At 71.6% G+C, this 57,288-nt stretch carries 54 protein-coding genes, 1 tRNA gene, 1 rRNA gene and 1 pseudogene (1 of these 57 only partly in view); 37 read left to right on the top strand and 20 right to left on the bottom strand.

What is annotated here, in order from left to right:
- The 5 genes in view from BLT36_RS00285 to BLT36_RS00265 are tightly spaced (at most 47 nt apart) and all read left to right on the top strand, a layout consistent with a single transcriptional unit that may run on beyond the window.
- Positions 1–33, top strand: the final stretch of a protein-coding gene (locus BLT36_RS00285) for a carbohydrate ABC transporter permease (protein ID WP_092090912.1). Its footprint begins 945 nt before the window's first position; the window shows 33 of its 978 coding nt (coding positions 946–978); its start codon lies off the left edge, out of view; its stop codon occupies positions 31–33.
- Positions 26–934: a carbohydrate ABC transporter permease gene (locus tag BLT36_RS00280; RefSeq protein WP_092090910.1), complete on the top strand. Its 909-nt coding sequence runs from the start codon at positions 26–28 to the stop codon at positions 932–934. The genes BLT36_RS00285 and BLT36_RS00280 overlap by 8 nt, the downstream gene beginning before the upstream one ends.
- A 47-nt stretch (positions 935–981) precedes the next feature.
- Positions 982–2,322 (top strand): alpha-L-fucosidase, encoded by a 1,341-nt coding sequence (locus tag BLT36_RS00275; protein ID WP_092090908.1) that lies wholly within the window; start codon positions 982–984, stop codon positions 2,320–2,322.
- Positions 2,322–2,642 carry an L-rhamnose mutarotase gene (locus BLT36_RS00270; RefSeq protein WP_092090906.1) on the top strand — a complete coding sequence of 107 codons (321 nt, stop codon included), beginning with the start codon at positions 2,322–2,324 and terminating at the stop codon, positions 2,640–2,642. Before BLT36_RS00275 ends, BLT36_RS00270 begins: the two co-directional genes overlap by 1 nt.
- Positions 2,639–3,607, top strand: a complete 969-nt coding sequence (locus tag BLT36_RS00265) for an aldo/keto reductase (protein WP_092090904.1) — start codon at positions 2,639–2,641, stop codon at positions 3,605–3,607. Before BLT36_RS00270 ends, BLT36_RS00265 begins: the two co-directional genes overlap by 4 nt.
- A gap of 120 nt (positions 3,608–3,727) precedes the next feature.
- On the opposite strand, the gene BLT36_RS00260 is transcribed toward BLT36_RS00265, so the two are convergent.
- The 6 genes from BLT36_RS00260 to BLT36_RS00235 all read right to left on the bottom strand — a co-directional run bounded on the left by BLT36_RS00260 (position 3,728) and on the right by BLT36_RS00235 (position 7,874).
- Positions 3,728–4,009 carry a GlsB/YeaQ/YmgE family stress response membrane protein gene (locus BLT36_RS00260; RefSeq protein WP_092090902.1) on the bottom strand — a complete coding sequence of 94 codons (282 nt, stop codon included), beginning with the start codon at positions 4,007–4,009 and terminating at the stop codon, positions 3,728–3,730.
- Between the two features lie 127 nt (positions 4,010–4,136).
- Entirely contained in the window at positions 4,137–4,814 is a 678-nt protein-coding gene (locus BLT36_RS00255) for a FadR/GntR family transcriptional regulator (RefSeq protein ID WP_092090900.1), read from the bottom strand.
- 82 nt (positions 4,815–4,896) lie between these two features.
- Positions 4,897–5,646 carry an SDR family NAD(P)-dependent oxidoreductase gene (locus BLT36_RS00250; protein WP_092090898.1) on the bottom strand — a complete coding sequence of 250 codons (750 nt, stop codon included), beginning with the start codon at positions 5,644–5,646 and terminating at the stop codon, positions 4,897–4,899.
- The gene (locus BLT36_RS00245) at positions 5,646–6,509 is read right to left on the bottom strand and encodes a fumarylacetoacetate hydrolase family protein (RefSeq protein ID WP_092090896.1); all 864 of its coding nucleotides are present in this window, start codon (positions 6,507–6,509) and stop codon (positions 5,646–5,648) included. The genes BLT36_RS00250 and BLT36_RS00245 overlap by 1 nt, the downstream gene beginning before the upstream one ends.
- Positions 6,510–6,550: 41 nt before the next feature.
- On the bottom strand, positions 6,551–7,402 hold the full coding sequence (locus tag BLT36_RS00240) for an amidohydrolase family protein (protein WP_217638251.1): 852 nt from the start codon (positions 7,400–7,402) through the stop codon (positions 6,551–6,553).
- Between the two features lie 208 nt (positions 7,403–7,610).
- Positions 7,611–7,874 (bottom strand): glutaredoxin family protein, encoded by a 264-nt coding sequence (locus BLT36_RS00235; RefSeq protein WP_092094169.1) that lies wholly within the window; start codon positions 7,872–7,874, stop codon positions 7,611–7,613.
- Between the two features lie 73 nt (positions 7,875–7,947).
- On the opposite strand from BLT36_RS00235, the gene BLT36_RS00230 reads away from it, so the two are divergent.
- The 8 genes from BLT36_RS00230 (at position 7,948) to BLT36_RS00195 (ending at position 16,219) form a co-directional block, all read left to right on the top strand.
- Entirely contained in the window at positions 7,948–8,901 is a 954-nt protein-coding gene (locus BLT36_RS00230) for a PrsW family intramembrane metalloprotease (protein ID WP_092090894.1), read from the top strand.
- 58 nt (positions 8,902–8,959) lie between these two features.
- On the top strand, positions 8,960–10,645 hold the full coding sequence (locus tag BLT36_RS00225; RefSeq protein WP_092090892.1) for an adenosylhomocysteinase: 1,686 nt from the start codon (positions 8,960–8,962) through the stop codon (positions 10,643–10,645).
- 110 nt (positions 10,646–10,755) lie between these two features.
- Complete coding sequence (locus BLT36_RS00220; protein ID WP_254787256.1) at positions 10,756–12,150, top strand: amidohydrolase family protein; 1,395 nt, start codon at positions 10,756–10,758, stop codon at positions 12,148–12,150.
- Positions 12,147–12,644 (top strand): cupin domain-containing protein, encoded by a 498-nt coding sequence (locus BLT36_RS00215; protein WP_254787254.1) that lies wholly within the window; start codon positions 12,147–12,149, stop codon positions 12,642–12,644. Before BLT36_RS00220 ends, BLT36_RS00215 begins: the two co-directional genes overlap by 4 nt.
- Positions 12,645–12,741: 97 nt before the next feature.
- On the top strand, positions 12,742–13,560 hold the full coding sequence (locus tag BLT36_RS00210; protein WP_092090890.1) for an ABC transporter substrate-binding protein: 819 nt from the start codon (positions 12,742–12,744) through the stop codon (positions 13,558–13,560).
- Between the two features lie 4 nt (positions 13,561–13,564).
- Positions 13,565–14,443, top strand: a complete 879-nt coding sequence (locus BLT36_RS00205) for an amino acid ABC transporter permease (RefSeq protein ID WP_092090888.1) — start codon at positions 13,565–13,567, stop codon at positions 14,441–14,443.
- A complete protein-coding gene (locus BLT36_RS00200; protein ID WP_092090886.1) occupies positions 14,440–15,210 on the top strand; it encodes an amino acid ABC transporter ATP-binding protein in 771 nt (256 codons plus the stop codon). The genes BLT36_RS00205 and BLT36_RS00200 overlap by 4 nt, the downstream gene beginning before the upstream one ends.
- Positions 15,211–15,322: 112 nt before the next feature.
- On the top strand, positions 15,323–16,219 hold the full coding sequence (locus BLT36_RS00195) for a glycosyltransferase family protein (RefSeq protein WP_092090884.1): 897 nt from the start codon (positions 15,323–15,325) through the stop codon (positions 16,217–16,219).
- Positions 16,220–16,285: 66 nt separating this feature from the next.
- Here the strand turns inward: BLT36_RS00195 and BLT36_RS00190 are convergent, their stop codons facing one another.
- The 5 genes from BLT36_RS00190 to BLT36_RS00170 form a co-directional block, all read right to left on the bottom strand.
- The gene (locus BLT36_RS00190; RefSeq protein WP_092090882.1) at positions 16,286–17,251 is read right to left on the bottom strand and encodes an NAD(P)H-quinone oxidoreductase; all 966 of its coding nucleotides are present in this window, start codon (positions 17,249–17,251) and stop codon (positions 16,286–16,288) included.
- Between the two features lie 232 nt (positions 17,252–17,483).
- Entirely contained in the window at positions 17,484–18,362 is an 879-nt protein-coding gene (locus BLT36_RS00185; protein WP_092090880.1) for an aldo/keto reductase, read from the bottom strand.
- 67 nt (positions 18,363–18,429) lie between these two features.
- On the bottom strand, positions 18,430–19,680 hold the full coding sequence (locus tag BLT36_RS00180; RefSeq protein ID WP_092090878.1) for an FAD-dependent oxidoreductase: 1,251 nt from the start codon (positions 19,678–19,680) through the stop codon (positions 18,430–18,432).
- Between the two features lie 126 nt (positions 19,681–19,806).
- Complete coding sequence (locus BLT36_RS00175; protein ID WP_092090877.1) at positions 19,807–20,277, bottom strand: DUF6264 family protein; 471 nt, start codon at positions 20,275–20,277, stop codon at positions 19,807–19,809.
- Positions 20,278–20,286: 9 nt separating this feature from the next.
- On the bottom strand, positions 20,287–21,159 hold the full coding sequence (locus BLT36_RS00170; protein WP_092090875.1) for an HpcH/HpaI aldolase/citrate lyase family protein: 873 nt from the start codon (positions 21,157–21,159) through the stop codon (positions 20,287–20,289).
- A 130-nt stretch (positions 21,160–21,289) separates the two neighbouring features.
- On the opposite strand from BLT36_RS00170, the gene BLT36_RS00165 reads away from it, so the two are divergent.
- Together BLT36_RS00165 and BLT36_RS00160 are read left to right on the top strand one after the other, a co-directional pair.
- A complete protein-coding gene (locus BLT36_RS00165; RefSeq protein ID WP_092090873.1) occupies positions 21,290–25,159 on the top strand; it encodes an ATP-binding protein in 3,870 nt (1,289 codons plus the stop codon).
- 315 nt (positions 25,160–25,474) lie between these two features.
- A complete protein-coding gene (locus BLT36_RS00160; protein ID WP_092090871.1) occupies positions 25,475–26,062 on the top strand; it encodes a CDP-alcohol phosphatidyltransferase family protein in 588 nt (195 codons plus the stop codon).
- A gap of 93 nt (positions 26,063–26,155) precedes the next feature.
- Here BLT36_RS00160 and mscL read toward each other — a convergent pair whose 3' ends face one another.
- From mscL to BLT36_RS00145, 3 genes are all read right to left on the bottom strand, one after another.
- Positions 26,156–26,656, bottom strand: coding sequence for a large conductance mechanosensitive channel protein MscL (mscL, locus tag BLT36_RS00155; RefSeq protein ID WP_092090870.1), 501 nt, complete (start codon positions 26,654–26,656; stop codon positions 26,156–26,158).
- Between the two features lie 72 nt (positions 26,657–26,728).
- Complete coding sequence (locus BLT36_RS00150) at positions 26,729–27,034, bottom strand: FmdB family zinc ribbon protein (protein ID WP_092090868.1); 306 nt, start codon at positions 27,032–27,034, stop codon at positions 26,729–26,731.
- 1 nt (position 27,035) lies between these two features.
- Positions 27,036–27,620, bottom strand: a complete 585-nt coding sequence (locus tag BLT36_RS00145; RefSeq protein ID WP_092090866.1) for a 5-formyltetrahydrofolate cyclo-ligase — start codon at positions 27,618–27,620, stop codon at positions 27,036–27,038.
- A 116-nt stretch (positions 27,621–27,736) separates the two neighbouring features.
- On the opposite strand from BLT36_RS00145, the gene galU reads away from it, so the two are divergent.
- The 4 genes from galU to BLT36_RS00125 all read left to right on the top strand — a co-directional run bounded on the left by galU (position 27,737) and on the right by BLT36_RS00125 (position 30,720).
- Positions 27,737–28,627, top strand: coding sequence for a UTP--glucose-1-phosphate uridylyltransferase GalU (gene galU / locus BLT36_RS00140; protein WP_092090864.1), 891 nt, complete (start codon positions 27,737–27,739; stop codon positions 28,625–28,627).
- A gap of 88 nt (positions 28,628–28,715) precedes the next feature.
- Entirely contained in the window at positions 28,716–29,375 is a 660-nt protein-coding gene (locus tag BLT36_RS00135) for a GNAT family N-acetyltransferase (protein WP_092090861.1), read from the top strand.
- A gap of 111 nt (positions 29,376–29,486) precedes the next feature.
- Entirely contained in the window at positions 29,487–30,593 is a 1,107-nt protein-coding gene (locus BLT36_RS00130) for a hypothetical protein (protein ID WP_092090859.1), read from the top strand.
- 51 nt (positions 30,594–30,644) lie between these two features.
- Positions 30,645–30,720: transfer RNA gene (locus BLT36_RS00125), tRNA-Ala, on the top strand.
- Positions 30,721–30,857: 137 nt separating this feature from the next.
- Here the strand turns inward: BLT36_RS00125 and BLT36_RS00120 are convergent.
- Positions 30,858–31,241 (bottom strand): hypothetical protein, encoded by a 384-nt coding sequence (locus BLT36_RS00120; RefSeq protein WP_092090857.1) that lies wholly within the window; start codon positions 31,239–31,241, stop codon positions 30,858–30,860.
- 72 nt (positions 31,242–31,313) lie between these two features.
- On the opposite strand from BLT36_RS00120, the gene BLT36_RS00115 reads away from it, so the two are divergent.
- Entirely contained in the window at positions 31,314–32,375 is a 1,062-nt protein-coding gene (locus tag BLT36_RS00115) for an amidase domain-containing protein (protein WP_175529424.1), read from the top strand.
- A gap of 159 nt (positions 32,376–32,534) precedes the next feature.
- On the opposite strand, the gene BLT36_RS00110 is transcribed toward BLT36_RS00115, so the two are convergent.
- From BLT36_RS00110 to BLT36_RS00095, 4 genes are all read right to left on the bottom strand, one after another.
- Positions 32,535–33,746 carry a hypothetical protein gene (locus tag BLT36_RS00110; RefSeq protein ID WP_175529423.1) on the bottom strand — a complete coding sequence of 404 codons (1,212 nt, stop codon included), beginning with the start codon at positions 33,744–33,746 and terminating at the stop codon, positions 32,535–32,537.
- A 69-nt stretch (positions 33,747–33,815) separates the two neighbouring features.
- On the bottom strand, positions 33,816–35,792 hold the full coding sequence (locus BLT36_RS00105; RefSeq protein WP_092090855.1) for a glycoside hydrolase family 2 TIM barrel-domain containing protein: 1,977 nt from the start codon (positions 35,790–35,792) through the stop codon (positions 33,816–33,818).
- 104 nt (positions 35,793–35,896) lie between these two features.
- Positions 35,897–36,352, bottom strand: a complete 456-nt coding sequence (locus BLT36_RS00100) for a MaoC/PaaZ C-terminal domain-containing protein (RefSeq protein WP_092090853.1) — start codon at positions 36,350–36,352, stop codon at positions 35,897–35,899.
- Between the two features lie 24 nt (positions 36,353–36,376).
- The gene (locus tag BLT36_RS00095; protein ID WP_092090851.1) at positions 36,377–37,813 is read right to left on the bottom strand and encodes a CHAD domain-containing protein; all 1,437 of its coding nucleotides are present in this window, start codon (positions 37,811–37,813) and stop codon (positions 36,377–36,379) included.
- Between the two features lie 128 nt (positions 37,814–37,941).
- On the opposite strand from BLT36_RS00095, the gene BLT36_RS00090 reads away from it, so the two are divergent.
- Positions 37,942–39,234 carry a phosphotransferase gene (locus BLT36_RS00090; RefSeq protein WP_092090849.1) on the top strand — a complete coding sequence of 431 codons (1,293 nt, stop codon included), beginning with the start codon at positions 37,942–37,944 and terminating at the stop codon, positions 39,232–39,234.
- A 96-nt stretch (positions 39,235–39,330) separates the two neighbouring features.
- On the opposite strand, the gene BLT36_RS00085 is transcribed toward BLT36_RS00090, so the two are convergent.
- Positions 39,331–39,693 carry a DUF1844 domain-containing protein gene (locus BLT36_RS00085; protein ID WP_092090847.1) on the bottom strand — a complete coding sequence of 121 codons (363 nt, stop codon included), beginning with the start codon at positions 39,691–39,693 and terminating at the stop codon, positions 39,331–39,333.
- 284 nt (positions 39,694–39,977) lie between these two features.
- On the opposite strand from BLT36_RS00085, the gene infC reads away from it, so the two are divergent.
- From infC to BLT36_RS00005, 16 genes and pseudogenes are all read left to right on the top strand, one after another.
- Positions 39,978–40,640 carry a translation initiation factor IF-3 gene (gene infC / locus BLT36_RS00080; RefSeq protein ID WP_092090845.1) on the top strand — a complete coding sequence of 221 codons (663 nt, stop codon included), beginning with the start codon at positions 39,978–39,980 and terminating at the stop codon, positions 40,638–40,640.
- Between the two features lie 95 nt (positions 40,641–40,735).
- On the top strand, positions 40,736–40,930 hold the full coding sequence (gene rpmI / locus BLT36_RS00075; RefSeq protein ID WP_092090843.1) for a 50S ribosomal protein L35: 195 nt from the start codon (positions 40,736–40,738) through the stop codon (positions 40,928–40,930).
- A gap of 28 nt (positions 40,931–40,958) precedes the next feature.
- Entirely contained in the window at positions 40,959–41,342 is a 384-nt protein-coding gene (gene rplT / locus BLT36_RS00070; RefSeq protein WP_092090841.1) for a 50S ribosomal protein L20, read from the top strand.
- Positions 41,343–41,427: 85 nt separating this feature from the next.
- Positions 41,428–42,255: a TrmH family RNA methyltransferase gene (locus BLT36_RS00065; protein WP_092090839.1), complete on the top strand. Its 828-nt coding sequence runs from the start codon at positions 41,428–41,430 to the stop codon at positions 42,253–42,255.
- 89 nt (positions 42,256–42,344) lie between these two features.
- Positions 42,345–43,385: a phenylalanine--tRNA ligase subunit alpha gene (gene pheS, locus BLT36_RS00060; RefSeq protein WP_092094161.1), complete on the top strand. Its 1,041-nt coding sequence runs from the start codon at positions 42,345–42,347 to the stop codon at positions 43,383–43,385.
- Positions 43,385–45,877, top strand: a complete 2,493-nt coding sequence (pheT, locus tag BLT36_RS00055; protein ID WP_092090837.1) for a phenylalanine--tRNA ligase subunit beta — start codon at positions 43,385–43,387, stop codon at positions 45,875–45,877. The genes pheS and pheT overlap by 1 nt, the downstream gene beginning before the upstream one ends.
- A gap of 78 nt (positions 45,878–45,955) precedes the next feature.
- A complete protein-coding gene (locus tag BLT36_RS00050; protein ID WP_092090835.1) occupies positions 45,956–47,053 on the top strand; it encodes an N-acetyl-gamma-glutamyl-phosphate reductase in 1,098 nt (365 codons plus the stop codon).
- Entirely contained in the window at positions 47,050–48,249 is a 1,200-nt protein-coding gene (argJ, locus tag BLT36_RS00045) for a bifunctional glutamate N-acetyltransferase/amino-acid acetyltransferase ArgJ (RefSeq protein WP_175529422.1), read from the top strand. Before BLT36_RS00050 ends, argJ begins: the two co-directional genes overlap by 4 nt.
- Positions 48,249–49,337 (top strand): acetylglutamate kinase, encoded by a 1,089-nt coding sequence (argB, locus tag BLT36_RS00040; RefSeq protein ID WP_254787253.1) that lies wholly within the window; start codon positions 48,249–48,251, stop codon positions 49,335–49,337. The genes argJ and argB overlap by 1 nt, the downstream gene beginning before the upstream one ends.
- Positions 49,334–50,572 (top strand): acetylornithine transaminase, encoded by a 1,239-nt coding sequence (locus tag BLT36_RS00035; RefSeq protein ID WP_092090833.1) that lies wholly within the window; start codon positions 49,334–49,336, stop codon positions 50,570–50,572. Before argB ends, BLT36_RS00035 begins: the two co-directional genes overlap by 4 nt.
- Positions 50,569–51,489: pseudogene (gene argF, locus BLT36_RS00030) on the top strand (ornithine carbamoyltransferase); the annotation flags it as partial. The gene BLT36_RS00035 and the pseudogene argF, both read left to right, overlap by 4 nt.
- Before the next feature lie 146 nt (positions 51,490–51,635).
- A complete protein-coding gene (locus BLT36_RS00025) occupies positions 51,636–52,820 on the top strand; it encodes an argininosuccinate synthase (protein WP_092090831.1) in 1,185 nt (394 codons plus the stop codon).
- A 140-nt stretch (positions 52,821–52,960) separates the two neighbouring features.
- Positions 52,961–54,412 (top strand): argininosuccinate lyase, encoded by a 1,452-nt coding sequence (gene argH, locus BLT36_RS00020; RefSeq protein ID WP_092090829.1) that lies wholly within the window; start codon positions 52,961–52,963, stop codon positions 54,410–54,412.
- Positions 54,409–55,113: a DNA-3-methyladenine glycosylase gene (locus BLT36_RS00015; RefSeq protein WP_254787252.1), complete on the top strand. Its 705-nt coding sequence runs from the start codon at positions 54,409–54,411 to the stop codon at positions 55,111–55,113. The genes argH and BLT36_RS00015 overlap by 4 nt, the downstream gene beginning before the upstream one ends.
- 109 nt (positions 55,114–55,222) lie before the next feature.
- Positions 55,223–56,536 (top strand): tyrosine--tRNA ligase, encoded by a 1,314-nt coding sequence (tyrS, locus tag BLT36_RS00010; RefSeq protein WP_092090827.1) that lies wholly within the window; start codon positions 55,223–55,225, stop codon positions 56,534–56,536.
- Positions 56,537–57,123: 587 nt separating this feature from the next.
- Positions 57,124–57,288 (top strand): 16S ribosomal RNA (locus BLT36_RS00005); the annotation flags it as partial.

Genomic DNA, 57,288 nt, shown 5'->3' with positions numbered 1-57,288 from the left:
CTCGGACAGAAGCGGTGGGTGCACTATGAGTGAGCTGACACGGGCCCGGCCCCGGACCTCGGCGAACCGGACGATCAACCCCCGCGGGCTGCCCCGGACGCACCGGCAGTCCGGGCGGGTCCGGCACGTCGTCGGGTACGTCCTGCTCTGCCTCGTCGCGCTGCTGTTCGTCTCCCCGCTCGTCTACATGGTGGCGACGAGCCTGAAGCCCTCCTCGGACGTGTTCACCACGCCGCCGACGCTCTGGGGCTCGTCGATCGAGTGGGGCAACTACGTCCAGGCGTTCACGTACCTGCCGTTCGCGCGGTTCATCCTCAACGGGGTGTTCGTCGCCGCGGCCGGCACCGCGATCAACGTCGCGGTCGCCGTGCTGTCCGGGTACGCGTTCTCCCGCCTGCGCTGGCGCGGCCGCAACGCCGTCTTCCTGCTGTTCCTGGCGACGCTGATGATCCCGCAGGACGTCCTCGTCATCCCGATGTACGTCATGATGCAGGGCTTCGGGTGGGTCGACACGTTCCAGGCGCTCATCATCCCGTGGGCGTTCACGGCGCTCGGCGCGTTCCTCGTCCGGCAGTTCTTCCTCACCGTGCCGCAGGAGCTCGACGACGCGGCACGGGTGGACGGTGCCGGGGCGATCCGGACCTTCTTCTCGGTGATGCTCCCGCTCGCGCGGCCGACGATGGCCGTCCTCGCGGTGTTCTCCTTCATCTCGTACTGGAACTCGTTCCTCTGGCCCCTGGTCGTCGTCAACGACGTCGAGGCGCACGGCACCATCCCGCTCGGCCTGCAGCAGTTCTTCGGACAGCAGGGTTCCGAGTGGAACCTCGTGATGGCAGCGTCGGTGATCTCGATGCTCCCCACCGTGCTCCTGCTGATCGTGCTGCAGCGGCACCTCGTCAAGGGCATCGTCACCTCCGGGCTCGGCGGCCGCTGACCCGTCCGTCCCCGCTCCTGAACCCTCCTGAAAGGAAACCGGTCCACATGACCATCACCGCACCTGCAGAGCCGCAGACCGCGACGGACGCCAGCGGTCTGCCCGCCTGGTTCACCCACGACCGGTTCGGCATGTTCATCCACTGGGGGCTGTACGCCCTGCCGGCACGGCACGAGTGGGTGAAGAACCGCGAGCGGATCACCGACGAGGACTACCAGAAGTACTTCGACCACTTCGACCCCGACCTGTTCGACGCCGCGGACTGGGCCCGCCGCGCGCGCGAGGCCGGGATGAAGTACGTCGTCCTCACCACGAAGCACCACGAGGGCTTCGCACTGTGGGACTCGAAGCTCACCGACTACAAGGCCACGAACACCCGGTTCGGCCGGGACATCGTGCGCGAGTTCGTCGACGCCGTCCGGGCCGAGGGCCTCCGCGTCGGCTTCTACCACTCGCTCATCGACTGGCACCACCCGGACTTCACCATCGACGGTGTGCACCCCCGGCAGGACGACGGCGACGCCGCGATCGCCGCGCTCAACGAGGGCCGGGACATGGACCGGTACCGCGCGTACCTGCACGGCCAGGTCGAGGAGCTGCTGACGGACTACGGGCAGGTCGACTACCTGTTCTACGACTTCTCGTACCGGAACAACGACCACGAGGACATCTGGGGCGGCAAGGGCCGCGACGACTGGGGCTCCGAGGAGCTGATGGCCCTGACGAAGCGCCTGCAGCCGGGCATCATCGTCAACGACCGGCTCGACATCCCCGGCGACCTCGTCACGCCCGAGCAGTACCAGCCGGACAAGCCGATGGAGGTCGACGGCGTCCGGGTGCCGTGGGAGGCGTGCCAGACCCTCAACGGCTCGTGGGGCTACGACCGTGACAACCTGAACGTGAAGAGCGTGGACCTGCTCGTCCGGATGCTCGTCGACGGCGTCTCGAACAACGGGAACATGCTCCTCAACGTCGGACCCACCGGCCGCGGCGAGTTCGACGGGGTCGCACGGACGGCGCTCGCCGGGATCGGCGACTGGATGCACCAGCACGCCCGGTCCGTGTACGGCGCCGGACCGTCGTCGTTCCGGGCGCCCGCGGGCACGGTCTACACGCAGCGGGGCGACCGGCTCTACCTGCACCTCTTCACGTGGCCGTTCGAGCACGTGCACCTGCCCGACCTCGCCGGCAAGGTGGCCTACGCGCAGCTCCTCCACGACGCGTCCGAGATCCACTACCGCGAGATCCCACCGGGGACACGGGCGCAGAACACCGGGCTCGGCGGGCAGCCAGCGGGGACGCTGACGCTCACGCTGCCGATCGTCCGCCCGGACGTCGCGGTACCGGTCGTCGAGCTGTTCCTGCGCGACGGCGCGGCGGAGCACTAGTGCAGCAGATCCTCTCGCGCACCCGGCTGCGGGCCGGCCAGGCGGCGGCCTACGAGGAGCTCCACGCCGCGGTCCCGCCCGAGCTCGCCGAGCGCCTCCGTGCCGCCGGCGTGCACGACTGGTCGATCTGGCGGGACGGTCAGGACCTGATCCACCTCATCGAGGTCGACGACTACCGTGCGATGCGCCGGGCCCTCGCCGACGACCCGGTCAACGCCGCGTGGCAGGACGTCGTCAACCCCCTGCTCGAGGCCGACGACGACTACTCGGGCGACGACGACGGCCTGCCGCTCGTCTGGACCCTGAAGGGACAGGGATGACCGACATCGACATCGACCTCGACCTCGGCCGGGGACCGTTCTGGCTCGGGGGAGCGGGCATCGGCGGCCTGCTCCACCCGGTCACCGACGAGGACGCCCGAGCCACCGTCGACGCCGCGTGGGACGCCGGGGTGCGCGGCTTCGACACCGCGCCGCACTACGGCCTCGGACGCTCCGAGCGGCGACTCGGCGCGGCGCTCGCCGGACGGCCACGGGACTCGTACCTGCTGTCGACCAAGGTCGGGCGGCTGCTCGTGCCCGGACGCGGGGACGGCGATGACCTGGCGTCCGGCGGCTTCGCGGTGCCGGACGACCTGGTGCGGCAGTGGGATCCGTCCCCGTCCGGTGTGCGCCGGTCGCTCGAGGAGTCACTCGGGCGGCTCGGCCTCGACCGCGTCGACATCGCCTACCTGCACGACCCGGACGTGTACTCGCTCACCGACGGGCTGACCCAGGCGCTGCCGACGCTCGCCGAGCTGCGGGACGAGGGCGTGGTCCGCGCGGTCGGCGTCGGCTCGAACTCGGTGTCCGCGCTGGAGGCCGCGGTCGACACCGGGCTGTGCGACGTCGTCATGCTCGCGGGTCGGTACACGCTGCTCGAGCAGCCGGCGGCGTCGCTCGTCGCACGGTGCGCGGAGCAGGGTGTGGCGGTCGTCGCCGTGGGCGTCTACAACTCCGGGCTGCTCGGGCAGGAGCGACCGTCCTCCGGCACGACGTACGACTACGCGCCGGCGCCGTCCGACCTCGTGGCACGGGCGAACGCGATCGCCGACGTCTGCGAACGCCACGGTGTGACGCTGCCCGAGGCCGCGATCGCGTTCCCGCTGCGGGCTCCGGCGGTCGGCGCGATCGCCCTCGGCGCGCAGTCCGCCGAGCAGGTGCGCTCCAACGTCGCCCGGGCCGCGGCCGACGTGCCCGAGGCGCTCTGGGAGGACCTGCGGGCGGCGGGACTGCTCGACGCCTGAGCGGTGCGTTCCCCCGGCAGGGCGGACGCTCCCGCCGGGGCAGTACCTCGCACAACGAAAGTCACCCCGAACCACGCGGCTGCGCGGTTCGGGGTGACTTCGGTTGTGCGGAGTCCCGCGTCAGCGGGTGCGGGCGTTCCCGCGGCCGGAGACCTTCAGGTAGATGAACAGCACGATGATGGCGCCGATGATCGAACCGATGATGCCGGCCGGCTGGAAGAAGCCGTCATTCCCGTCGTGGTTGAAGATCAGGTAGCCCAGGAAGCCCCCGACGAACGAACCGATGATGCCGATCAGGATGGTCATCGGGATCGAGATGTGCTGCTTGCCGGGCATGACGAGCCGGGCGACTGCGCCGGCGATGAGTCCGATGATGATCAGGCTGATGATGAGACCGAGCACGGTGTCCTCCTCGTTGGTGCGGGCGCCACGGCAGGGTTGCCGGGGTCACGACCGACGTCCGAGTGAACACGGGGGTCGATCAGCACGCGCTCAGGTTCGCCGGGAAGCGCATACCCCGCCGCGCCGATCAGTCGAGAGAGCGGCGGAGCCAGCGCTCGACACCCTCGACGTGCGCCACGACGAGGGCCTGCACGAGCTGGGGGTCGCGGCGGCGGATGGCGTCCACGATCGCCGCGTGCTCGTCGAGGGTGCGCTGCACGGAGCCGTTCTGGGTCAGGCCGCGCCACACCCGCACGCGCACGGTCTTGCTGGACAGGGCGTCGAGGAGCCCGGACAGGTACTGGTTGCCGCCGATGCCCGCGATCGTGGAGTGGAAGAGGAGGTCGTGGGCGACGAGGTCCTCGACCCCCGTGTCCTCGCCGACCGAGTGCATCAGGGTCGCCAGGTCGTCGATCTGCTGGTCGGAGGCGCGGGCGGTCGCGAGGACAGCGGACGCGGGCTCGAGGATGCGCCGGACCTCGAGCAGGTCGACGAGCGACCGGTCGTGGTGCATGTCCACGACGAAGGACACCGCCTCGAGCAGGACCCCCGGCTCGAGCGAGGTGACGTAGGTGCCGTCGCCGCGACGGACGTCGAGCACGCGGATGAGTTCCAGGGCCTTCACCGCTTCGCGCAGGCTGTTCCGGGACAGCCCGAGGGACTCGCTCAGCTCCTTCTCCGGCGGGAGGCGCTGCCCGGGCTGCAGCTCGCCGGAGACGATCATCTGCTGGATGCGCGCGATGGCGTCGTCGGTCAGCGAAGCCACACGACCACCTCCTGCTCAGCCCGCTCGCGGACGCGACCGGCCAGGTCGACGATAGTCGTGCCTCCAGGCCGCATCCGCACCATCAGGCGGGCCGCAACCGGAGTGCCTGCATCCCGCCGTCGACTGCCAGGTCGACGCCCGTCGTCGACCGGGCGAGGGGACTCGTCAGGTACGCGACGGCTTCGGCGACCTCGTCGGCGGCGACCAGCCGCCCGTGGGGCTGTCGTGCTTCGAGTGCCGCTCGCTCCGCCGCCGGGTCGTCCGCCGACGCGAGCAGCCGTGCGATCCAGGGGGTGTCCGCGGTGCCGGGGTTGACCGCGTTCACGCGGATGCCCTCGCGGACGTGGTCGGCGGCCATCGCCCGGGTGAGTGCGGCGATGGCTCCCTTGGTGGCGGAGTACAGCGCGCGCTGGGGGAGCCCGGCGGTCGCCGCGATCGAGCAGGTGTTGACGATGCTCGCGTTCCCGGACGCGCGCAGGTGGGGGAGCGCGGCGCGGGAGAGCCGGACGGCGCCGAGCACGTTGACCTCGTACACGCGGCGCCACTCGTCGTCGGGGTTGTCCTCGACGGTCCCCTGCGCGCCGATCCCGGCGTTGTTGACGAGGACGTCGAGGCCACCGAGGTGGTCGACGGCCGCCGCGACCGCTGCCCGGACGGACTCGTCGGACGAGACGTCGCAGGTGACCGAGAACACGTCGTCGGGGGAGGGCTGCAAGTCGAGCACGGCGACGCCGGCTCCGCGGTCCTGCAGGGCCGCGACGATGGCGGCACCGATGCCGGAGGCCCCGCCGGTGACGACGGCGCGCACGCCCTCGTGGGAACGGCCGGCCATCACGCGGCGCCGATCGTCTGCCGCTGCGATCCGAGGCCCTCGGCGGTGAGCTCGACGACGTCGCCCGCCTGCAGGTACGGGGCGCCGCTGCCGAGCGCGACGCCCGCTGGGGTGCCCGTGCTGATGACGTCGCCCGGGTAGAGCACCATGAACTGCGACAGGTAGTGCACGATCTCGGCGGGGCGGAAGATCATGTCCGCGGTGGTGCCGTCCTGCCGGACTTCGCCGTTCACCGCGAGGCGTAGGGACAGTGCGCGGGGGTCGAGGCCGGCGTCGTCCAGCGCCGCCGGGGTCACGAGCCACGGACCGAGCGGGTTGAAGGTCTCGCAGGACTTGCCCTTGTCCCACTGTCCGCCGCGCTCGAGCTGGAACGCCCGCTCGGAGACGTCGTTCGCGATGGCGTAGCCGGCGATGTGCGTCGCCGCTGCTTCCTCGGAGTCGCAGTAGCGCGCCGTCGTGCCGATCACCAGGGCGAGCTCGATCTCCCAGTCGGTCTTCGTGCTGCCGCGGGGGACCAGGACCTCGTCGTCGGGGCCGATCACCGTCATCGGGTCCTTCATGAACACGATCGGTTCGGTGGGGATGTCGGCGCCCGTCTCCGCCGCGTGGTCGCGGTAGTTCAAGCCGATGCAGACGACCTTGCCGGGGCGGGCGACGGGGGCGCCGCGACGCAGGGAGTCCGCGTCCGGGACGCTCCGCAGGTCGCCGGCGCCGCGGGCGTGCTGCACGCGGCCGATCGGGTCGGACGCCAGGAACGAGCCCGTGACGTCGGTGGTGATGGGGCGGAGGTCGAGGACCTCGCCGTCGGTGTCGATGGCCGCGGGGATCTCGCTCCCCGCCGGGCCGAGTCGTGCGAACCGCATCGTTCCTCGCTCTCGTGCTGCGCCGGTGCAGCACAGACATCCTATGTCTGCGCAGGTGCTCCGGCAAGGTAGACGCGCTCCGCGGTCGTGCGGAACACCGCGTCCCGCTCTCGGTCGGTGAGGTCCGAGAGCGCCTCGGTCGTGACCGCCAGGACCTCGGCGTAGTCGGTCGCGAGGGTCGACACCGGCCAGTCCGAGCCGAACACCGCACGGTCTGGGCCGAAGACCTCGACGGCGTCGCGGAGGTACCGGGCGACGGGCTGCTCGCGCCAGCGGGGACCGGCCTCGGTGAGGAGGCCGGAGACCTTGCACACCACGTTCGGGCGGGCGGCGAAGTCCTGCATCCGGCGGCGCCAGGCAGCGGCACGGCCCGCGCCGTCCGCGCCGATGTCCGGCTTCCCCGCGTGGTCGAGCACGAAGGACGCACCGGGCACGGCGTCGACGAGGGTGAGGGCAGCCCGGTGCTCGCGCTCCCGGACGAGGAGGTCGACCACGAGCCCCGCGTCGGCGAGCGCCCGCACCCCGCGGATCACCTCCGGTCGCCCGAGCCAGTCCGCGTCGGGTTCGTCCTGTGCCTGGTGCCGGACCCCGACGAGGCGGTCACCACCCGGCAGCTCCCGGACGGCGGCGATGCGGTCGGCGACGTCCGGCGCTTCGAGGTCGACCCAGCCGACGACGCCCGCGACGGGCTCGGGCTGCGCGAGGAGCCACGCGGTCTCGCCGGGGTCGTGCACAGCCTGCACCACGATGGTCCGGGTGACGGGCGTGTCCCTCGTCACCGCGCGGAGGTCGTCCACGTCGCACCGGCGGCGGATCGGTCGGACCGAGTCGTCCATCCAGGGGTAGAGCCGGTCGGCGGGGTCCCAGAGGTGGTGGTGAGCGTCGATGATCACGCCGCCATCATGCCCGATTCATCCGATGTCCGGCCGGTCGGGCGGGTCCGGTCAGCGATCGCGGACGCGGACGCACGACAGTCGCGAACGCGCCACAGTCGCGGACGCGCCACGGCCTGGAGGCGCGGTGCCCGTCCGGCGCACCGCGCGCCTCCAGGCCTGGTCGCGTCTCGATCCCGCGCCGCTCGCCCGGTACGACCGGGCGCGCTCAGACGAGCGAGGAGGCCTCGAGCTCGGCGCGCAGCTCGGCGTCGGACGGCTCCACGAAGTGCTTACCGTTCGGGAGCACCACGACGGGGATGTTCTTCCGCCCGCTGATCGCCTCGGCACGGTCCGCCGCGCTCAGGTCCGCCTCGACGTCCACGTAGTCGTAGTCCACGCCGAGCGTGTCGAGGAGCGCCTTGGAACGGCGGCAGTCGCGGCACCAGTCCGCACCGAACATCGTCACCTTGTCGTACGTCACGTCAGTCATGGTGACCACTACACCCGAGACGCCCCGGGCATTCCCGAGAACCGACGGCCGACGGGCGGAGCAGCATGGCGCCATGAGCCTGTCCCCGGACGTCGGTGCCGTCAGCGCCGCGCACCCGCACCACCGCCACGGCTGGTGGTGGAAGACCCTGCTCGTCGGCTTCGTGCTCTGGGTCGTGACGATCATCGTGACGATCTCGACCCTGAACACGAACCTCGTGCCGACGATCATCCTGCTCGGCAGCTTCCTCGTGCCGTTCACCGTGGTGCTGTTCGTCATCGAGCGCGTCACCGGCTCAGTGAGCACCATGCAGCTCATCGTCGCGTTCTTCGTCGGCGGGATCCTCGGGGTGCTGGGGGCGTCCCTCCTCGAGGCGGACCTGCAGTCCGGCGCCGCGGTGTACGTCGTCGTCGGCTTCGTCGAGGAGTTCGTGAAGGGCGTCCTCCTCGTCGTCGTGGGCTGGCGGGTCCGCCCGAAGACGGCGACGCAGGGGGCGCTCCTCGGCGCCACCGTGGGTGCCGGGTTCGCCGCGTTCGAGTCCGCCGGGTACGCCTTCAACGCCGCGATCACCAGCCGCGGCATCGACCTGCCGTCACTGCTGCAGACCGAGGTGGTCCGGGCGATCCTGTCGCCGGTCGGGCACGTGCTGTGGACCGCGATCCTCGGCGCGGTGCTGTTCGGCGCCTCGCACGGGCGGGCCCGGTTCCGGTGGTCGTGGGCGACGCTCCTCGCCTACGTCGTGGTGTCGGTGCTGCACGGGTTGTGGGACTCGAACTCGACCATCTCCACGCTCCTGGCGTTCGTCGTCACCGGGACACCGTTCTCGGCGCTGCGCAACGGGTACGTGCCCGCGTCCCTCGCGGGCGTCGCCACGACGCTGTACGTGATCGGGTTGCTGGTGGTGTCGGCCATCGGGGTCGTCGTCCTCGTGTCGGTCCTGGTGCGGTACCGGAGGCGCGCGGCGGCCGCAGCGGCGACCGGGGACCCCGGCTGGGACGGCACCCCGGCACCGCACGCGCTCGGCTGACCGGCTCGGCCACCGGCCCGGAAACGGACCGTTCCCCCGCTCGCCCTACGATGTCCCCATGCCGCCAGGACCCGACCCCGAGACCCGCGCCTGGGCTTCGGCGGCCGTGCGGCGCTTCGCGGCCGCGACGAACATGCTCGTCGGAGCACGCCGGTTCCGCATCGTCGGTGGCGACCCCCGGGACGCCGGTGCCCTGCACGCCCTCCTCACCGGACTCGGTGCCCGTCCGGCAGCCGACCACGAGCCGATCGACCAGCTCTGGTGCCTCGGCACCCCCGACGAGTCGACGCCGGTCATCGAGCGCGAGGCCGACCGACCCCGCGGTGCCACCCTCGTCGTCGTCGATGCCGGACGACACCTCCCCGCGGTCGACGAGGACGCCTTCGGCCCCGTGGTCGCCGCACGCCCCGGCGTGCTCGCCGTCCCGACGCTCTCCGACGACGTGTTCCTCGTGTCCACCGGACGCGACCCCGAGGACGACCCCGCCGCCGAGGCCCGCCTCCGCTGGGCGCGCCGGTCGATGCCGGTCTCGCGAGCGGTGGCCGCCGAACTCCGCGACGGCGGCCTCCTGCGCGGCACGCGGATCGGCGTCGCGATGTTCCTCGAGCCGAAGACCGCCGTCCTCAGCCTGCTCCTCCGGGACGCGGGCGCCGAGGTCGTCGTCTACGCCCACGCCGACGAGACCGACGACGCCGTCGCCGAGGTGCTCCGCGCCGCCGGGCTGACCGTGCTCGCGCGCAGCACCGCGACGACCACGGAACAGAAGGACCTCGCGCTGGCGATGCTCGACACCGGGCCGCAGATCCTGCTCGACGACGGCTCGCACGTCATCCGGCTCGCCCACCAGGAACGCCCCGACCTGCTGCCCACGATGCTCGGCGCGGCGGAGGAGACGACGAGCGGCCTCCGCCCCCTCCGGGTGATGGCGGCCCGCGGGACCCTCGGCATCCCCGTGGTCGCCGTGAACGACGCCCGCACGAAGACGTTCTTCGACAACCGCTACGGCACCGGGCAGTCGACGGTGTTCGCGGTGCTCGACCTGGTCGACGGACTCGCGCCCGGCACGCACCGGGTCCAGCCGGGAGGCGCGGCGGTCGTCGCCGGGTTCGGGCACGTCGGCGAGGGGGTCGCCCTGGTGCTCGCCGCGCTCGGCTTCCGCGTCACGGTCGCCGAGACGGACCCGGTCCGCGCCCTGCAGGCGCTGTTCGCCGGCTACCCGGTGGCCCCGCTCATCGACGCCGTCCGCGACGCCGACCTGGTGATGAGCGCGACGGGCATGCCGGACACGCTCGACCTCGAGGTCCTCCGCGCCTCGGCGGACGGAGCCGTGCTCGCCGTCGCCGGAGGAGTCGACCAGGAGATCGCCGTCGACGCAGCACTCGCCGCGGGTGCCGTTCGCACCCCGGTCGGACGGAAGGCTGAGCGCTTCACGTGGCCGGACGGGCACGACGTGGTCGTGCTCGACGGCGGCGGCTGCGTCAACATCACCGCTGCCGAGGGCAACCCGATCGAGATCATGGACCTGTCCTTCGCCGCACAGCTCGGCGCCGTCCGGATGCTCCTGGAACGGGGCGACGAGCTCGACCGTGCCGTCGTGCCGATCGACCCCGCGGCGGACGAGGCGACCGCCCGCACGGCGCTCGCCGCGTTCGGGAGCCGACCCGCGCCTCCCGGCCCGCTCGCCGCACAGCCCGCGGACCGCGAGCCCGACGTCCGGACCCGCCGCTTCGGAGAACCGTCGTGACCGCCGCGGGGCCGGCGCGCCCGGCCGGGCCCCCGGACCACCTCGGCCAAGACGGCCACGCCGGCCACGTCGGCCACGTCACCGTGCACTCGGCGCGCATCGTCGTTCCGATGACCGCACCGCCGATCGCCGACGGCGCCGTCGCGGTGCAGGACGGCCGCATCCTGCACGTCGGCGACCGGTCCTGGGTCGTCGACCAGCTCACGAGCGCGGGCACCACGTTCACCGAGCGGCGCTGGACCGGGGCGCTCCTGCCCGGCCTCGTCAACGCGCACTCACACCTGCAGTACACCGGCATGGCCAGTGTCGGCCAGCGCCAGTACAGCGGGTTCGAGGACTGGGCCCGCGCATTCAACGAGGACTACGCCGAGCCGCACGACTGGCACGCCGAGGCCGCCGCCGGAGCCGAGCTGTCGATCCGCGCCGGGGTCACGAGCATCGCGGACATCGTCACCGACATCGAGGCGTCCACCGTGCTCGAGTCGTACGGCCTCGGCGGCATCGCCTACTGGGAGGTGATGGACTGGGAGAACGAGGCCTGGCAGACCCACGGCCGCGACCAGGTCCTCGCCGAACTCGAACGCATCCCGACGAACCCCGGCGCCGGCCTCTCCCCGCACGCGCCGTACTCCCTCGACGTCGCACCCCTGCTCGAACTGCCCGACATCGTGCGGCAGCGCGGTCTCCGACTCCACCTGCACCTCGGCGAAGCGGCGTTCGAGGGGGAGCGCGTCGCCCTCGGACCCGTGCCCGGACTCGAGGGCGTCGACGGCGTCGGGCACGGCACCGACTGGCACCTGGCGAACGTCCCGTCGTTCCGGGCGATGCGCGCGCTCGGGTTCGGCGCGAGCGCGACCGCGTTCGTCGACCGGCTCGGGGTGCTCGGCCCGGACTGCCACATCGCGCACGGCGTGTACATGACCGCCGCGGACCGGGCGCTCCTGCGTGCACGCGGCACCGCGGTCGCGCTCTGTCCGCGGTCGAACGCCGTCATCGGGCTCGACCCACCACCGGTCGCGGACTACCTGCGCGAGGGCAGCCCCATCGCGATCGGTACCGACTCGCTGTCGTCCTCGCCGTCCCTCGACCTGATGGCCGACGTCACCGCCCTGCACCGGATCGCCCGCGCGCAGGGCTACGGCCACCGCGACCTGCACGAGCGGCTGCTCGCGGCGGCGACCCTCGGCGGGGCGCACGCCATGGGCCTCGCCGTCGGGCCGGACCGCATCGGGCACCTCGCCGTCGGGGCACGCGCCGACCTCGCGGTGTTCGACGTCGACGCCCGCACTGTGCCGGACGCGCTCGCCGAGCTCGTCGAGGACGGTGCCGGCCGGGCGGTCGCCACCGTCATCCGAGGGGTGGTCCGGGCGACGGCCGACGCCCCGCTCGTGATGCGGCCCACCACGCCCACTCAGCCCGTCCTGCCTGCTCAGTCCGTCGTGCCCGCTCAGCCCGTCCCGCGCGACCCATCCGACCCGTCCGTTCCCATCCAGGAGGCACCGTGACCGACCCCGCACCCCGACCCGGCATGGCCGCCCGACGGACCGTCGACGGCGACCTCATCGAGTGGCTCGACATCCCGAAGCGTGCCGTCGCCCTCGGCATGGAGCCGCACCCCGAGGGCGGCTGGTACGTCCGTACCTGGACCTCACCGGCGACCGTGTCGACCCCCGCGGGCGACCGGCCGGCAGCGACCCTGATCCACTTCCTGCTGCCCCCGGGCGAGGCCTCCGCGTGGCACCGGGTCACGAGCGACGAGATCTGGATGTGGCACGGCCCGGACGCCGTCGACCTGCAGCTCGGTGGCGACGGCGACCAGCCCGAGCCCGGCGCCACGATCACCCTCGGCCCGGACGCCGGGCGCGACCGGGTGAACGACGCGCAGGCGTTCGTGCGCGGGGGCGTCTGGCAGCGAACCCTCCCGGGCGAGGGCGAGGTGCTGCTGAGCTGCCTGGTGTCCCCGGGCTTCTCGTTCGACGACTTCACGATGGCGGACTGAGCCGCGGCGCGTCGTCGCGCCGCGACATCCGTTTCGCGCTGGTATCCCAGTGCGAAGTACACTCCTCCTGCCCCCACCCCCTCACGAAGGCCCGACCGTGACCCGTTCCCTCCGCTTCACCCTCGCCGTCGCCACCGCAGCGGTCGCCGCCCTCGCGCTCTCGGCGTGCGGCGCCGGCAGCAGCAACGCCGCCGGCACCGTCACCGACGGCAAGCTCACGATCGCGACCGGCCAGCCGGCGTACTCGCCCTGGGTCGAGGACAACAAGCCGCAGTCCGGCAAGGGCTTCGAGTCCGCCGTGGCCTACGCAGTGGCGAAGGAGATGGGCTACGCGAAGTCCGACGTCGTCTGGAAGCGCAGCACGTTCGACAGTGCGATCGCCCCGGGCCCGAAGGACTGGGACCTCAACGTCCAGCAGTTCTCGATCGACGCCAAGCGCAAGAAGGCCGTCGACATGTCGACGCCGTACTACACGACCACGCAGGCCGTCGTGACCACGAAGACGTCGAAGGCCGTCGACCACACCACGATCGCCGCGCTCAAGAAGGACGCCATCGGGGTGGCCACCGGCTCGACGAGCATCCAGAGCGTGAAGGACGTCCTCGGGATCACCCCGCAGGTGTTCAACTCGAACGACGACGCGGTGCTCGCGCTGAAGTCGGGGCAGATCGACGCCATCGTGACCGACCTGCCGACCGCGTTCTACATGTCCGGCGCCCAGCTCGACGACGGCACGGTGTCGGCGCAGTTCCCGGCCGACGGGAAGGGCGACCAGTTCGGGTTCGTCCTGCCGAAGGACTCCGAGCTGACGAGCAAGGTCGACAAGGCGCTGAAGACCCTCGACGACGACGGCACGCTCACGGCCCTGCAGACCAAGTGGCTCTCGTCGGAGACCGGCACCCCGGTCCTGAAGTAGCCGCATGACGCTGCCAGCAGGCGCCGGGACCCCGGTGGCCGCACCCGCTCCGAGCCAGGTCGAGCTGGAGCGTCGGCTGTACCGTCGGCAGCGCGGCCGCCGCTCCGTCGTGATCTCGGTGGCGTCGACGGTCGTGGTCATCGCGATCGCCTACTTCGGGGTCGTGAACACCCCCGGGTGGGCCGCGGTCCAGCAGTCGTTCTTCGACCCGGCGACCGCGGTCGACACGTTCCCGGACATCCTGCTCGGCCTCTGGCTGAACGTCCGGATCCTGTTCTTCAGCGCGATCGGCGTCGCCGTCTTCGGCACGCTGCTCGCGGTCGTCCGGGGCCTCCGCAACCCGGTGTTCTTCCCCCTGCGGATGCTCGCGACCGGGTACACGGACCTGTTCCGCGGTCTGCCGCTCATCATCGTGCTGTACCTGGTCGGCTACGGGATCCCCGGACTCGGGGTCTTCCCGCGCCTGCCCGCCGAGGTCTGGGGCACGATCGCGATCGTCCTGACGTACTCGTCGTACATCGCCGAGGTGCTCCGCGCCGGCATGGAGGCCGTGCACCCGTCGCAGCGGCTCGCGGCCCGGTCGCTCGGGCTCTCGCACGCGAAGACGCTCCGGCTGGTGGTGCTGCCGCAGGCGATCCGGAAGGTGACGCCGGCGCTCATGAACGACTTCGTCTCGATGCAGAAGGACGTCGGGCTGGTGTCGATCCTCGGCGCGGTGGACGCGGTCCGGTCGGCGCAGATCGCGCAGGCGGAGACCTACAACTTCACGCCCTACTTCGTCGCGGGGTTGCTGTTCGTCGCGATCAGCCTGCCGCTGATCCGCGTCACGGACGCGATCGCGCGTCGGCAGCAGCGGCGCGAGCAGATCGGAGGGACCGTATGACGGGCCTGGAGGAACGGATCACCCCCGACACGGCGGCCCCCGTCCTCGAGCTGCGCGGCCTCCGCAAGGCCTTCGGCGAGCACGAGGTCCTGCGCGGCATCGACCTGACGCTGCACCGCCACGAGGTGATCTGCGTCATCGGGGCGTCCGGCTCCGGGAAGTCGACGCTCCTCAAGACGGTGAACCTCCTCGAGGGCATCGACGACGGCGAGATCCTGCTGCAGGGGACGGACATCGCCGACCCGCGCATCGACGTCGACGCGACCCGCGCCCGGATCGGTGTGGTCTTCCAGCAGTTCAACCTCTTCCCGCACATGACCGTCCTCGACAACGTGACGCTCGCCTCGCGGCAGGTGCACGGCGTCGGCAAGGCCGAGGCGGAGGAGACCGCGCGTCGGCTCCTCGAGCGGATCGGCCTGGCGGACTTCGCCGGTGCCTACCCGGACCGGCTCTCCGGCGGGCAGCAGCAGCGCGTCGCCATCGTCCGGGCGATCGCCTCCGACCCCGAACTGCTACTGCTCGACGAGGTCACGAGTGCGCTCGACCCGCAGCTCGTCGGCGAGGTGCTCGACCTCGTGACCGAGCTGCAGCGGCAGGGCTCGACGATCCTGATGACCACGCACGAGATGCACTTCGCGCGGAACGTGGCCGACAGGATCGTGTTCCTGCACCGCGGCGAGGTCGTCGAACAGGGTGCCCCGGCCGCCGTCCTCGACGCCCCGCAGCACCCGGCCCTGGTCGACTTCCTGGCACGCGTCCACGCCTGACCCCCACGCTGCCGACCCGTCCCGCCGCCCGCGCCGACCCCTTCCGCACGACCCCTCGCCGATCTGCTGGCGTGTGATATTGTAATATCGCCGACCAGAGAAGTGAGATGTCATGCCGAGTCCGATCAACGCCTTCTGGTGGTCCCCCCGCCGGGACCTCCGCACCCTCGCCCACGAACTCCGCGACCACGCTCCCGCTTGGTCCAGGCTCGCGCTCGGGCCCGGGCGCGCCTTCACGAACCACGGCGACGAGCTCTCCGAACTCGTCCTCGCAGAGGCCACCGGGCGACCGGTGCGCTGGGCGCCCCTCGGCCGGGAGGACGTCGTCGCCATCGGGAGCGCGATCGTGCCCTACCTCACCCGCGGCGGGATCGGGCAGATCTGGGGCACGGGCCTCCACACCCCCAACGTGCCCGAGGGCAAGGCGGCGGCCATCCGTGACCGCTTCCTCGCGATCCGCGGACCGCTGGCGCGAGCGGCGTTGCAGCTGCCGGAGACCACGCCGATCGGCGACCCCGGGCTGCTGGTGCGGTCGCTCCGACCGGGCCTGCCCCGAGCCCGTCGGCGGGGGACCGTGCTCGTGACCCACTTCACGTCGCACATGACGGCGGTGCAGCGGCGGACCATCGCGGCCATCCGCTCGACGGGCGTGCGCGTGCTCCCCGCCACCCTGACCCCCTCGGCGATGCTGGCCGAACTCGGCGCGGCCGAACACGTGATGAGCAGCGGCATGCACGGCGTGATCCTCGCGCACGCCCTCCGGACGCCGGCGACGCTGGTCTCGCTCGCGACCCCGGCGGCGAGCGAGGCCCCGTTCAAGTACCACGACTACCACCGGTCCGTCGGCCTCGATGTCCGGCTGACCGCGTGGAACGGCCTCCTGACGGAGCAGGGCCGCAGTCGAGCGCGAGCACTCGGTGAGCGGGACCTCGAGACAGCGGACCACCGCATCGACGAACTCGTGGAGGGGCTCCTGCGTTCCTCCGCTCCCCTCCGCAGCGGTCACTGACCGTCCAGCACGTGCCGACGGCGGTGAGACCTCCGCCCTCCGAACCCGCCGGTGTTCCGCGGCTGCCTAGGGCGTCAGGAGCACCTTGCCGACGACCTCACCGTCGCGGACCCGGCGGTGCGCCTCGGCAGCCTCGGCGAGCGGCAGGACCGAGTCGACCACGGGGCGGACCCGCCCGTCGGCCACGAACGGCCAGACGTTGTAGCGGACCGCCTCGACGATCGCGGCCTTCTCGTCGAGGGGTCGTGCGCGGAGGGTCGTCGCACTGATCGTCGCCCGCTTCCGCATCATCGCGCCGAAGTCGAGCTCTCCCGTGCGTCCGCTGCCCGAGGCGATCACCGCGATGTGCCCGTTCGGCGCCAGCACCTCGAGGTTCCGGCCCAGGTACTCCGGACCGACCACGTCGAGCACCACGTCGACGCCGCGACCCTCGGTGTACTCGAGCGTCCGTGCGACGAAGTCCTCCGAGCGGTGGTCGATCACGAGGTCCGCGCCGAGCTCGTCGGACGCCCGCACCTTCCGCTCCCCGCCGGAGGTCGCGATCACGGTGGCCCCGAGCGCCTTCGCCCAGAGGACCGCGTGCGACCCCATCCCGCCCGTCCCGCCGTGCACCAGGAGCGTCTGACCCGGCCGGAGTCCCGCGAGCATGCCGACGTTGGAGTACACGGTGCAGGCCGCTTCCGGCAGCCCGGCCGCCTCGACCAGGTCGACACCGTCGGGGACGGGCAGGACCTGGGTCGCCGGCGCCACGACCAGCGAGGCGTACCCGCCACCGGAGAGCAGCGCGCACACCCGGTCACCGACGGCGAAGCCCCGGGTGCCCGGCCCCAGTGCGCGGACGGTGCCGGAGACCTCGAGCCCCAGGATCTCCGAGGCTCCGGGCGGCGGTGGGTAGTTCCCGGCGACCTGCTGCAGGTCGGCGTTGTTCACCCCGGCGGCGGCGACCTCGATGAGCACCTCGCCGGCCGCGGGCACCGGGTCGGGGTGGTCGCCGAGGGAGAGTGCACCGTGGTCCGGGGTGATGGCTCGCATGCCCTCGACGGTACGCGGTGGCCGGACCCTCGCGCGTCGTGGGAACCGAACAGCGCGAGCGGTGCACCTGTGGAGCTCCCCTGACCGGTCGAAGTTCCAGGACACGACGACGACGGTGCAGGAGTCGGGCAACGACTTCCAGAAGGTCTGCACCGCCTGACGCGCTGACCCGCGCAGCACGCGGCGGCGCCCCGGGTCTCCGGAACGACCGGAGAGCCGGGGCGCCGTCCGTCTACGCGGCAGCCGCCTGCGACGCGTCGAGCCGTGCGACGTCCTCGGGGCGGAGCCGGATGGTGGCGGCCGTCACCGAGTCGAGGATCGACTGCGGTCGGGCGGCCCCGGGGATCGGCACCACCACGTCGCTCTTCGAGAGCTCCCACGCCAGCGCGATCACCTGCGGGCTGACGCCCCGGTCGCGGGCGATGTAGGCGAAGTCCTCGAACGCGGTGCCGAGGTCGGCGGCGTTCTGGATGCCACCGAGCGGGCTCCAGGGCAGGAACGCGATGCCGAGCTCGTCGCAGAGCTGCAGTTCGGGCTCGCTGGAGCGGAACTTCGGCGAGTACTGGTTCTGCACCGACGCCAGGCGCCCGTCGAGCACCTCGTTCGCCGTGCGGATCTGGTCGGGGTCGGCGTTCGAGATGCCCGCCATCCGGATGACGCCCTCGTCGAGCAGCTCGGCCAGCGCGCCGATCGAGTCCGCGTAGGGCACGGCCGGGTCCGGGCGGTGGAACTGGTAGAGCCCGATGGTCTCGGTGCCGAGGCGCTTCGCGGACGCCTTCGCCGCTTCCTTCAGGTACTCCGGGTGGCCGTTCTGCGCCCACGGTCCGGGCTCCGGCCGCAGGTGGCCGCCCTTGGTCGCGATGAGGACCTCGGCGGTGTTGCCGTGGTACTCGCGCACCGCCCGGGCGATGAGCTCCTCGTTGTGCCCCACGTCGTCGTGGGATGGCAGGTGGTACGCGTCGGCGGTGTCGATGAGGGTGACGCCGGCCTCGAGTGCGGCGTGGATCGTGGCGATCGCCTGCCGCTCGTCGGGTCGTCCCTCGATGGACATCGGCATCCCGCCGAGTCCGATGGCACTGACCGACACGTCTCCGATGACTCGTTGCTTCATGGCCCCAGCATGCGCCGACCCGTCCGGCGACGCTCAGACAGCGTCAGCGTCAGCGTCAGCGTCAGCGTCAGCGCCGCGCCCAGCTCGGCGCGTGCTCGGGCAGCGGCCCGAACGCGATTCCCCGCGCGTACACGCCCCGCACCGGCGGCACCCATCGTGCGAGCAGGACCGGCAGCTTCGGCGGTCCACCCTGCAGCTCGCCGCGGAACGCCCGCTCGAACACCACCCGGTGCAGCACCGACTGCGCGGTCTGGACGACCACGGCGGGTGGTGTGCGCCGCCGCTCGACGGCCGCGAGCGCACGGTCGAGGTCGGCGCCCCGGAGGTCGTGCCGGAGTGCGGGCACGAGGATCCCGGCGGTCGCGACGGCGTCCTGCACCGCCAGGTTGATCCCGACCCCGCCGGCCGGGGACATCGCGTGTGCGGCGTCCCCGATGCAGAGCAGGCCGGGTTTCCACCAGCGGGCGAGCCGGTCCATCCGCACGTCGAGCACGTGCACGTCGTCCGTCGAGGCGATCGCGTCGATCCGCCCGGCGAAGTCCGGACGGATGCGGGCGATGCGGGCGCGGAAGGCCTCGACCCCGGCGGCGCGGATCGCGGCGTCGGACCCCTTCGGTGCGAAGAACGCGACCTGGTGGTAGTCGGGGCGCGGGAAGCTCAGCACGACGTCCTCGCCGTCGAAGGCGGGGACGAGTGCCGTGGCGGCGTCGCCGGGCTCGCGGGGGAGCCGGAACCACCAGGTGTCGAACGGCACTTGGAACGAGCGGGGTCGGAGTCCCGCGGCGCTCCGGAGCACCGAGTCGCGGCCGTCGCAGGCGATCACGACGTCCGCGCGCAGCTCCTCGGGCTCGCCGTCGGCACCGCGGTACGGCCGGAGGTGCACCCCGGTGACGACGCCGTTCTCCTCGATCGTCCCGGTCGCGGCGAGCCCCATCGAGATCGAGAACGCGGGCTCCTGGCGTGCTGCGGTCACGAGCATGTCGAGCAGGTCCCACTGCGGCACCATCGCGACGTGGTCGTACGGCGGTCGGAGCCGCGAGAAGTCGCCGAGCAGCACCCGGGAGCCGTCGGGCATCGGCAGCGAGAAGTCGTCGAGCCGCGACTGCGGCAGCGCCCGGAACCGGTCGCCGAGGCCGAGCTCGTCGAGCAGTCGGATGGTCGACGCGTGCACGGTGTCGCCGCGGAAGTCGCGGTTGAAGTCGTCGTGCTTCTCGACGACGCGCACCTCGATGCCGGCGCGGGCGACGAGCAGGCCGAGGACGACCCCTGCGGGGCCGCCACCGACCACCGCGACCCTCGTCCGCGAGACCGTCACCATGGGCTGGACGCTACGCCGTTCCGGACTGGAGGCACGGTGCGGGCCGGTCACGCGCCTCCAGGCCGTCACCTGGTCGCGTCCAGGGCCGCTGTCGATGCCGTTCCCGACAGCACCCGCTCGGGCGCGTCAGGCCGTGCTGCCCACCGAGCTGGAACCGGTCTCCGAGTCGGCAGCGCTGGCGAAGACCGCGCCGCCCCAGGTGATGCACGCGATCGCCAGGACGAACCCGACGGCCGCGATCCACCACGAGCTCCGCCGCCGGATCCACGCGCCGATCGCCAGGACCACCGTCGCGACGCCGATCACGAAGGAACCGCCGACCGCGATCGCGGTGCCGCCGAAGTACGTACCGGGGGAGCACCCCGCCGACGCGTCGCACGTCGCGGTGGCGGAGATGACGGCGATGACCCCGACGATCGCGGTCACGATCGTCATGACCGCGCCGAACGCGAGCAGGAGCACGGTCGAGATCCGGTCGGCGAGCCTCGCGGCCGGGAACAGCGTCGTGCCGCCCTGCTCCCACGCGGCACGCTGCGCGTCGGTTGCTCCGGAGGGGGAGGACTGCGGCGGACCGCCGGGCACGTTCGACCAGGTCATGGTGCAGTCCTACCGCGCCTCGACGCCGAACGCCTGTGCGAGACGCTGGATCTTCTGCGCACGGCCGAGTCGCGGCAGGTCGGAGCCGTCACGGATGACCTGCCCGCGCGCCTCGAAGTCGTCGAGGAAGTCCTGCGCCCAGGCGACGTCGGTCGGGGTCGGCGAGATGACCTCGTTGATGACGGGGAGCTGCTCGGTGTCGAGGCACAGCTTGCCGGTGAGGCCGAGGGACACCGCGACCTGCGACTGCTCGCGGAGGATCGGGTGCGACGAGCCGACCGTCGGGCCGTCGATCGGTCCGGGCAGGCGACCCACGCGGGACGCCACGACCAGCCGCGACCGCGGGTACGCCATCGCCAGGGTGTCGGCCGAGGTGCCGGTGTCACGGCGGTAGTCGCCGGAGCCGAACGCCAGCCGGAACGCGCCCTGCGCCTTCGCGATCGAGACGGACTCCTCGATGCCGACCGCCGACTCGACCAGGGCGATCACCGGGGTCTGTCCGCCCAGGCGGTGCCAGGTGTCGGTGACCTGCGCGGGGGACTCGGTCTTCGCGAGCATCACGCCCTGCAGACCGGGCAGCCCGCGGAGCTCCTCGACGTCGTCCGCCCAGAAGTCCGTCGTGACGTCGTTGATCCGGACCCAGGCCTCGCCGCCGCCAGCCAGCCAGGACGCCACCGTGTTCCGCGCGCCGGGCTTCGCGGCCGGGTCGACCGCGTCCTCGATGTCGAGGATGATCTGGTCGGCGCGGGATCGCTGGGCCTTCTCGAACCGCTCCGACGCCGTGCCGGAGACCAGGAGCCAGGACCTCGAGATCTCGGCAGGGACCGATCGACGCCGGTTCGGCGCAGGGGTGGACGGAGCGGTGCGGTCGTCGATGGCCATGCCCCGTTGGTACCACATCGCCTCGTCCGGGAGTGCATCGGGCCGGTCCGGAAACCCGGAAACCTCGGGTCATTGCCAGAGAGGCAGCCCGGTTCCGCCTACAGTGTCGGATGTGTGGCGAGCGGACAGGGTGACCGACGGCGAGGGCGACGTGAACGACGACGTCCCCGTCGAGGGTGCCGACGCGCCCGCTGACGGCCGGGACGGCCCGACGGTGGGCGGACGGGACGGACAGCAGGGGGAGCAGGACCAGCGGGGACAGCAGGAAGAGACCGTCGTGACGGACGAACCCGACCGCACTCTGCGTCCGGAACTGCAGCTCACGAGCCCGCAGGCGATCAGCCTCGGTGACCCGCGCCTCCAGGCCGGCAACGCTGCCGAGCCCGTGTGGGACGTCTGGCGTGCGCAGCTCACCGGCATCGGTGGCACCAGCCCGCTGACCCACTTCGCCGACCACCCGCGTGCCCGGATCGAGCTCTCGACGACGCACCCGGGCGGCCTCGCCCAGTTCATCACCGGCAAGACGACGCTCCTCTCCAGCCTGATCCGCGACGAGGTGGCGCTCCGTGCCGCCCGCATCGCCGCAGCCCACGTCGAGGCGAAGGGCACCGAGCTCGCCACCGTGCGCGGCATCGACGCCGTGAAGCTCGGCATCGGGATGGCCGACTGGGAGCACGGCGGCGAGCAGTTCCGCGGTCCGGTGCTGCTGCGTCCGCTCGCGATCCGCCGCCACGGGCGTGACTTCGAGGTCCGCCTGCTCGGCGAGCCGGTGCTCAACCCGGGTCTCGCCGACGCGCTCCACGAGCAGTTCGGCGTCATCCTCGACGCCCAGTCCTTCGTCGCGCTCGCGCAGCAGGACGGCTCCTTCACCCCGAACCCGGTGATCGACCGCCTGCGCGGACTGACCGCGCACATCCCGGGCTTCTCCGTCCACGCCCGACTCGTGGTGTCGACCTTCGCCGAGGTCGCGACCGGCATGGCGCTCGACACCGAGGACCTGTCGCACCCCGTGCTCGACGCCCTCGCCGGCAACCCGAGCGCCAAGTGGCAGGTCGAGCAGTCGTACCACCCGGTCGAGCAGACCCCGTCGGACGAGCGCAGCCCGGAGACGGACACGCTCCTCCTCGACGCCGACGACGAGCAGGAGAACGTGATCGCGCAGATCACGGCCGGCAACTCCATCGTCGTGAAGACGCTGCCGGGCACCGGTGGCACGCAGACGATCGTGAACGCGCTCGGTGGTCTCGTCGCCGCGAACAAGCGCGTGCTCGTGGTGAGCCCCCGCCGAGCGACCCTGCGCGGCATCGCGGCGCGCTTCGCCGAGGTGCAGCTGCCCGGCGTCGCCGTCACCCCGGGGACCCTCCGGCGTGACGTCGTGCGGGCGATCGCCCGGAACGAGAAGGCCTCCCGTCCGAACCTCCGCGAGGTCGACGACGCCCTGGTCCGGCTCCGCAAGGTGCTGAAGGACTACCGCGGCTCGCTGACCCGGGTCGACCCGGACTTCCGCGTCTCGGTGCTCGACTGCCTCGTCGAGCTGTCGCGGCTCTCGCTCCTGCCGGTGCCGCCGTCGACGACCGCTCGGCTCTCGAAGACCTCGGTGACGAGCATGGTCGAGGGGCGCTCCCGCGTCGCCGAGACGATGGTCAGCGCCGCCAACCTCGGCGAGTTCCGCTACGGCCCCGACGACTCGCCCTGGTACGGCGCGAAGTTCTCGACGAGCGACGGTGCGCAGCGCGCCCACAAGACCGCGAAGGACCTCGACTCCGAGGCCCTCCCGGCGCTGCTCCGACGCGCCCACGACCTCGTCGCCACGACCCACATGCGGCAGTTCACGACGATCAACGAGCTCGGCATCTACCTGCGCCTGCTCACCGAGATCCGGGACACGCTCGACCGCTTCCTGCCCGTCGTCTTCGACCGTTCGGTGTCCGAGCTCGTGGCCGCCACCGCGCCCCGTGGCGAGGGGGCCCCGATGTCGTCGACGAACCGTCGCCGACTGAAGAAGCTCGCGCGCGAGTACGTCCGTCCAGGCGTGCACGTGTCCGACCTGCACGAGGCCCTCACCCGCGTCCAGCAGCAGCGCGTCCTCTGGCAGCGCTACGTCGCTGCCGGCGTGAACCCCGAGGTCCCCACCGGCATCGCGGACGTCCAGGTGCTGTTCTCGAACGTGGTCGAGGACCTCGCGCGCCTCGACGAACCGCTGGGCCGCACCTCCCGCGACGCCCAGCTGGCGAACACCCCGATCGACGAGCTCGTCCCGACGATCGCCCGCCTCGCCGAAGAGTCCGACGTCCTGCACAACCTGCAGGAGCGCACCGAGCTCATGCAGACCCTGCGTGACCTCCAGCTCGAGCCGCTCATCACCGACCTGGCCAACCGCCACGTGCCGGACACCCACGTCCCCGCCGAGCTCGAGCTCGCGTGGTGGCAGTCCGCCCTCGAGACGATGCTCGAGTCCGACCGGGCCCTGCTCGGTGCGAACACCGACATGCTCGACCGGGTCGAGGCCGACTTCCGGCTCGTCGACGACGCGCACGCGGCCGGGGTCTCCCAGGGGCTCGCGTGGCAGCTCGCCGAGAACTGGAAGGTCGGACTCGTCGACTGGCCGGAGGAGGCGACCGCGCTGAAGACCCAGCTGCGCGAGGGAGCGATCACCTCACGCCTGCTGCAGGACTCCGCACCGCACCTGTCGCGGTCGATCGCGCCCGTCTGGCTCGCGAGCCCGTACGAGGTGTCCCAGATCGCGGACACGATGCCGTTCGACACGGTGATCCTCGTCGACGCCGGAGCCGTCACGATCGCCGAGACCGTCGGCGCCGTCCGCCGGGCGCGCCAGACCGTCGTCTTCGGTGACCCGGTCACGCAGACGCCGTCGCCGTTCCGGATCGCCGTCGACCCCGCGCACCGTGCACTGCAGGTCGACGAGGAGACGCTCGACGCCTTCCACGCCGACTCCGCGCTCGCGAAGCTGTCCACGCTGCTGCCGACGCTGTCCCTCACCCGGTCGTACCGGGCCGGCGGCGAGGACCTCGCCGAACTCGTCAACCGCCGCTTCTACGGTGGCCGCATCGAGTCGCTGCCCTGGGCCGGCTCGTTCCTCGGGCACGGTTCGATCGCGCTCGACTACGTCAGCGACGGCAAGGCCGTGCCGGACCCGGAGTCCGGCGCCGTCGAGAGCGTCGACGCCGAGGTGGACCGCGTCGTCCGGCTCGTCATGGACCACGCCCGCACCCGGCCGACCGAGTCGCTCATGGTCATCACCGCGTCGGCGAAGCACGCCGTCCGTGTCGAGCAGGCCGTCCTCACCGCGGCGCAGGGGCACAAGGACCTCACCGAGTTCGTCATCGGCGACCGGTCCGAACCGTTCATCGTCGCGACCCTCGAGCAGTCCGTCGCCCAGAGCCGCGACCGCGTCGTGTTCTCGATCGGGTACGGCCGCACCCCGCACGGCCGGGTCCTGCGCGACTTCGGTCCGCTCGGCAAGCCCGGTGGGGAGCGCCTGCTCGCGGTCGCGATGACCCGCGCCCGTCGGTCCATGGTGATCGTCACGTGCTTCCAGCCGTCCGACATCGAGGCGGAGCGGATGGGCCACGGCACCGTCGCCCTCGCCGAGATCCTGGCCGAGGTGCGGGCCCGCACCACCGCCGAGTACGTGCCGGACGACTCCGACCCGCTGCTCGTCGACCTGGCACGCCGGCTCGAGATGCGCGGCATCCCGGTCGCGCTCGGCCACCGCGGCAAGCTCGGTCTGGTCGCGGCGCACGGCGGGGTCTGCGTGACGATCGAGACCGACGCGTCGCTGGTGAAGGGGTCGCTGCGCGAGTCGCTGCGGCTCCGGCCCGAGGTGCTCCGTCGGCTCGGTTGGCACTACGTGCGCGTGCACGCGTTCCAGCTGTTCTCCGACCCGGACCGGGTCGCGAACACGGTCGCGTCGGTGCTCGGCGTGGACCGAGGGGCCACCCAGGAGATCTCCATCCCCCCGATCCCCGCGAGGCGATGACCGATCGTCGCAGCCGGCGGGCCTCCCGGCCCGCCGGGCCGGTCACGTCGGAGACGGACCAGCTGGTTGGCACGTGGACGCGCGCCGAGGACGCGTCGCGGGTCGCGCCTCCAGGCCCACCAGCGTCTGCGGAACGCACGTCGGACGACCAGCCTGGAGGCGCGGGTCGACGCCGCAGACGCGTCACCACCCAGCCGGTGCCGGGCTACGACCCGTCGGCGACGGCAGAGCCGGCGCGGCACCACGACGGCGAGAACGACGCCCGGCTCCTCGGCGACGTCCCCCCGCACTGGTGAGCCGGTAGCCTTGCCTGCGATGACTGACACCGCGCGGCAGCGCCCCGACTGGCAGACCTGGCCGAACCTGATCACGCTGTTCCGGTTCCTGCTGATCCCGGTGTTCGTGCTCCTGGTGGTCGCCGGGCACCCGGGCTGGGCGCTGGTCTCCCTCGTGGTCCTGAGCGTGAGCGACTGGGCGGACGGCTTCATCGCCCGGAAGTTCGACCAGGGCTCCGAGCTCGGCAAGGCCCTCGACCCGGTGGCTGACCGGCTCGCCATCATCGCGATCGTGCTGTCGCTCGTGCTCGTCGGGCTGCTGCCCTGGTGGGTCGTCGCCGTCGTGGTGTTCGTCGACCTGGTGCTCGTCGTGCTCTCGAGCGTGCTGTTCCACGGCAACCCCGACCTCGACGTCACCTGGACCGGCAAGATCCGCTCGGCCCTGCTGTTCGTCGGCCTGCCGGTGCTGCTCTTCTCGGCCGTGCACACCATCGACGAGAACGCCCCCTGGGTGCGCGTCGTCGCCCTCGTGTTCGTGTACCTCGGGACCGTCGGGCACGTGCTCGCGGGCGCACAGTACGCCGTGGCGATGTTCCGCAAGCGCCGGGCAGTGACCGCCGCGCGCTGATCTGGGCAGCAAAACACCGGTGCCCGTCTGCCGCACCCCGTCATGCGGGTGTGCGACCGACGAACACCGGTGTTTTGCGAAGAGCTCGCCCCGCTAGAGCTTCGTCGTGCCGCCGATCCCGGGACCCTCGGGCGCGTTCGACGGAGCCACGTGTGCACCGCCGCCGGCCTGCACGGGCACGCCGTTCTGCGAGCGGAGCAGGTCGCGGATCTCGAGCAGCACCTCGACGTCCGTCGGCGGGACGTCCTGCGGCGTCTGCTCCTCGTCGTTCTTCACCCGCTCGAACGCCACCTTCTTGAGGTGGTTCACCGGGAGCACGAGGGCGAAGTACACGACCGCCGCCACGATGACGAAGTTGATCGCGGCGCCGATGATCGCGCCGAAGAGGATCTTCGCGTGCCCGCCGGACACCGTCGGGATCTCCCAGACGAGTGCCTTGTCGAGGCTCGACGCGTTGAAGACGGCGCCGATGAGCGGGTTGATGAGCGACGACACGATCGCCGTGACGATCGCGGTGAACGCAGCACCGATGACGACTGCGACGGCCAGGTCGATGACGTTGCCGCGGAGCAGGAACTCCTTGAAGCCCTTCACGGGACTCCTTCCGGGTCGAGGACGGCCGCCGGACGGCGACGGTCCCAACCTATCGGCGAGGAGTTGCCCGGGTCAGGACGCCGCGGGCTTGGCGCTGGAGCCGGTGCTGGGCTTCGACTCGGTCTTCGCCGGCGCGGACTGCTTCTCCGGAGCGGACGAGCCGGACGGCGACGCGCTCGACGAGCCCTCCGACTTCGGGGCCGATCGCGAGTCGGTCCGGTAGAAGCCGCCGCCGTTGAACGTGACGCCCACCGGCGAGAAGACCTTGCGCAGCACGCCCCCGCACGCCGGGCACTCGGTGAGCGTGGCGTCGGAGAAGGACTGCTTGATGTCGAATGCGTTGCCGCACTCCGTGCAGCGGTACGAGTACGTGGGCACGCTAGCTCCGGAAGGTGATGATGCGTGACGGCGTGATGATGCCGTCGACGGGTTCGTCGTGGGGTTCGCGCGGGACCTCGTCGAGGTACTCCGCGTCGAAGATCACAGCATAGACGGGCGGACGGTTCGCCATCGACCCGAGGGTCTTGTCGTAGTACCCGCGGCCCCAGCCCATCCGGACCCCGTCGTGTCCGACGGCGGCGGCGGGCGCGAGGATCGCGTCGACGTCGTTGATCGCGAGCGGGGAGAGCACCTCGCCGACCACCTCGGGCATGCCGAACAGTCCCTCGGTCTCGGACGAGCCGTCGCCGACCGCCCAGTCGAGCAGGCCGTCCTCGCGGGTGACCGGCAGCAGGACCCGGATGCCCTGCGCGTAGGCCCAGTTCAGGAACGGCCGGACGTTCGGTTCGTCCGGCGCGGAGAGGTAGAGCGCGATCGACTGGACCTGGCGCTCCTCGGCGAAGCGCTGCAGCGTCGCGGTGAGTGCCTCGGTGTCGGCGTCGCGTTCGGTGGTGGTCCGGGTACGCCGCCGCTGCCGGAGGTCGGCTCGCAGGGCGCGCTTCTCGTTCCCGAGATCGGCGATCATGCCGTGGAGTCTACCGAGCGCCGCCGTTGCGGCTTCCCGCCGGGAAACGCGCCGTCCGCGGTGTCCCCTGTAGCGACGACATGCCCCCGAAAGGGTGATCGGATACGGTCGTTGCCATGGGCTTCCAGATTTCCAAGGCGGTGATCCCAGCGGCAGGGCTGGGCACTCGCTTCCTCCCCGCGACCAAGGCGATGCCGAAGGAGATGCTCCCCGTCGTCGACAAGCCGGCCATCCAGTACGTGGTCGAAGAGGCCGTCGGTGCCGGGCTCACCGACGTCCTGATGATCACCGGCCGCAACAAGAACGCGCTCGAGAACCACTTCGACCACGTGTCCGAGCTCGAGGAGACCCTCAAGAAGAAGGGCGACCACGAGAAGCTGCAGAAGGTGAACCAGTCGACGGACCTCGCCGACATGCACTACGTGCGGCAGGGTGACCCGCTGGGCCTCGGCCACGCCGTGCTCCGCGCGAAGATGCACGTCGGCCGCGAGCCGTTCGCCGTGCTCCTCGGTGACGACATCATCGACGCCCGCGACCCGCTGCTGCAGCGCATGATCGAGGTCCAGGGCGAGAAGAACGCGACCGTCGTGGCCCTCCTCGAGGTCCCCGAGTCGCAGACCCACCTCTACGGCATCGCCACGGTCGAGGAGACCGACACCGACGACGTCGTGAAGATCACCGGCCTCGTCGAGAAGCCCGCGCAGGGCGAAGCCCCCTCGAACCTGGCCATCATCGGCCGCTACGTCATCCGTCCCGAGGTCTTCGACGTCCTCGAGAAGCAGGAGCCGGGCAAGGGCGGCGAGATCCAGCTCACCGACGCGCTCATGAAGATGGCGAGCGCCGAGGAGTGGACCGGTGGCGTGTACGGCGTCGTGTTCCGTGGACGCCGGTACGACACGGGTGACAAACTCGACTACATCAAGGCGATCGTGCAGCTCGCCTCGGACCGCGAGGACCTCGGCCCCGACCTCAAGTCGTGGCTCAAGGAGTTCAACGCGGGCGAATGAGTCGACCCTCCCGCACGGGTCCGGTGCACCGGACCCGTGCGGGACACCCGCCCCGGGGATCAGCCGGGGCACCGGAGGAACCTGAGCGATGACGACGATCCCGACCCTGTCCCACGGGCGGGTCACCATCCGGCCCCTCCGGCTGCGCGACAGCCGCGACCTCGACGTCGCGCTCGCCACCAACCGTTCTTGGCTCCGCACGTGGGAGGCCACGAACCCGTCCGGACACGTGTCCTCCGACGTCCGCGGCAGCATCCGGGCGCTCCAGGCGAACGCCCGCGCCGGACTCGGACTCCCGTTCGCGATGGAGCTCGACGGCCGGTTCGTCGGCCAGCTCAACGTCTCCGGCATCACCTACGGCTCCCTCGCGAGCGCGTCCATCGGCTACTGGGTCGTCGAGGACGCCGCCGGCCACAACGTCACCCCGATCTCCGTCGCCCTCGCGGTCGACCACTGCTTCCGATCCGTCGGCATCCACCGCATCGAGATCTGCATCCGGCCGGAGAACGCGCCGAGTCTGCGGGTCGTCGAGAAGCTCGGCTTCCGGTACGAGGGACTGCGTCGTCGGTACATCCACATCAACGGGGACTGGCGCGACCACTTCTGCTTCGCCCTCGTCGCCGAGGAGGTGCGCGAGGGCGTCCTCGAACGCTGGGTGCGCGGGCAGGTCCCGCCCGGAGCGGGAAGCGTCCCGCTCGCCGCCCGCGACGAAGCCGCGTTGCCGCTCCACACGACGCCGCGCGTCTGACCCGTCGACGGCCTGGAGGCGCGGGTCGTCTCCGGTGAATTCGGCACGACACGCGCAACACGCGTCCCGCAATCACCTCCCCGGGGAACGCCCGCCCATACCGTGTCCCTCATGGCAGGTATCGGCTCCTGGGGCGGCGGCATCGTCCTCCTCATCGCGGCCGTGCTCTGGGTCGCGTACCTCATGCCGTCCTGGGCGGCCCGGCGGCAGTACCTCGCCACCGAACGGAACGCGATCCGCCTCCAGCAGACCCTCCGGATCCTCGCGCAGACGGCCGAACTGCCGGACGAGGTCCGCATCGAGATGAACGCCAAGTCCCTCGCCGAAGCGCAGCGCGTCGCCCGGTCGGAGGAGGCGAAGCGCACCGCCATCGTCCGTGCCCACGAGGCCGCACGCCAGCGGGAGATCACCCGCCGGCTCGCCGAGCAGGCCCCCGTCCTCGAGCGGGCGTCCGCCGTCCCGGCCCTCACCGCGATGCGGATGCGCCGCTCCCGACTCGGGGCGACGCTCCTCGGCACCGCGGGCATCGTCGTCGCGATCGTCGTCTTCGTCGCCGCACCGGCCCTGTGGCTCGTCGGGGTCGCCGGTCTCGTCGCTGCCGGCGGTTCCGCAGCGGTCCTCGCCCAGCTGCACCAGGTCGCGACGGCGCGGAAGGCGCGCACGGCGACGGCCGTGGCGGAGCCGACCCGTGCCTCCAGGCCGACGAGCGAGTGGACGGACCCGGCGCCGCCGCTGTCCACCGAGCAGCCCGCCGAGCCCGCGCGCGACCGCAGCTGGACACCGAACCGCGTGCCGAAGCCGCTGTACGTCGAGACGCCGACCGCGCCCGCGGCTGCTCCGGAGTCCGCCGCCGAACTCGCTGCCCGGCTCAAGGAGCGCGTCGCCGAGGCCAAGGCCGAGGCGGATGCCGAGGCCGCAGCGATCCGCGCTGCCGAGACGGACCCGTCGCTCGCGCGGGTGTCGCGGATGCGTCCGGACGTCGAAGAGGCCGTCGCCTCGCTGTCGGCGCACGACCAGGGCCGGCTCGCCGAGCGCCTCGGGCTGCGGGCGCCGTCGTCCGCGCCGGACGCCCCCGCCGCGGCTGCTGAGACGGCGCCGCCCGCGCCGTCCGCCCCGCCTGCGCCGCCGAGCAAGTGGGCCGGCATGGGTGTCCTCGGCGACGACGCGTACGAGCAGACCGACCTCGACGCGATCATGCGGCGTCGCCGCGCCGTCTGATCCGTCGATTTCAGATCGGGCCGAGCCTGGTGCTAGTGTGGTCGAGCACTTGGGGCTATGGCGCAGTTGGTAGCGCGTCTCGTTCGCAATGAGAAGGTCAGGGGTTCGAATCCCCTTAGCTCCACCAAGCAGCACGACGAAGGCCACCCACTCGAGTGGCCTTCGTCGTTCCGGTGGTCGCCCGCGGTGGGCGTCCCAGGCGGTCGTCGCAGGCGGTCGTCCGCGGCGCTCGTCGCCCGGGCCGCGCCGTGTCAGCCCGCCGTGTCAGCCGGGGACGCTCTCCGTCAGGATCCCCGCCTGCGCGAGTTCGGTGTGGATCGCGTTCGCGGCCTGCTCGAAGGCGCGGTTGCCCCGGGAGATCCCGATCGCACCGCCCTTCAGCGCCGACTTGCCGGAGCCGCGGATCAGCCGCGCGACCGTGCGACCCTCCGGGGTCACCATGATCTGGACGTCGAGGCGGGTGTGGAACGTCCGGTCGTTCGCCAGGCCACCGATGAGCAGCGTCAGGCCGAGGCTCCCGCGGACGGCGCGGAGGGCTCCCTGCTCGCCGTCCTCGACGGTGTAGCCCTCGCGGGCGAGGGCGCCGCGGACACGGGCGCGCACGGATTCGGGGTCGGCGGCGACGAAGAAGTCGTGGCTCTCGGGCATGTGGTCTGATCCTCTCGACGGGGTGGTTCCTGCCAGTGATCATGCCGTGTCGTCGCCTACGCTGGAAGGACCATGACTGCTTCGCTGACCCGCCGGTCCCTGCTCTCCCTCGCCGGCGTGACCGGGATCGGCCTCGCGGTGGCGGCGTGCTCGTCCGGCGGCGAGGGTTCGGGCAGTGGCAAGGGCGCGGGCAGCGGCACCGGTGGGGGCAGCTCGGGCTCTGCGTCGGGCTCGTCGTCCCCGACCGCGAAGGCCGTCGCGAAGTCCCTCACCCCGGCGCAGGTCCCCCTCGCCGGTGGTGTGACCATCGCGGTCACCGGCACCGGGCTCGCACGGGTCAAGGGCGTGACCGTCGGTGGGATCGCCGCGCGCGACGTCACGGCCACCGCCACGAAGGTGACCTTCACCGCGCCGCACCAGGCGATGTACACGGCCGGATCAGCCGACGTCGCCCTCTTCACGACGGCGATCGAGCCCTCACCGTCGGCGAACCAGTCCTCCGACGGCAACGGCAGCGCAGCCAACGACGGGCAGAGCGGGACGACGCAGGACGGCGCCACGGCGACGCCCTCGCCGACGACCGCTCCGGTTCCCGCGGCTTCGACGGCGGTCGCCACGACGACTCTGGCCTACGCCGCGCTCACCGACGTGGACCGTCAGCTCCAGTACGCGATGGCGCACTGGAAGGACTACAACCTCGCCGAGTACGGCACCATGAACCCGATCGGCGGCGACTGCGCGAACTACGTCAGCCAGACGCTCATCGCCCGCGGCTGGAAGCGGCGGTCGGACTGGTACAACCGGGCCGCCGGCGCCGAGCACTCCGCGACGTGGACCTACTGCCCGACGATGGACACGTGGCTCACCACCAACGCGGCGGAGTTCGGGCTGACCCGGCGCTCCCTCGACGAGCGTGACAAGGTCAAGGTCGGCGACATCGTCTTCTACGACTGGAACGACAACGACTCGCCGGACCACACCACCATCGTGTCCGAGGTCTTCACCGAGCCGGACGGCACCATCCGCATCAAGTCGGCGAGCCACAACCAGGACGGCCCGTACCGCGACCTCGACGAGATGATCACCGTGCAGCACCCGGGCGGCACCGCCTGGTTCCACACGTTCGACGCGTAGGGCCGCGCCGCGCGGGTCGGGCGCGCGCCGCGCGCCGGGCGCGTCGGGCGGGTTGCCGCGTGGGTGAGGGGTGCAAAACACCGGTGTTCGTGCAACACACCGCGGCATCCCAGGGCGCGACCGACGAACACCGGTGTTCTGCCCCTCACTCCGCCCGGGTCAGGGGTACCCGAGGAACCAGAGCAGCACGATCGCGATCGGCTGCAGGCACACCCCCGCGACCAGCCACGTCACCGCCCGACGCCGGGTCCGCACGAACACGTCCGACCCGAGCAGCGGCGCCATCGGCATGAGCAGCCGCGGCAGGCTCTGCTGTGGCAGGAACACCGCCACCAGGTAGAGCCCGTACGACGCCGTGAACGCGAGCACGTCCACCCCGAGGGCCCGGACGGACCGCCGCGTGAAGAACCACACCGCCCCCGCGAGCACGGCCACCACGAGGACGATCCCCAGCGGCCCGAGCCACGTCCCAGCCATCGTGAACCACGGCGTCAGCGGCGCGAAGTGCTGCCGCCCGACGAACCCGACCCACCAGGACAGCTCGGTGTCGAGGTACGCGTTCGGCCGCCCGGTGACCGCCGTGGCGATCACCGGCCACGCGAGCCCCGCCGCCGCGACGACGAGCCCGGACACCGTGATCGCGACCGCGTCCCGCACCGGGAAGGCCCGCCGCTCCTGCACCCACCGCACGACCAGGTGCACCGCGAGCGCCACCGCCAGCGCGAGCACCCCGGGTTTCGTGAACGCCGCGACGACCCCGAGCGGTGCGACCAGCCAGTACCGGCGGCGCACCAGGGCGAGCAGAGCTCCGAAGAGCAGCAGCAGGAACGTGCTCTCGGCGTAGGCGACCTGCAGCAGGAACCCGGTCGGTGCGAACACGAACAGCGCCGTGGCCCACCGTGCCCGGTGCGAGCACCCGACCGCGAGGACGAGCCGGTACAGCAGCACGCACGCCCCCGCGCCCGCGAGGGTCGCGACGAGCACCCCGGCGACCCAGAACGAACCGCCGGTCAGCGGCATCACCGCGCGGACCAGCGTGGGGAACACGGGCAGGAACGCCCAGGCGTTCGGCAGCACGTGCCCGGCGTCGTCGAGCGGCAGGCTCGACGGGTACCCGTGTTCGGCGATGGTCCGGTAGAACGACGCATCCCACGAGCCGGAGAAGGTGAAGAAGGACGGGTCACGCCGGGAGGACGCGAACGTCCACCCGTTCGCGGTCGCCACGACGTACATCGTGGCGAGCAGGACCGTGCTGAGGATCCGCGACGCCAGCCACAGCAGCAGCGGGGTGGTCCACGCGCTGTGTCGCGCCTCCAGCAGGGCACGCAGCCCCGGCCTGGAGGCGCGGGTCGTCTCCGCCACGTCCGTCACCCGCCCGATCCTCCCAGATCAGGGCCGCGCTCCGGTCCGCGCTCGCGCGCCGGTCCGCGCGCCTCCGGGTCAGCGCCCGGTGACCGCCCGCCGGATCTGCTCGATCGGGACCTTCGGGGTCCGGTCCGCGTTCAGCAGGCCGTTCGTCTCCTGCATCGTGTCCGTCAGCTGCGTGTAGCAGGACCCGGCGAGGAACGAGCTCGCACGGATGCCGTCGTACAGGGCCGTGATCCGGCTGATCCAGTCGTCGCCGTCCGCCGCGGTCGTGTAGCCCCACGCGTCGTCGCGCTGGACGCCCGGCTGGTAGTTCACGCCGCCGAACTCCGTGAGCATCACCGGCTGTCCGTGGTCGACCGCACCGCCGACGAGGATGCGTCGGTCTGCCGGGCCGATGCCGCCGACCAGGGTGGTCCGTGCCGCATCGTCGGCGTAGGTCGCCGCGAGTCGTCCACCGTCGCCCTCGTAGTCGTGGATCGTGATGATGTCCGAGTTCGTGTGCTCCCACCCGTCGTTCGAGATCACCGGCCGCGTCGGGTCGATCGCCCGTGTGACGTCGGCCAGCGCACGGGCGTACGCCTGCTGGGCGGGGTCCGTGGCGATGTGCTGCACGCCCCAGCTCTCGTTCGCCGGCACCCAAGTCACGATCGACGGGTGCGACGCATCGCGCTCGACGGCGTCCATCCACTCCCGCACCAGGCGCTGCACGGCCCGCGGCGAGAACGCGTAGGCGCCGGGAGCCTCGCCCCACACGAGCAGACCGAGCCGGTCCGCCCAGTACAGGAACCGCGGGTCCTCGATCTTCTGGTGGTTGCGAGCGGCGTTGAAGCCGAGCTCCTTGATGAGCTCGACCTCGCGGCGGAGGGCCGCACGGGACGGGGCCGCGAGGAGCGACTCCGGCCAGTAGCCCTGGTTGAGGACGCTGCGGACGTCGTGGCTCCGCCCGTTCAGGAGGAACGCGCCGCCGTCGATGCCCACCGTGCGGACGCCGAAGTAGCTCGAGACGGCGTCGATCGGGTTCTCCGTGGCGCCGGAGCCCCCGCCGCCGGTGCTCCTCGTGCCGGTGTCTGTTGTGCCGGTGTTCGTGCGCGCCGGCAGCAGCGTCACCGTCGCGTCGATCAACCGCGGGGTGTCCGGGGTCCAGTACAGCTCGTCCTCCGCCTGCCCGTTGGTCTGCCGCGCGATCGGCACGACGACGTCGAACTCGTCGCCCGTCGCACCGAGCGTGGTCTCGACCACGGCGAGCTGTTCGTCGCGCTCGTCCCAGCGGGCCTCGACCCGGAGCCGCTCGCCCCCGGTGCGCTCGCCGCGGAGGCGGACCGTCAGGCGGAGCGTGGCGTGGTCGGTGTTCGTCCAGCGCAGGGACGCGATCGACGTGGTCGGCACCGCTTCGAGCCAGACCGTCTGCCAGATCCCGGTCGTCCGGCGGTACCAGATCGCGTGCGGGTCCTCGTGCCAGTCCTGCTTGCCGCGGGGCTGGGTGACGTCGTGGGGGTCGTCCTCGGCCCGGACGACGAGGGTGTGCACGGCGTCGGCGTCGACGCTGTTCGCCGAGCCGACGAGCGCCGAGGTGACGTCGAAGGAGAACGGTGTGTGGCCGCCCTCGTGCTCGCCGATGAACTGGCCGTCGATCCAGACGCGCGCGCGGTAGTCGACCGCGCCGAAGTGCAGGAGGACGCGCGGCGCGGACGTGCCGTGGCCGGCGGCCTCGAGGTCGGCTCGGGTGATCGGCCGGGAGTACCAGACCACGGGGTGGAAACCCGGCTCGTCGATGCCCGACGCGGGTGACTCCGGTGGGAACGGGACGACGATGTCCCGGGCGTCGGGGAAGCCCGCACGCCACGCGTCGTCGCTGTCGTCGTCGCCGTCGTTCCGGAACGACCACGTGCCGTCGAGGTCAGCCCAGTGCGAGCGGAGCATCTGCGGCCGGGGGTACGTGCCGTCCTGCTGCGAGGCGAGCGGGAGGGCCCGCGAAGCAGTGGCCTGCGTGGACGCAGCCTGCGTGGAAGGGGATCCGGGTGCGGCGACGGTGCCGTCGAGCATGCTCATGCCTCCATGCTGGCGTGCTGGTACATCGTTGTAAAGGGTCGCCGTCGTGTTGCCGACGGCCGACGGCCGACGACCGACGGTCGGCCTCCGCCTCCGCCTCCGCCTCAGCCGATCGCGGCGTCGCGGGTCAGGACCATGACGTCCATCCGCCCCTGCTGCACGACCTCACCCCGCTGGTTCCGCAGCGAGACCGTCCGCTCGACGATCCCGGTCGTCCCGGAGCTCGTCAGCCGCGTCGACAGGATCTCGACCTCGCACGTCACGGTGTCACCGATGAACACCGGAGCCGTGAACCGCCACTGGTCGATCCCGAGGAGCGCCACCGCCGACCCTTCGAAGACCCCGGTGCGTGCGATCAGCCCGAGGCAGAGCGACGTGCCGAGCAGCCCGTGCACGATGCGCTGGCCGTAGCGGGTCCTGCCGGCGAACTCGACGTCGGTGTGCACCTGGTTGTTGTCGTTGGTCCACGAGGCGAACGACACCACGTCCGCTTCCGTGATCGTCCGACCGGGGGTGGTGAAGGTCTGTCCGGCGGCGAGGTCCTCGAGGTAGTGCGGCACGTCGCCATCCTCGCAGACCGTCCGTCACAGCTTCGCGCGGAGCTTCGTCAGCATCGTGTCCGCCCGCTCCCGCGCCCGCTCGAGCGACGCGTACTCGGTGGTGGCGAGGGCACCGAACCCGAAGGTGTCCTGTCCGCGCTCCGCCGTGAGTGCGGACACTTCCCGGTACGCCGTCGTCGCGTGGGCGGCGTCGAGCACCTCCCCGAGGGTCTCCTGCACCCGCTCGAGCCGTCCCAGCCGGCGCTTCCCGAGGTCGGCAGCGTCGACGGCGGCCTCGAGCGCGTACCGGAGTCGCCGTGCCGCCTTCCGGGCCTCGTGCAGGTCGTCCAGCTCGGCGGTCCCGTGCCGCAGCGTCTTCCGGACCCGCTCCCGCTCGTGGGCGATCTGCCGGACCGCGAAGGCCGGGGCGGCATCGTCGGCGTGCGGCCCGCGCGGCGCCCGTTCGACCAGGTCGTCCAGGTGGTCGAGCGCCGCGAACCACGTCGCCGACCGGAGCGACTGCCGGAGGTCCGCTGCCGCAGCATCACGCGTCGCGGCGATGTGCGCTCCGAACCGGTCGAGCGTGGCGGCGTCGACGTAGCCCTCGGGTGCCCGTGCGGCGGTGCGGAACAGCCGGTCACGCAGCACCTCGGCATCACGGGCGACCCCCGCCACCCCGGCGACCGTGGCCAGTTCGGCGCGCAGGGTCTCGGTCGCACCGCGGTCGAGCGCGCCCCGGTAGGCGGCGAGCACGCTCCGGAGCCGACGGAGCACCTTCCGGAGCTCGTGCACCGACTCCCGCTCGTCCGCCCGGACCCGGGGATCCACTGCGACGAGGTCCGTCCGCAACGCCCGGAGGACCTCGCGCAGGGCTGCCGCCGCAGTCCCCGGACGTGGGCGCTTCGTCGTGCCGCTGCGCCGGACGGGCCCGAGCCGAGGCTCCGTCCGCGGCGTGGCAGGGACGTCGGCCGCGTCGGCCAGTGCCCGTTCCGCAGCCCGCGCGACCGCCCCGGTTCGCCCGTCGTCGCTCAGCGCCCACCACCTGGCCGATCGCAGCAGGGTCGTGTCCGGCTCGCCCTCGTCGACCCGGACGTCGGCGACCTCGGCCCGCAGCCGGCCGTCAGCCCCGCGCAGCTCGACGAGCGTCGTCACGGTGTCGCGGATCCGACGCACCGCGAGCTCCCGCCCGCGCAGGAACACCTCCACCTGGTCCCGCGGCACGGAGTCGTCCGCCGACGGCACCGGCACCGGCCCTGCACCGCGATCGATGCTCCACCCGGTGTCGGACCGCAGCAGCTCCACTCCTTCGGTGGCGAGGATGCGGTCGTCGGTGTCCCACAGGGTCTCGCGCACCACGACTGGTTCGCGGCGGCGGACCTCGTCGGCGAACGGTTCGAGCGCGGGGAGCCGTCGCTCGTCGGGGATGCGCCACGTGCAGCGCGGGTCGGTGCGGGCCTCTGGGTCACGGAACTGGGTCGGCATGTCGACGAGTGTCGTCCGCTCCGCCTGGCTCGTCCCGACGGTCGTCGCGTTCTGTGGACGGATCCGCTCCGTGCGCGCCCTGTGGAGGACCCGACACCGCTCCAGGGCCCGACGCGTACGTTCGCAGCATGAGCGACGAGGCACCCGACGCGGCCACCGAGCCGACCACCGAGCCCACCGACCGCACGCTCGAGGGGTGGATTGCCCACCAGCGCTGGTACACCGCGAAGGGCAGCACGCCGCGGCTCACCACCATCTCGCGCACCGACGGCACGCGCCTCGTCCTCGACGACGCCCCGACCGGCCCCGTCCTCTACCAGGCCCCGGTGACCACCGCGGCGACCGGCGAGGACCCGACCGCACCGATCGACGCCACCACCGACCCCGAGTGGGTGCAGGGCCTCGCCGAACGCATCGACGCCGACCCGGACAGCCTCCGCCCGATCGGTACGGTCACCTCCTCCCGCGTCCTGAGCGGTGAGCAGTCGAACACCTCGGTCATCTGCGACACCGCCTCCGGCGAGCAGGTCATCGTCAAGGTCTTCCGTGTCCTGCACCACGGCGACAACCCGGACGTCACGACGCAGCTCGCCCTCTCCGCGGCCGGCAGTGCCCGGGTCCCGAACGTCTACGGCGCCCTCAGCAGCACCTGGCCCGACACCGGCCGGCCCGAGGGGACCGCCAGCGGACACCTCGCCTTCGCGCAGGAGTTCCTCCCCGGCCTCGAGGACGCCTGGCGCGTCGCCCTCCGGGACGCCCGGTCCGGCACGTCGTTCGCGACCGACGCCGAACGGCTCGGGGTGGCGCTCGCCGAGGTCCACGGCACGCTGGCCCGCGCGCTCCCGACGGAGCCGGCGGGCGACGACCGTCGTGCGGCCGCCGTCGCCACGATGCACGCCCGACTCGACGCTGCAGCACGTGAGGCACCCGCCGTCGCCGAGCACGTCGACGCCGTCCGCAGCGTCTACGAACGCGCCGCAGCCGTCGGGTGGCCGGATCTGCAGCGCATCCACGGCGACCTGCACCTCGGCCAGGTCCTCGCCGCACCGGAACCGCGCGGATGGGTCTTCCTGGACTTCGAGGGAGAACCGCTCCGACCGCTCACCGAACGCTCCGTCCCGGACGTCACCCTCCGCGACGTCGCCGGCATGCTCCGGTCCTTCGACTACGTCGCCGGAGCACTCGCGCAGGACGACGACCCGGTCGACGCGGGCGAGTGGGCGCACGCGGCGCGATCGGCGTTCCTCGACGGCTACCAGCGCGGGATCGGTGTCGATCTCCGGGAGCACCGCGAACTGCTCGACGCGTTCGAACTCGACAAGGCCGTGTACGAGGTCGTCTACGAGACCCGCAACCGACCCGGCTGGGTCGGCATCCCGCTCGCAGCCGTCACCCGCCTGGTCTTGCGCAGCGCGACCTGAGACGGCGACCACCGGTCGAGAGAACGACCCCACGACGGACTGGAGGCCCGTGGCGGCGTCGCCACGGGCCTCCAGGCCGTCATCCGGTCGCGCTGGTCAGTTGACCGGACCGGTGTACTTCTCACCCGGACCCGCGCCCGGCGCGTCCTGGATGGCGGATGCCTCACGGAAGGCGAGCTGCACCGACCGCAGGCCGTCGCGGAGCGGCCGCGCGTGGTGGTCGCCGATCTCGGTCGCGGCCGCCGTGACCAGCCCGGCGAGGGCCGTGATGAGCTTCCGGGCCTCGTCGAGGTCGGTCTGCTCCTGCGGGTCGTCCGCCAGGCCGACCTTCACGGCCGCGGCACTGAGCAGGTGCACGGCGACGGTGTTGATGAGCTCGACCGCGGGCACCTCCGAGATGTCGCGGGCGGCCTCGTCGGCGTCCGAGGTGGTCTCGTCGGGGGCTGGGCTGTCGGTCACGGTGCTCCTCTGCTAGACTGTGTGGCGGCAGATGCTGTCTGCGTGCCCGAACTCGTGCGAACGAGGGCGAACACACCGACAGCGTCACGAAAGAGGAGTCTCTCCCACCCGCGGCCGCGCATCACCAGGCTACCGGGTCCACACCGCTCCACCGGCGTCCGCGCCGGTCGGCCGTCCCGCAGGGGTCGGCGTCGGGCGGCTGCCGAACGGGTTCCGATCCGTGCGTCAGATCTCCTCTCTCGTGCCGTCGTCCAGAGCAACAGCTCCGGACGGCCACCACCTGATTGAAGGAGCTCCGCATCACCGATCCCCGTACCAACGACCGAATCCGCGTCCCCGAGGTCCGACTCGTCGGCCCCCAGGGCGAGCAGGTCGGCGTTGTCCCCATCGCCGTCGCACTGCGCCTCGCGCAGGAAGCCGAGCTGGATCTGGTCGAGGTCGCGCCGAACTCGAAGCCGCCCGTGGCCAAGATCATGGACTACGGAAAGTTCAAGTACGAGGCCGCTCAGAAGGCCAAGGAAGCGCGTCGCAACCAGGTGAACACCGACCTGAAAGAGGTCCGTTTCCGCCTGAAGATCGACGTGCACGACTACGAGACGAAGCGCAAGCGCGCCGAGGGGTTCCTCCTCGGTGGCGACAAGGTGAAGGCGATGATCCTCTTCCGTGGTCGCGAGCAGTCGCGTCCGGAGCAGGGTGTCCGTCTCCTCCAGAAGTTCGCCGAGGAGATCGCTGAGTTCGGCGTCGTCGAGTCGCGTCCGACCCAGGACGGCCGCAACATGACGATGATCATCGCCCCGCTCAAGAACAAGTCCGACGTCAAGGGCGAGCAGAACGCCAAGCGCGCTGCTCAGAAGGCCGAGCGTCGCGCGACGGAGCACGCTGCCAAGGGCAAGGACGAGGCAGATGCGCCCGCCGAGTCCGTGCAGTCGGAGACTCCGGCCGAATAGGGTTCCGGCCGAACAGGTCACCCCAGACCGATCCGGCGCAGTTCCTCCAACCGCAATGGCGCGGCCCCCCATCCACCCCACGGAAAGGCACCACCATGCCCAAGCAGAAGACCCACTCCGGGTCGAAGAAGCGCTTCAAGGTCACCGGCAGCGGCAAGATCATGAAGCAGCAGGCCGGTATGCGTCACAACCTCGAGGTCAAGTCTGCCAAGCGCAAGGCCCGCCTCAACGAGGACCAGGTCCTCGCACCGGCTGACGCGAAGAACGTCAAGAAGCTCCTCGGCCACTGAGCCCCGCAGAACGTAAAGGAATAGATCAATGGCACGAGTAAAGAGAGCGGTCAACGCCGCCAAGAAGCGCCGCGTCATCCTCGAGCGCGCCGAGGGCTACCGCGGCCAGCGTTCGCGTCTGTACCGCAAGGCCAAGGAGCAGGTCACCCACTCCCTCGTCTACGCGTACCGCGACCGTCACGCCAAGAAGGGCGAGTTCCGTCGCCTCTGGATCCAGCGCATCAACGCTGCCTCCCGTGCGAACGGCCTGACCTACAACCGCCTCATCCAGGGTCTCAACCTGGCCGGCGTCGAGGTCGACCGTCGCATCCTCGCCGACCTCGCGGTGAACAACCCCGAGACGTTCGCGGCGCTCGTCGAGACCGCCAAGAACGCGCTGCCGGCCGACACCTCGGCCCCGAAGGCCGCGTAGTCAGCGTCTGCTGCTCACGAGACCCCCGCCGGATCCGGCGGGGGTCTCGTCGTTCCTCCACCGGCGTCGTTCCTAGACTGGTGGCGTGAGCGATCTCCTCGAGAACCCCCGTGCCGGCCGCGTCAAGGCCGTCGCCGCCCTGTCCAAGAAGGACGTCCGTGCGGACACCGGACTCTTCCTGCTCGAGGGACCGCAGGCGGTGCGCGAGGCGATCGAGTACCGCCCGGAGCTCCTCCGTGAGCTGTACGTGACGCCGACGGCGGCTGCGCGCTACGCGCTCGACGACGCGCCGGTCGACACCTGGTTCGTCACGGAGCAGGTGCTCGAGGCGATGGCGGACACGGTCACGCCGCAGGGCGTCGTCGCGGTGTGCCAGCAGTTCCCGACGTCGGTCAAGGACGTCTTCCCCGACACCGCCGACGGCCTGGAGGCGCGTGGCGGCCTCCCGGGGATCGTCGCGATCCTCGAAGAGGTGCGTGATCCCGGCAACGCCGGCACCATCATCCGTGCCGCCGATGCCGCTGGCGCCGACGCGGTCGTCCTCACCGGGCGGAGCGTCGACCCGTACAACCCGAAGGTGGTCCGGTCGACCACCGGGTCGCTCTTCCACGTGCCGGTCTCGGTGGGCGTGACGCTCGCCGACGCGGTGTCCCGTGCGCGCGGCCTCGGCTACACGATCCTCGCCGCCGACGTCTCCGGCGACGACCTCCCGGTGGTGCGCGCCGAGGGGATGCTCGACGGTCCGACCGCGTGGGTCTTCGGGAACGAGGCCCGCGGGCTGACGGCCGAGGACCTGGCGCTCGTCGACCGGGCGGTGAAGGTGCCGATCTACGGCAAGGCGGAGTCGATGAACCTCGCGACCGCCGCGTCGGTGTGCCTGTACGAGTCGGCGTTCGCGCACCGGACGGCGTAGTCCTCCACACGAGGGGTCGGCGCCGGATCCCTCCACAGTCCGTCTGGTGCAGGACGGCGGTATCCCAGGGGCCGGTAGGCTTGGGCCTCGTGTCAGAACCTCTCGAGATCAGCGAATCGGCCGTCGCCGACGCCGTGGACCAGGCCCTCGCAGCGGTCCGTGCCACGACGACCGTCGCCGAGCTGAAGCAGGCCCGGGCCGAGCACACCGGTGAGCAGTCGCCGTTGGCGCGGATGAACGCGTCGATGCGCAGCGTGCCGCCGGAGCAGAAGGCCGCTGCCGGAAAGCTCGTCGGACAGGCCCGCGGCCAGGTCAACAAGGCCGTCGCAGAGCAGGAAGCCGTGCTCGCCGAGGCCGAGGAACGCGCACGACTCGACGCCGAGCGCGTCGACGTCACGGCGCTCCCGACCCGTCGCGGTCCCGGTTCCCGTCACCCGCTGTCGCTCCTCAACGAGACCGTCGCCGACATCTTCGTCGGCATGGGGTGGGAAGTGGCGGAGGGCCCCGAGCTCGAGCACGAGTGGTTCAACTTCGACGCGCTGAACTTCGACCCGGACCACCCGGCGCGCGCCATGGCGGACACGATCTTCGTCGAGCCCGTCGAGCGCCACCTGGTCATGCGGACGCACACCTCACCGGTGCAGGTGCGGTCGCTGCTCTCCCGCGACCTCCCGCTCTACGTGATCGCCCCGGGGCGGGTGTACCGCGCCGACGAGCTCGACGCAACGCACCTGCCGGTCTTCACCCAGGTCGAGGGCATCGCGATCGACAAGGGCCTCACGATGGCGCACCTCCGCGGGACGCTCGAGCACTTCGCCCGGCAGATGTTCGGCGCCGAGGCGCAGATCCGTCTGCGCCCGAACTACTTCCCGTTCACCGAGCCCAGCGCCGAGATGGACGTCTGGCAGCCGAACGCCAAGGGTGGCGCGCGGTGGGTCGAGTGGGGCGGCTGCGGCATGGTCAACCCCAACGTCCTGCGCTCGGCGGGCATCGACCCGGACGAGTACCAGGGCTTCGCGTTCGGCATGGGCATCGAGCGGACGCTGCAGTTCCGCAACGGCCTGAACGACATGCGTGACTTCCTCGAGGGCGACATCCGCTTCTCGCAGCAGTTCGGAACGGTGGTCTGATGCGCGTCCCACTCCGTTGGCTCGGCGAGTCCGTCGACCTCCCCGACGACGTCACCCTCGAGCACGTCCACGCGGCGCTCGTGTCGGTGGGCTTCGAGGAAGAGGACGTCCACACCTACGACCTCACCGGACCGATCGTCGTCGGCCGGGTGCTCGAGCGTGCGCCGGAGCCGCAGAAGAACGGCAAGACGATCAACTGGTGCCAGGTGGACGTCGGCGAAGCCGAGCCCCGCGGCATCGTCTGCGGTGCGCACAACTTCGACGTCGGTGACCTCGTCGTCGTGACGCTGCCCGGAGCCGTGCTGCCCGGGCCGTTCCCGATCGCCGCACGCAAGACCTACGGGCACGTGTCCGACGGGATGATCGCCTCGGCCCGCGAACTCGGTCTCGGCGACGAACACGACGGCATCCTCCGCTTCGCCGACCTCGGCATGGAGCCGGCGGTCGGGCAGGACGCCATCGCCCTGCTCGGACTCGACGACGCCGCGGTGGAGATCAACGTCACCCCCGACCGTGGCTACGTGATGAGCATGCGCGGTGTCGCCCGCGAGTACGCCCACGCCACGGGTGCGAGCTTCCACGACCCGGTCGACCGCGTCACGCCCCGCTCCGGCGAAGGGTTCCCGGTCACCGTCGACGACCAGGCACCGATCCGCGGCCGCGTCGGGGCGAGCACCTTCGTCACACGCGTGGTGCGGGGGATCGATCCGACCGTGAAGACACCGGCTTGGATGGTGTCGCGGCTGGCGCTTGCGGGTGTCCGCTCGATCTCGCTGCCCGTCGACATCACGAACTACGTCATGTTCGAGCTGGGGCAGCCGCTCCACGGGTACGACCTGGCGAAGGTCGAGGGTGGACTCGGCGTCCGCCGTGCGGCGGCGGGCGAGACGCTCACGACGCTCGACGGGGTGCAGCGGAAGCTCGACCCGGAGGACCTGGTCATCACCAACCACGCCGGCCCCGTCGGCCTCGCCGGTGTGATGGGCGGCGCCCGCACCGAGATCTCGGACACCACCACCGACGTCCTGATCGAGGCTGCCGGCTTCGACCAGGTGTCGATCGCCCGGACCGCCCGCCGGCACAAGCTGCCGAGCGAGGCGTCGCGTCGCTTCGAGCGTGGCGTCGACCCGCTCGTCGCCGAGGCCGCGGCGAACCGTGCGGTGGAGCTCCTCGTCGAACTCGCCGGCGGCACCGCCGACGGACTCGGCTCGACGCTCGTCGACACCGCCCCGCGGCCGACCGTGTCGATGCGCCTCTCGCGCCCCAGCGAGCTGATCGGTGTCGAGTACACCGATGCCGAGGTCATCGACACCCTCCGTGCGCTCGGCGCGACGGTCGACGTCGACGGCGAGGTCCTCGCGGTCACCCCGCCGACCTGGCGCCCCGACCTCACCGACGACACCACGCTCGTCGAAGAGGTGGCGCGCATCGTCGGCTACGACCGCATCCCGAGCGTCCTGCCGGTCGCACCGCCCGGTCGCGGGCTCACGGCGCACCAGCTCGCACGCCGCCGGGTCGCGGCCGCCCTCGCCGCCGACGGCGTCGTCGAGGTCGTCACGGCGCCGTTCGTGTCGCAGGCCACGCAGGACGCCTACCCGGGCATCGACGGCGACGGCGGCCCCAGCGTCGTGCTCGCGAACGCCCTCGACAGCGAGCAGAACCGCCTCCGCCGCAGCGGTCTCCCGGCGTTGGTCGACGCCGCTCGACGGAACGTCTCGCGCGGGCTCGTCGACGTCGCGCTGTACGAGACCTCGCGCGTGTTCCTGCCCGTGCAGGGCGTCTCCCTCGGCACCGAGACGGTGCCGGACGGGGGGACGCTGCCCGACCGCGAGACCCTCGCGGCGCTCGACGCGTCCCTGCCGCCGCAGCCGTTCCACGTGTCCGCACTGCTCACCGGCAACCGGGTCGTGAAGCAGCCGGGCGTGCAGCCCGAGCCCTACGGCATCGCGGACGCCCTCGACGTGGCCCGCACCGTGGCGTGGGCCGTCGGCGTCGAGCTCGACGTCGTGCAGACGACGCACCCGTCCCTGCACCCGGGCCGAGCGGCATCGCTCCTCGTGGGTGACGCCGTCGTCGGCGTCGCGGGCGAACTCCTGCCCGAGCTGACCGAGGCCGCGGTCCTGCCGCGGGTGGTCGCCGTCGTCGAACTCGACCTCGACGCCCTGGTCCGGGCGGCACCGGAGCTCGTGTCCGTGGCACCGATCGTGTCCTACCCGGCGGCGACGCAGGACCTCTCCCTGGTGGTGGGTGTCGACGTGCCGGCGGGCGAAGTACTGGATGCGGTCCGCGGTGGTGCCGGAGACCTGTTGGAGTATGCTCGGCTCGTGGATGACTACCGGGGCACCGGCGTGGACGAGGGACAGAAGTCCCTGACGTTCGCGCTGCGGTTCCGCGCCACGGACCGCACCCTGACCGCTGCCGAGGCCTCCGAGGCCCGTGACGGCGCTGTCCGACGTGCCGGCGACCGATTCGGGGCGACCCTGCGCGACTGACCCCCATCGGGATCAGCACCGCCCGGGGCCGCCGCCTCCGATTCTCTCGACGACCAGTCCGACCAAAGGTGGAATCCCATGTCCGTATCCGTCGCCGTGGCGGGAGCCTCCGGCTACGCGGGTGGTGAGCTCCTGCGGGTGCTCTCCGCCCATCCCGAGTTCGACGTCAGGACGGTTACGGCGTTCTCGAACGCCGGACAGCCGCTCATCGCGACGCAGCCGCACCTCCGCTCGCTGTCGCACCTGACCCTCGTCGAGACCACGGCGGAGAACCTGCGCGGACACGACGTGGTGTTCCTGGCGCTGCCGCACGGGCAGTCCGGGGCGATCACGGCGGAGCTCGGGGACGACGCCCTCGTGGTGGACTGCGGCGCCGACCACCGGCTGACGGACCCGGCCGCATGGGAAGCGTTCTACGGCGGCGACTACTACGGAGCGTGGACCTACGGGCTGCCCGAGCTCCTGCTCGCGGCTCCCGTCCCCGGGTCGGCAGAAGAGTGGCGGGACGTCGACGACATCCAGGCCCAGAGCCGGCAGCGCTCGGCGCTGGTCGGCACGAAGCGGATCGCGGTCCCCGGGTGCAACGTCACCGCGGTGACGCTCGGCATCCAGCCCGGCATCCAGGCCGGGCTCGTCGAGTCGGACGACCTGGTGGCCGTGCTGAGCGTCGGCCCCAGTGGCGCCGGCAAGAAGCTCGCGACGACCTACCTGGCGTCCGAGATCATGGGATCGGCCAGCGCGTACGCGGTCGGCGGGAAGCACCGGCACATCCCGGAGATCCAGCAGAACCTCGCCGTGGCGGGCGCGTCGGACGTGACGATCTCGTTCACGCCCGTCCTCGTGCCGATGTCCCGCGGCATCCTCGCCACGACGACCGCGAAGCTCGCCCCCGGGGTGAGCGCCCGCGACGTCCGTCTCGCGTGGGAACAGGCCTACGCGGACGAGCCGTTCGTGCACCTGCTCCCCGAGGGTGAGTTCCCCCGGGTCGCCGACACCATCGGCGCGAACACCGCGCTGGTCGGCATCGCCGTCGACGAGGCCGCCGGTCGGGTCGTCGCAGTGACCGCCCTCGACAACCTGGCCAAGGGCACCGCCGGTGCGGCCGTCCAGTCGACCAACATCGCCCTGGGTTTCCCGGAGACCCTTGGCCTCAGCGTGGACGGAGTCGCACCGTGACCGACGTGAGCCAGACCACCCAGACCGAACCGGGCCTCCAGGGCGTCACCGCGGCAGCGGGCTTCCGTGCTGCCGGCGTCACCGCCGGGCTCAAGCCGAGCGGCCGCCCCGACGTGGCGCTCGTCGTCAACGACGGTCCCGCCGCCGCCGTGGCAGCCGTCTTCACCAGCAACCGTGCGCAGGCGCACCCCGTCATCTGGTCCCGCCAGGTCGTCGGCGACGGCGTCGCCCGCGCGGTCGTCCTGAACTCCGGCGGCGCGAACTGCTTCACCGGCCCGTTCGGGTTCCAGACGACGCACCTCACGGCCGAAGCGGTCGGCGAGGCGCTCGGTATCGGAGCGGGTGACGTCGTGGTGTGCTCGACCGGCCTGATCGGTGTCGGCGACCAGACGTTCCGCGACAACGTCCTCAGGGGCGTCGACCTGGCGAGCACGGCGCTCTCCACCGAGGGCGGTCCCGACGCCGCGACGGCGATCATGACCACCGACACCAAGGCCAAGCAGTCCGTGGTGACCGAGGACGGCTGGACCGTGGGCGGGATGGCCAAGGGCGCGGGCATGCTCGCCCCCGGCCTCGCGACCATGCTCGTCGTGATCACGACGGACGCGGTCCTCGCGTCCGACGAGCTCGACCAGGCGCTCCGCGCCGCGACCCGGGTGACGTTCGACCGCGTCGACTCCGACGGGTGCATGTCCACCAACGACACCGTGGTGCTGCTGTCCTCCGGGGCGAGCGGCGTCACCCCCGAGGTCGGCGACTTCCAAGAGGCACTCACCGCGGTGTGCGCGGACCTCGCCCGCCAGCTGCAGCAGGACGCCGAGGGCGCGAGTCACGACATCGCGATCTCCGTCGTCGGCGCGGCCAGCGAGGACGACGCCGTGACGGTCGGCCGGAGCGTGGCACGGAACAACCTGTTCAAGGCGGCGGTGTTCGGCAACGACCCGAACTGGGGCCGGGTGCTCGCAGCGATCGGCACGACCGACGCCGAGTTCGATCCCTACGCGGTCGACGTGTCCATGAACGGCGTCCGCGTCTGCCACGCCGGTGCGCCGGACCAGCCGAGCGACGCGGTCGACCTGACGCCGCGCGACACGCACGTGCTCATCGACCTCGGGGTCGGGCCGTACGCCGCCACCATCCTCACCAACGACCTCACGCACGACTACGTGCACGAGAACAGCGCCTACTCCAGCTGATGAGTGACCTGACGAAGCAAGAGGAGCACGAGCTCGCGGCGGTCAAGGCCGCGACGCTCATCGAGTCCCTGCCGTGGCTGAAGCGGTTCTCCGGCAAGATCGTCGTCGTCAAGTTCGGCGGCAACGCGATGATCAACGAGGACCTCAAGCGCGCGTTCGCCGAGGACATGGTCTACCTGCGGTACGCCGGGCTCCACCCGGTCGTCGTGCACGGTGGCGGCCCGCAGATCTCCGCGGCACTCAAGGAACAGGGCATCGAGTCCGAGTTCCGGGGCGGGTACCGCGTCACCACGACCGAGGCGATCTCCGTCGTCCGCGACGTCCTCGCCGGCGAGGTCAACCGCGAGATCGTCGACCTCGTCAACGAGCACGGCCAGGGGTTGGCCGTCGGCGTGTTCGGTGACGGCGGTTCGCTCTTCACCGGCGAGAAGAAGGGTGTCGTCGTCGACGGCGAGCACTTCGACCTCGGTCACGTCGGCGACATCACGCACGTCGACCCGTCCGGGGTCCTCGCCGCGATCGAGGCCGGCCGGATCCCGGTGGTGTCCAGCATCGCGATCGACGACGCGCACCCGGACCAGGCGCTCAACGTGAACGCCGACGCCGCGGCAGGCGCACTCGCGATCGCGCTCAAGGCGTCGAAGCTCATGATGCTCACCGACGTGCCGGGCCTCTACCGGAACTGGCCGGACCGCGACTCGATCGTCGACCTGATCGCGGTCGAGGAACTCCGCGAACTCCTGCCCTCGCTCGAGTCGGGCATGATCCCGAAGATGACCGCGTGCCTCGACGCCGTGGTCGGTGGGGTCGGCGGCGCCACCATCATCGACGGCCGGATCCCGCACTCGATCCTGCTCGAGGTCTTCACCCTGCGGGGCGCGGGCACCGAGGTGATCCCGGACCCCAGCCGTCGCACCGAGAACCAGATGACCCACGCGGAGATCGGCCGACGAGTCGCGTCCCCGACGAGCACCGCCGGCCTCGGCGGCGGACGACACGAAGCAAGCACGACCGAGCACGTCACCACGACTGAGCACGTCACCACGACCGAGCAGGTCGCGACGACCGAGGAAGGACACGCGCAGTGAGCACCGAGACGCAGACCGAGACCTGGAACGACCGGTTCGGGGCGTCGCTCATGCGATCCCTGACCCCGCCGAAGATCATGCTCGAGCGCGGGCTGGGCTGCCGCGTCTGGGACGTCGACGGCAACGAGTACCTCGACTTCCTCGCGGGCATCGCGGTGAACTCCCTCGGCCACGCGCACCCCGTGCTCGTCGAGGCGATCGCCGACCAGGCGGCGAAGCTCGTGCACGTGTCGAACTACTTCGCGACGCCGCCCCAGCTCGAGCTCGCCGAGCGCCTCAAGCGCATCACGGGCGCCGGCGACTCCGGCCGCGTGTACTTCGGCAACTCCGGTGCCGAGGCCAACGAGGCCGCCTTCAAGCTCGCGCGCCTCAACCGGGGCGCCGACGGTGGCAAGACCCGGATCCTCGCGCTGAAGCAGGGGTTCCACGGCCGCACGATGGGCGCGCTCGCGCTCACCGGCAAGCCCGCGCTGCAAGAGGACTTCCTGCCGATGGTGCCGGGGGTGGAGCACATCGACTCGACGGTCGCCGCGCTCGAGGCTGCGATCGACGACACCGTCGCCGCACTGATCGTCGAGCCCATCAAGGGCGAGGCCGGCGTCGTCGACCTGCCGGAAGGCTTCCTGCTCGCCGCTCGTCGGCTGACCGAGGAGCACGGCGCGCTCTTCATCCTCGACGAGATCCAGACCGGCGTAGGCCGGACCGGCAACTGGTTCACCTACCAGGGCCACGGGTTCACCCCGGACGCCATCACGATCGCCAAGGGCATCGCCGGCGGGTTCCCGATCGGTGCGCTCGTGACCTTCGGGTGGGCGTCCGACCTGTTCTCCGCCGGCCAGCACGGCTCGACGTTCGGCGGCAACCCGCTCGGCACGCGCGTCGCGAACGCGGTGCTCGGCGAGATCGAGCGCGCTGACCTGGTCGCTGGCGCGGTCGTCAAGGGTGAGCGCATCCGTGCGGGCATCGCGAGCATCGCCTCCCCGCTGGTCGAGGAAGTCCGCGGCACCGGCCTGCTCATCGGGGTCGGTCTGACGGGCCCGTTCGCCGCCGCGATCAGCGCCGACGCCCTCCAGCGTGGCCTGATCATCAACGCCCCCAACGAGTCGAGCCTGCGCATCGCGCCGCCGCTCATCGTGTCCGACGCCGAGATCGACGAGTTCGTGTCGATCCTTGACCAGAGCCTCGCGGCCGTCGCTGCCGAGCAGGGCACCGCTACCCAGGAGACCTCCGCATGACCCGCCACTTCCTCCGGGACGACGACCTCAGCCAGGCCGAGCAGTCCGCGATCCTCGACCTCGCCGAGCAGATGAAGGCCGACCGCTGGGGCGCGAATCCGCTCGCGGGTCCGCAGAGCGTCGCGGTGATCTTCGACAAGTCGTCGACCCGCACGCGGGTGTCGTTCCACGTCGGCATCTCGGACCTCGGCGGCAGCCCGCTGATCATCTCGACGGCGAACAGCCAGCTCGGTGGCAAGGAGACGCCGTCGGACACCGCCCGCGTGCTCGAGCGGATGGTGTCGGCGATCGTCTGGCGCACGTACGGCCAGGCCGGGCTCGAAGAGATGGCGGCGAACACCTCCGTCCCCGTCGTGAACGCCCTCTCCGACGACTTCCACCCGTGCCAGCTCCTCGCCGACCTCCTGACGATCCGTGAGCACCGCGGCACCCTCGCGGGCCAGACCGTGGCCTTCATCGGTGACGGCGCGAGCAACATGGCGCAGTCCTACCTCCTCGCCGGGGCGACGGCGGGCATGCACGTCCGTGTCGCAGCCCCCGCCGCGTTCTCGCCGGCGGCCGTCGTCGTCACGGACGCCGAGCGCCGAGCTGCCGAGACCGGCGGTTCGGTGATGGTCGTCACCGACCCGGTCGCTGCGGTGGCCGGCGCGGACGTCGTCGTCACGGACACCTGGGTCTCGATGGGCAAAGAGGACGAGAAGCAGTCGCGACTCGACACCTTCAACGGCTACCGCGTGGACGACGAGTTGATGGCGCACGCCGCCGACGACGCGGTGTTCATGCACTGCCTGCCGGCCGACCGTGGCTTCGAGGTCACGGCCGAGGTCATCGACGGCCCGCGCAGCATCATCTGGGACGAGGCGGAGAACCGTCTGCACGCCCAGAAGGCGCTCCTCGCCTGGCTCCTCGCGGCGAACTCGACGGGTTCCGACGCGACGCACGCGAACGCGCACGCGAACGCGAACGCGAACGCGAACACGACCGCGAACACGAACACGACCGCGCCCGCGAGCACGCACGACGGCGTCGGCACGACCGTGTCCGCCTGACACCGGAGACCGCAGTGGCAGACCGCGTCGTCCTCGCGTACTCCGGCAGCCTCGGCACCGCCGTCGCGATCGGCTGGCTGCGCGACGTCACCGGCAAGGACGTCGTCGCACTTACGGTCGACGTCGGCCAGGGCGGCGAGGACACCGGCGTGCTCCGACAGCGCGCGCTCGACTGCGGCGCAGTGGACTCGGTCGTCATCGACGCGAAGGACGAGTTCGCGGACGACCACCTGGTGCCCGCGCTCAAGGCCAACGCGCTCTACCAGAAGCGGTACCCCCTGGTGTCCGCGTTGAGCAGACCGCTCATCGCCAAGCACCTCGCGCTGACGGCGAAGCAGCTCGGCGCGGACACCGTGGCGCACGGGTGCACCGGAGTGGGCAACGACCAGGTCCGTTTTGAGGCCGCTGTCGCCGCGGTCGCGCCGGAGCTGACGAGCGTGGCCCCGGTGCGCGACCTCGCCCTGACGCCCGAGCAGGCGGTCGCGTACGCCACCGAGCACGGCCTCCCCGTCGGGCAGCCTGACGGGCCGGACACGATCGACCAGAACCTGTGGGGGCGTGCGGTGGAGACGGCGCCGCTGGAAGACCCGTGGACCGCCCCGGCCGAGGACCTCTACGCCCTCACGCAGGACCCGACCGTCCCGCGCGACGCGGACGAGGTGACGATCACGTTCGAGCAGGGCGTGCCCGTCGCGATCGACGGTCAGCGCTTCAGTGCGCTGCGGATCGTGCAGGAGTTGAACGCCCTCGCCGGCAAGCACGGGGTCGGGCGCGTCGACGTCGTCGAGGACCGCCTCGTCGGCATCAAATCGCGCGAGGTGTACGAGGCCCCGGCCGCAGTGGCACTCATCACGGCCCACGAGGAGCTCGAGAACCTCACGCTTGAACGCGACGTCCTCCGCTACAAGCGCCGGGTCGAGGCCGAGTGGGCCGACCTGGTGTACGACGGCCTCTGGTTCAGTGGGCTGAAGCGCAGCCTCGACGCCTTCGTGGACCACACCCAGCTGCACGTGACGGGCGACGTCCGGCTCCAGCTGCACGGTGGTCGTGCGGTCGTGACCGGGCGCCGCTCGAGCCAGAGCCTGTACGACTACGAGCTCGCCACGAACGACACCGCGGACCAGTCGCAGGCGAAGGGCTTCGTCGACATCTGGTCCCGTCCGAGCCGGATCGCCGCCCGACGCGACCGCGCCAACTGAAGCAAGAGCGACCACCGCCCGCACCGAGCACGACCACCACCCGCAACGAGCACGACCACCACCCCGCAACGAGCACGACCATCACCCCGCAACGAGTACGACAACCACCCCGCGCACCACCCACAACGAGCAGGACCGACATGACCGACGCGAACCAGCCCGCCGCCAAGACCGACGCCACCAACACCGGCGCCCTCTGGGGCGGCCGCTTCGCCGACGGCCCCAGCGCCGAGCTGGCCGCCCTGTCCCGGTCGACCCAGTTCGACTGGCAGCTCGCACCGTACGACATCGCCGGTTCGCGGGCGCACGCCCGTGCCCTGCAGACCGCCGGCTACCTCACCGGGGACGAGCTCGAGCGCATGCTCGCGGGCCTCGATCGCCTCGAGGAGCAGCACGCCACCGGCGAACTCGTCCCCGACGACAGCGACGAGGACGTCCACGGTGCCCTCGAGCGCCTCCTCATCGCCGACCTCGGTCCCGAGCTCGGCGGCAAGCTCCGCGCGGGTCGCAGCCGGAACGACCAGATCGCGACCCTCGGCCGGATGCACATGCTCGACCACGGGCGGCGGATCGGGCACCTGGTGATCGACCTCGTCGACGCGATCTCGCAGCAGGCGAACGAGCACCCGGGCGCGATCATGCCGGGCCGGACGCACCTGCAGCACGCGCAGCCGGTCCTCCTCGCCCACCACCTGCTGGCACATGCCTGGCCGCTGGTCCGCGACCTCGAGCGCCTGCACGACTGGTCGGAGCGCGCGAGCGTCAGCCCGTACGGTGCGGGTGCGCTGGCCGGCAGCTCGCTCGGGCTGGACCCCGCGGCGATCGCCCGCGAACTCGGTTTCGCCCGCCCGGCGGACAACTCGATCGACGCGACGGCCGCGCGCGACGTCGTCGCGGAGTTCGCCTTCGTCCTGGCGCAGATCGGTATCGACGTGTCCCGCCTGGCCGAGGAGATCATCCTCTGGAACACGAAGGAGTTCGGCTTCGTCCGCCTCCACGACGCGTTCTCGACGGGGTCGAGCATCATGCCCCAGAAGAAGAACCCGGACATCGCCGAGCTCGCGCGGGGCAAGTCCGGCCGTCTCATCGGCAACCTCACGGGGCTCCTCGCGACGCTGAAGGGCCTGCCCCTGGCGTACAACCGCGACCTGCAGGAGGACAAGGAGCCCGTCTTCGACTCGGTCGCGCAGCTCGAGGTCCTGCTGCCGGCGTTCACCGGCATGGTCGCGACGCTGACGTTCGACACGGACCGGATGGCGGAGCTCGCTCCGCAGGGCTTCTCGCTCGCGACGGACGTCGCCGAGTGGTTGGTCCGCCAGGGTGTGCCGTTCCGCGACGCCCACGAGGTCTCCGGTGCGCTCGTCCGGTACTGCGAGGAGCGCGGCATCGACCTCGACGACCCGACCGATGACGAGTACCGCAGCGTGTCCGAGCACCTGACCCCCGACGTCCGCGCCGTGCTGACGATCGAGGGCAGCGTCGCGTCCCGCGCCGGCGTCGGCGGGACCGCACCGGATCGCGTGGCGGAACAGCTCGCGTCGCTCACCGGCCGCGTCCGCACCCTCGCCGAGGGTGCGCCCTTCACCCGGTGACCAGCCCGTCCGCGGGAGCCCTGGCGCTCCTCACCGAGCCTGCACCGGTGTCCGCGCCGGCGCTGCTGGGCGCGACGATCTCGGGCCGCGGTGTGACCCTCCGCATCACCGAGGTCGAGGCCTACTTCGGCCCCACCGACCCGGGATCGCACGGGCACCGGGGCATCACTCCGCGCAACCGGCACCTCTTCGGACCACCGGGGACCCTGTACGCCTACCGCTCGTACGGCATCCACACCTGCGTCAACGTGGTGAGCGGGCCGGAGGGCACCTCGTCGGGGTCGCTCCTCCGTGCCGCCGAGGTCGTCGACGGCGTGGAGACCGCCCGGCAGCGTCGTGGCCCGTCCGTCGCCGACGTCGCGTTGGCCCGGGGTCCCGGCAACCTCGGCGGCGCACTCGGCGCCGTCCTCGGTGAGGACGACGGCACGGCACTCCTCGACGGGTCCGGTCCGTTCGTGCTGGCGCTGGCACCCGGCCTGGAGGCGCGGCTCGCCGCTGTCGGACCGGCACGCGTCGTCGAGGAACTCCTGCTCGAGAGCCGTCCCGGCCCCGCGGGGACCGGTCCGGTCCCACGGATCTCCCGGGGGCCGCGGACCGGCGTCGGCGGCATCGCCGGCGGGGCGCGGTTCCCCTGGCGCTTCTGGCTCACGGGTGACCCGACGGTCTCGACGTACCGACGTCACAAGGGCGCCCTCGACTGATCCCCACCGGCACGGCCGTCCCGCCGCTGGCGCGTCGCGCCGGAACCGGCGGCGTGGCCCCGGGGCCGCACCGCGCCTCCCGGCTTCCCTGCGCCGCTACGATGGCTGGGTGTCCAGTGAACCCGCGCACGACGTCCTGACGCGCCAGCAGAACGACCCGACCTTCGCCTCGGTCTGGGACGAACTGCGCTGGCGTGATCTGGTGCACGTCTCGACCGACGAGACCGCACTGCGAGAGGCCCTCGACGGCGAGCCGATCACGTACTACTGCGGGTTCGACCCCACTGCGCCCTCCCTGCACTGCGGCAACCTCCTCCAGCTCCTGACGATGCGGCGGATCCAACTGGCGGGGCACACGCCGCTCGCGCTCGTCGGCGGGTCGACCGGACTCATCGGTGATCCACGGCCGACCGCGGAGCGCACACTGAACACCCGCGAGACCGTGTCCGACTGGGTGACCCGGCTGCAGGGGCAGGTGTCGCGGTTCCTCAGTCCGGACGGCGACAACGGGGTGCGGTTGGTGAACAACCTCGACTGGACGGCGCCGCTGTCCGCCATCGACTTCCTCCGCGACATCGGCAAGTACTTCCGCGTCAACTCGATGCTCAAGAAGGACGCCGTCGCGGCACGGCTGAACTCCGACGCGGGGATCAGCTACACCGAGTTCAGCTACCAGATCCTGCAGGGGCTCGACTACCGCGAGCTCTTCCTGCGGTACGGGTGCACGCTGCAGACCGGCGGCTCGGACCAGTGGGGCAACCTGACCTCGGGCACGGAGCTCATCCGGCGTGCCGAAGGGGCGACGGTGCACGCGCTCGGGACGCCGCTGATCACGAACTCCGACGGTACGAAGTTCGGCAAGAGCGAGGGCAACGCGGTCTGGCTCGACCCGGAGATGACGTCGCCGTACGCGTTCTACCAGTTCTGGCTCAACACGACCGACGCCGACGTGATCGCGCGGTTGCGGCAGTTCACCTTCCTGTCCCGCGCGGAGATCGAACGGCTCGAGCAGGCGGTGGCGGACGAACCCTTCCGACGTGAGGCGCAGCGGACCCTGGCGTTCGAGGTGACCGCCGTCGTGCACGGAGTCGACGCGACGCAGGCGGCGATCGACGCCTCCGCGGCGCTGTTCGGCAACGGCGACCTCGGCGCACTCGACACCGCGACCCTCCGGGCGGCGATCGCCGAGCTCCCGGGCTCGGTGACGCTCGCCGGAGATGCCGACGTCGCCCGTGCCCTCGTCGACACCGAGCTGGTGAAGTCGCTGGGGGAGGCCCGTCGCGCGATCGACCAGGGCGGCGTGTACGTGAACAACACCCGTGCGGACGATGCGTCGACCCCGCTCGCCGAGCTCGCCCTGCCCGGGGGAGTGCTCGTGCTCCGTCGTGGCAAGAAGACCCTCGCGGGCGTGACGCTCGCCTGATCGTCCGTGTTCGCCGATGCCCGGTTCCCCTGGTGGGAACCGGGCATCGCTGCGTTCCGGCCCCTGTGTTGCACAAGGCGACACGCCCGGGATGTGGGGGGAGTTGGCACTCCCGCCCGGTGCTGCGTAAAATTCTTACTCGTCACCCCAAAGGTGCGGCGGAGCGGCTGGAGCGAAAGCCCAGAGCACGTCGGCCCTCAAGCGGGACCATCCTCCACTGAAGTTCAGATGTGGCCTTGCGCCGGATCGCTTCGACGCCTAGGATGACTACTCCACCGGTTCTCTCCCACGGGATGAGCCACTGGGTCTTCGGATCCGACGCAGGTCACACGACCTGACTGGTGGCAAGCCAAGTACACAAGCCTTGTGGCTGAAGCTCGAACACGAGTGGAAGAGCAAGTGCGTCTGGTCCTTGAGAACTCAACAGCGTGCACATTGTCAATGCCAATTTATTGATTGACCTCGTGCCTGGTCGGTTTTTCCGGCTGGGTCATGATGCAATTCCTTTTGGATTGAAGATTGTCAGTTGACAGTCAACAGTCAGAATCAACTCGGTCTGATGCCTTCGGGTGTTGGGTCTGTATTTTTTTACGGAGAGTTTGATCCTGGCTCAGGACGAACGCTGGCGGCGTGCTTAACACATGCAAGTCGAACGATGATGCCCAGCTTGCTGGGTGGATTAGTGGCGAACGGGTGAGTAACACGTGAGTAACCTGCCCCTGACTCTGGGATAAGCGTTGGAAACGACGTCT

Origin of the sequence: Curtobacterium sp. UNCCL20 (assembly GCF_900101675.1) — a bacterium.
Taxonomy (GTDB): domain Bacteria; phylum Actinomycetota; class Actinomycetes; order Actinomycetales; family Microbacteriaceae; genus Curtobacterium.
Note: the sequence above shows the minus strand (reverse complement) of the source record. Positions and strands in the feature narration are given on the sequence as shown.

Excerpts from the sequence above, each read along its gene's own strand:
- BLT36_RS00145 (WP_092090866.1), bottom strand. The coding sequence starts at position 27,620 with ATGATCGCCGATCTCGGGAACGAGAAGCGCGCCCTGCGAGCCGACCTC.
- BLT36_RS00115 (WP_175529424.1), top strand. The coding sequence starts at position 31,314 with ATGACTGCTTCGCTGACCCGCCGGTCCCTGCTCTCCCTCGCCGGCGTG.
- BLT36_RS00200 (WP_092090886.1), top strand. The coding sequence starts at position 14,440 with ATGACGGGCCTGGAGGAACGGATCACCCCCGACACGGCGGCCCCCGTC.
- BLT36_RS00130 (WP_092090859.1), top strand. The coding sequence starts at position 29,487 with ATGGCAGGTATCGGCTCCTGGGGCGGCGGCATCGTCCTCCTCATCGCG.
- BLT36_RS00105 (WP_092090855.1), bottom strand. The coding sequence starts at position 35,792 with ATGAGCATGCTCGACGGCACCGTCGCCGCACCCGGATCCCCTTCCACG.
- BLT36_RS00050 (WP_092090835.1), top strand. The coding sequence starts at position 45,956 with ATGTCCGTATCCGTCGCCGTGGCGGGAGCCTCCGGCTACGCGGGTGGT.
- BLT36_RS00160 (WP_092090871.1), top strand. The coding sequence starts at position 25,475 with ATGACTGACACCGCGCGGCAGCGCCCCGACTGGCAGACCTGGCCGAAC.
- BLT36_RS00235 (WP_092094169.1), bottom strand. The coding sequence starts at position 7,874 with ATGACTGACGTGACGTACGACAAGGTGACGATGTTCGGTGCGGACTGG.
- BLT36_RS00120 (WP_092090857.1), bottom strand. The coding sequence starts at position 31,241 with ATGCCCGAGAGCCACGACTTCTTCGTCGCCGCCGACCCCGAATCCGTG.
- BLT36_RS00245 (WP_092090896.1), bottom strand. The coding sequence starts at position 6,509 with ATGCGGTTCGCACGACTCGGCCCGGCGGGGAGCGAGATCCCCGCGGCC.
- BLT36_RS00265 (WP_092090904.1), top strand. The coding sequence starts at position 2,639 with ATGACCGACATCGACATCGACCTCGACCTCGGCCGGGGACCGTTCTGG.
- BLT36_RS00170 (WP_092090875.1), bottom strand. The coding sequence starts at position 21,159 with ATGGCCATCGACGACCGCACCGCTCCGTCCACCCCTGCGCCGAACCGG.
- BLT36_RS00225 (WP_092090892.1), top strand. The coding sequence starts at position 8,960 with ATGCCGCCAGGACCCGACCCCGAGACCCGCGCCTGGGCTTCGGCGGCC.
- BLT36_RS00095 (WP_092090851.1), bottom strand. The coding sequence starts at position 37,813 with ATGCCGACCCAGTTCCGTGACCCAGAGGCCCGCACCGACCCGCGCTGC.
- BLT36_RS00190 (WP_092090882.1), bottom strand. The coding sequence starts at position 17,251 with ATGCGAGCCATCACCCCGGACCACGGTGCACTCTCCCTCGGCGACCAC.
- pheT (WP_092090837.1), top strand. The coding sequence starts at position 43,385 with ATGCGCGTCCCACTCCGTTGGCTCGGCGAGTCCGTCGACCTCCCCGAC.
- BLT36_RS00280 (WP_092090910.1), top strand. The coding sequence starts at position 26 with ATGAGTGAGCTGACACGGGCCCGGCCCCGGACCTCGGCGAACCGGACG.
- BLT36_RS00220 (WP_254787256.1), top strand. The coding sequence starts at position 10,756 with ATGACCGCACCGCCGATCGCCGACGGCGCCGTCGCGGTGCAGGACGGC.
- BLT36_RS00180 (WP_092090878.1), bottom strand. The coding sequence starts at position 19,680 with ATGGTGACGGTCTCGCGGACGAGGGTCGCGGTGGTCGGTGGCGGCCCC.
- BLT36_RS00275 (WP_092090908.1), top strand. The coding sequence starts at position 982 with ATGACCATCACCGCACCTGCAGAGCCGCAGACCGCGACGGACGCCAGC.
- BLT36_RS00090 (WP_092090849.1), top strand. The coding sequence starts at position 37,942 with ATGAGCGACGAGGCACCCGACGCGGCCACCGAGCCGACCACCGAGCCC.
- BLT36_RS00135 (WP_092090861.1), top strand. The coding sequence starts at position 28,716 with ATGACGACGATCCCGACCCTGTCCCACGGGCGGGTCACCATCCGGCCC.
- BLT36_RS00230 (WP_092090894.1), top strand. The coding sequence starts at position 7,948 with ATGAGCCTGTCCCCGGACGTCGGTGCCGTCAGCGCCGCGCACCCGCAC.
- rplT (WP_092090841.1), top strand. The coding sequence starts at position 40,959 with ATGGCACGAGTAAAGAGAGCGGTCAACGCCGCCAAGAAGCGCCGCGTC.
- argB (WP_254787253.1), top strand. The coding sequence starts at position 48,249 with ATGAGTGACCTGACGAAGCAAGAGGAGCACGAGCTCGCGGCGGTCAAG.
- BLT36_RS00185 (WP_092090880.1), bottom strand. The coding sequence starts at position 18,362 with ATGAAGCAACGAGTCATCGGAGACGTGTCGGTCAGTGCCATCGGACTC.
- BLT36_RS00195 (WP_092090884.1), top strand. The coding sequence starts at position 15,323 with ATGCCGAGTCCGATCAACGCCTTCTGGTGGTCCCCCCGCCGGGACCTC.
- BLT36_RS00175 (WP_092090877.1), bottom strand. The coding sequence starts at position 20,277 with ATGACCTGGTCGAACGTGCCCGGCGGTCCGCCGCAGTCCTCCCCCTCC.
- argH (WP_092090829.1), top strand. The coding sequence starts at position 52,961 with ATGACCGACGCGAACCAGCCCGCCGCCAAGACCGACGCCACCAACACC.
- BLT36_RS00250 (WP_092090898.1), bottom strand. The coding sequence starts at position 5,646 with ATGGCCGGCCGTTCCCACGAGGGCGTGCGCGCCGTCGTCACCGGCGGG.
- galU (WP_092090864.1), top strand. The coding sequence starts at position 27,737 with ATGGGCTTCCAGATTTCCAAGGCGGTGATCCCAGCGGCAGGGCTGGGC.
- BLT36_RS00205 (WP_092090888.1), top strand. The coding sequence starts at position 13,565 with ATGACGCTGCCAGCAGGCGCCGGGACCCCGGTGGCCGCACCCGCTCCG.
- rpmI (WP_092090843.1), top strand. The coding sequence starts at position 40,736 with ATGCCCAAGCAGAAGACCCACTCCGGGTCGAAGAAGCGCTTCAAGGTC.